This is a genomic window from Paenibacillus sp. strain BS8-2 (assembly GCF_054483835.1).
In genome coordinates this window covers 940,687-992,500 of the sequence record NZ_CM137010.1, presented here as the reverse complement: position 1 = coordinate 992,500, position 51,814 = coordinate 940,687, and the positions used below count along the sequence as shown (strand labels likewise).

Sequence of the window (51,814 nt, the reverse complement as noted above, 5' to 3'; positions counted from 1 at the left end):
GGGAACTGAAACATCTAAGTACCCCGAGGAAGAGAAAACAAAAGTGATTCCGTCAGTAGCGGCGAGCGAACGCGGATTAGCCCAAACCAAGGAGCTTGCTCCTTGGGGTTGTAGGACGTCTCACATGGAGTTACAAAGGTGTTTGGTAGGCGAAGAGATCTGGAAAGGTCCGCCATAGCAGGTAAAAGCCCTGTAGCCGAAAGCAAGCACTCTCCGAGACGGATCCTGAGTACGGCGGGACACGTGAAACCCCGTCGGAATCCGGCAGGACCATCTGCCAAGGCTAAATACTCCCTGGTGACCGATAGTGAAGCAGTACCGTGAGGGAAAGGTGAAAAGCACCGCGGGAGCGGAGTGAAAAAGAACCTGAAACCGTGCGCTTACAAAAAGTCAGAGCCCGTTATAGGGGTGATGGCGTGCCTTTTGTAGAATGAACCGGCGAGTTACGATCACGTGCAAGGTTAAGGTGGAAAGCCGGAGCCGCAGCGAAAGCGAGTCTGAATAGGGCGCCTAAGTACGTGGTCGTAGACCCGAAACCGTGTGATCTACCCCTGTCCAGGGTGAAGGTGCGGTAACACGCACTGGAGGCCCGAACCCACGCACGTTGAAAAGTGCGGGGATGAGGTGGGGGTAGCGGAGAAATTCCAATCGAACTCGGAGATAGCTGGTTCTCCCCGAAATAGCTTTAGGGCTAGCCTCGGTTATGAGTGACGTGGAGGTAGAGCACTGATTGGATGCGGGGCCCGCCAAGGGTTACCAAGTCTAGTCAAACTCCGAATGCCATAGACATGCTTACCGGGAGTCAGACAGTGAGTGCTAAGATCCATTGTCAAGAGGGAAACAGCCCAGATCATCAGCTAAGGTCCCCAAGTGTGTGTTAAGTGGGAAAGGATGTGGAGTTGCACAGACAACCAGGATGTTGGCTTAGAAGCAGCCACCATTTAAAGAGTGCGTAATAGCTCACTGGTCGAGTGACTCTGCGCCGAAAATGTAACGGGGCTAAACACACCACCGAAGCTATGGCAACGTAAATCCTTGTGATTTACTTGGGTAGGGGAGCGTTGAATGTACGTTGAAGTCAGACCGTGAGGACTGGTGGAGCGCATTCAAGTGAGAATGCCGGTATGAGTAACGAAAAGACAAGTGAGAATCTTGTCCGCCGAAAGCCTAAGGGTTCCTGAGGAAGGCTCGTCCGCTCAGGGTAAGTCGGGACCTAACGCGAGGCCGAAAGGCGTAGTGGAAGGACAACAGGTTGATATTCCTGTACCACCGAAGATTGTTTGAGCAATGGGGTGACACAGAAGGGCAGTGACGCGGACTGATGGAATAGTCCGTCCAAGCAGTGAGGCTAGTTGGTAGGCAAATCCGCCAACTATAAGGCTGGGCTGTGATGGGGAGCGAAAATTGCAGTAGCGAAGGTCATGTACTCCGGCTGTCGAGAAAAGCCTCTAGTTAGATCTAGGTGCCCGTACCGCAAACCGACACAGGTAGGCGAGCAGAGCATGCTAAGGCGCGCGGAAGAACTCTCGTTAAGGAACTCGGCAAAATGACCCCGTAACTTCGGGAGAAGGGGTGCCTCGGTAGGGTGAATAGCCCGAGGGGGCCGCAGTGAAAAGGCCCAAGCGACTGTTTAGCAAAAACACAGGTCTGTGCGAAGCCGTAAGGCGAAGTATACGGGCTGACGCCTGCCCGGTGCTGGAAGGTTAAGGGGAGCGGTTAGGGGTAACCCGAAGCTGTGAACCGAAGCCCCAGTAAACGGCGGCCGTAACTATAACGGTCCTAAGGTAGCGAAATTCCTTGTCAGGTAAATTCTGACCCGCACGAATGGCGTAACGACTTGGGCGCTGTCTCAACGAGAGATCCGGTGAAATTTTAATACCTGTGAAGATGCAGGTTACCCGCGACAAGACGGAAAGACCCCATGGAGCTTTACTGCAGCTTGATATTGGACTTTGGTACGATCTGTACAGGATAGGTGGGAGCCTTTGAAGCCTGAGCGCCAGCTTAGGTGGAGGCGCCGTTGGGATACCACCCTGATCGTATCGGAGTTCTAACCTAGTACCGTGAAACCGGTACGGGGACCGTGTCAGGCGGGCAGTTTGACTGGGGCGGTCGCCTCCTAAAATGTAACGGAGGCGCCCAAAGGTTCCCTCAGAATGGTTGGAAATCATTCGAAGAGTGCAAAGGCATAAGGGAGCTTGACTGCGAGACCTACAAGTCGAGCAGGGACGAAAGTCGGGCTTAGTGATCCGGTGGTACCGAATGGAAGGGCCATCGCTCAACGGATAAAAGCTACCCTGGGGATAACAGGCTTATCTCCCCCAAGAGTCCACATCGACGGGGAGGTTTGGCACCTCGATGTCGGCTCATCGCATCCTGGGGCTGAAGTAGGTCCCAAGGGTTGGGCTGTTCGCCCATTAAAGCGGTACGCGAGCTGGGTTCAGAACGTCGTGAGACAGTTCGGTCCCTATCTGTCGCGGGCGCAGGAAATTTGAGAGGAGCTGTCCTTAGTACGAGAGGACCGGGATGGACGTACCGCTGGTGTACCAGTTGTTCCGCCAGGAGCACCGCTGGGTAGCCAAGTACGGACGGGATAAGCGCTGAAAGCATCTAAGCGTGAAGCCCCCCTCAAGATGAGATTTCCCAGTATGTAAGACCCCTTGAAGACGACGAGGTTGATAGGTTCGGGGTGGAAGCACAGCAATGTGTGGAGCTGACGAATACTAATCGGTCGAGGGCTTATCCTACACGCTTATCTGTTCATACAAACGATAAGCAACAGCTTTAAGGTTCAGCAAACCTTTCGTATCCAGTTTTCAATGTGCAACACACATTGAGTTCGCAATTGTCTTGACCGCTTATGCTTAAGGACACTAATCATGACTTGTTTAATGTTCCCTGATAGCTCAGTTGGTAGAGCACTCGACTGTTAATCGAGTTGTCACAGGTTCGAGTCCTGTTCGGGGAGCCATTTGCTCTCATAGCTCAGTAGGTAGAGTGCATCCATGGTAAGGATGAGGTCACCGGTTCGATCCCGGTTGAGAGCTCCATTCCCATCAAGGACAAGACATCTTGCTTCATAACTTTTAAGGCCCGTTGGTCAAGGGGTTAAGACACCTCCCTTTCACGGAGGTAACAGGGGTTCGAATCCCCTACGGGTCACCATTCATGGAGGATTAGCTCAGCTGGGAGAGCATCTGCCTTACAAGCAGAGGGTCGGCGGTTCGATCCCGTCATCCTCCACCATACCGTTCGCTGGGGTTTAGCCAAGCGGTAAGGCAACGGACTTTGACTCCGTCATCCTAGGTTCGAATCCTGGATCCCCAGCCATTTTATTAAGAGCCATTAGCTCAGTTGGTAGAGCACCTGACTTTTAATCAGGGTGTCGAAGGTTCGAGTCCTTCATGGCTCACCAGTTATTACCCAAGCATCACCCACGCGCGTATGGCGGAATTGGCAGACGCACTAGACTTAGGATCTAGCGGGCGACCGTGGGGGTTCAAGTCCCTCTACGCGCACCATACCATGAAGAAACCCTTCGGATAACGAAGGGTTTTTTGCTGCGTACAAACCTTATGAAAGCGCTACAAAAAAATATTGACAATATTAGGCATCCGTATTATAGTTTGGTTAAACGCTTAACCGAGAAAGGGAGCTAGCCACATTGAGCAAGAGAAAAACAACAATTAAAGATGTTGCATCACATGCCGGTGTATCTATAGCAGCTGTTTCCTATGTATTGAATGGCAAGGCGAATAAGGTTTCTGACGATACAGTCGCTGTTATTTATGAATCGATTAAGGTACTTAACTACATTCCAAGCATCTCCGCACGAGGGTTATCCAAGAACACCTCAGAATTAATTGGCCTCATTATTCCACAGACAGAAGAGCATAAGCAGCTCGTTCTACAAAACCCTTTTTATAGCGAAATTATAAGCAGCATCGAAGCGGTTGTTAGGGAATATGGATACCATATCATTTTGGCGGGGGTAGAGAAGGGGAAGTCATATCTGGATATCTCTACATCTCGAAATTTGGATGGCGCCATTATTATGGGAATCTATCCAGAGCAACTGTACGAAGAATGTAAATCAGTAAACATTCCAATCGTGTTAATTGATAGCTATGTCCATGATCAATACTTCGCCAATGTGGGAATTGATGACGAGCAAGGCGGATACATGGCGACCAAATATCTCATTGATCAAGGTCATCGCCATATCGGTATTGTTACAGGTATGATTAGACGTGATGGTGTTGTAGAGAAACGATTTTTGGGTTACAAGAGAGCAATGCAGGAGGCTGGGTTGTTCTATAATCCGGATTTAGTATTCGAAGAGTCTGTATCCTATGAGCATGGTTATGATACAGGTCGCATCATTGCAGAGCAGCATCCAGAAATGACTGCTGTATTTGCAACGGCAGACCTTGTGGCATTTGGTTTGATACGCGGATTATTCGAATGCGGCAAGTCTGTGCCGGAGGATGTATCCATCATTGGTTTCGATGATATTTCCTGGGCACACATGTTCTTCCCGCCGCTTACGACGGTAAGACAACAGATTGCATTAAAGGGAGAAATGGCTGCGCGGCATTTGATGGAGAACATCAAACAAGGAACGGCTAACGAAGTAGGCGGATTCCAATACTTAGTGCCATTAGAGATTGTTGAGAGGCAAACCGTTAGGAAGTTAAACGTTTAATGCCATTAGGCAACGTTTAATGATAGATGATGTTGAATAATAGTCTATCGAGGGGGTAAGTGCTAATGAGCAAAGGGAGTTTATTGAAAGCGCTTTCTGCACTAATGGTTTTAGCTCTTGTCATCATGGCAGTTGGTTGCAGCAATTCTAATGACACCTCGGGCAATACAGACAAAGGTTCAGAGAAAGGGAATGTGACGATTAAGTTTGCGAATTTCTCGGGTGCAGGAGATGCTGCGCCGGCGTTAGAGAAGATGAAGGCCAAGTTTGAAGAATTGAATCCTCACATTAAGGTAGAGATTGAGACAATCGGATTCGGAGAGTATTTTACACAGATGCAGACTAGAGTAGCAGCAGGTACAGCGCCGGATGCGTACGAGTTGAACTTTGAAAACTTTTTCTCTTATGCCAAGAAGGGTGTGCTTAAGGATTTGAACGAATTTGATATCGATCGTTCGGTCATCTATGAGCAAGCGCTTAATGCCTTCCAAGAAAACGGCGTGCAATACGGGATGCCGGCAAGCTTCTCCAATGTCGTACTCATCTACAATAAAGATCTGTTTGATAAAGCAAATGTATCCTATCCTACAAGTGATTGGACCTGGAAAGAGATGGACGAAGCCGCGGTGAAGATCCGTGCGCTAGGTGATGATATTTTCGGGATCTCGCAGGGCGTACATTTCTTTGAATTCTTTAAGGCGGTACAACAAAATGGAGGAAGCTTACTGAACGAGGATGGTACAGCATTCACAGTCGATACACCGGAAAATGTAGAGACGCTTAAACATATGGCAGACCGAATCAATGTCTCCAATGTCATGGCATCCGAAGCTCAGATGAGCGGTGTTGGCGATTGGGAGCTGTTCAAGGGTGAGAGATTAGGTATGCTTTTGACAGGCGTGTGGGCATTCCCGGATTTCGTACAAAATGTGAAATTTAATTGGGATATAGCAGTCGAACCAGGTAATAAGAAAAAAGCGACGCACTTCTTTGCGAACGGATATGTCATTAACAAAGAGAGCAAAGAAGCGCAGGCTGCTTTTGAGTGGGTTAACTTTATGTCCTCAAGTAAAGAAGCCGCGCAAATTCGCTTAGATGCCAACTGGGAGCTGCCGGCTGTTACGTATCCTGAAGTCCAAGAGGGCTACTTGAAAATTACCCCTCCTGACAACCGCGAAGCGGTGTTCGAATCATTGGAGTATTTGATCACACCTCCGGTTATTGAACAGTTCGGCGAGATGAACGATATTCTGACCCAGCATTTGACGAAGGCAGGGCAAGGGGCGGTAACGGCAGAGCAAGCGCTTGCGGATGCGCAGCGTGAGCTGGAAGAGAAAATTAAGTTGAAATAACACTCAAAACGCTATCGAGCACAGGCGGTTGTTGTGCTACCTAAGATGACCGCCTGCTCGATCCAAACGAGGTGTCTCATGTTAGCTAATCAGAATGTGAAGAAGTGGCTCGTGATCCTAGCCTTCTTGCTGCCTTCGTGTCTGGGGCTGATTGTATTCAGCTTCATCCCTATCATCTATTCGTTTATGATCAGCTTTACAGATTGGAATGGATTAAATTCTTGGAATCCGGCAGCTGGAACGCCACAATTTGTAGGCGTAGATAACTATACCGAGATTTTATCCGGCGAAGAATTCTGGAGAGTGTTCCGCAATACATCCTACTACATCATCCTCTACATTCCGCTTATGCTGACCGTCTCGATCGGGGCAGCCATCCTTCTCAATAACAAATATCGAGGCATGAGTATCTATCGTGTTCTCTACTTCATTCCTGTTCTTACTTCATGGGTTGCCGGCGCGTTGATCTGGAAGTGGCTGCTTAGCGCGAACTATGGTCCGATTAATGCGTTGTTATCTTATGTCGGCATAGAAGGACCAGCTTGGCTGCAAGATCCAACGTGGGCGATGCCGGGTATCGTGCTTGCTAGCGTGTGGAAGGATATGGGCTTCTTCTCACTTATTCTATTAGGAGGTCTTCAAGGTATTAATCCTAATTATTATGAGGCCGCTCAAATTGATGGTGCCAACGCTTGGCAACGACTGCAGCGCATCACATTGCCGTTACTGTCTCCCATTCTCTTCTTCGTTATGATTATTAGCATTATCGGCTCCTTCCAGCTGTTCCCGCAGGTGATGATTATGACGGATGCAGGTCCATATGGATCAACGCAGGTTATGGTAGAGCGGATCTATAGGCTGGCCTTCAAATATTATAAGATGGGACTTGCTTCTTCCTTCTCGTGGATTTTGTTCGCTATTATCTTCATCTTTACTATGCTCCAGATGAAACTTCAGAAGAAGTGGGTGCATTATGATGGATAATCGGGTTTTCAAAACGTTGTCCTTTTATGTATCAGCCTCATTGCTTGCCGCTTTTGCCCTACTGCCTTTTGTATGGATGTTGAGTACATCCTTGAAGGCAGAAGGTACTTACCTCCTGATCCCCATCCAATGGATACCGGACCCTTTCAGTACAGAAGCATATTCCAGATTGTTCAGCTTGTTTCCTTTTGGAAGAGCTATATTCAACAGTACCTTTATAACGGTTGCGACTACGCTTATAACGATTACTTCCTCCTTGTTAGCGGCGTACATCTTCGCCAAAGTAGCGTTTAAAGGACGAGAAGTGGTGTTTTCCTTATTTTTGGCAACGATGATGGTGCCTGGTCAGGTGACTACCATACCCGTATTTCTCATTCTAAAGGAACTCGGTTTGCTTAACACATTTACGGGATTGCTAATCCCCTCTGTGTTTAATGCATTTGCTGTATTCATGCTGCGGCAATTTATTAAGACGATACACAATGATTTTTTGGATGCGGCGTTTATGGATGGCGCTTCGCACCTCAACGTATTCCGTAGAATAATCGTTCCGCTGAGTATGCCGATTATTATTACGCTTGCTGTGCTGACTGTCATGGGGGTATGGGGAGATTACTTTTGGCCATTAATTGTTCTGTCGGATAAAGATAAGATGACATTGCCGCTCGCGCTGGGATCACTTAACGGTCAATACGGCAGTAAGTACAACATTCTAATGGCGGGAAGCTTGATTTCGATGGCGCCGATTATTGTGTTGTATTTGTTTGCACAGCGTTACTTCAAATCTGGGTTACAACTTGGAGGGATCAAATAGATGAACCATGTGCTTGAGACGAATAGCTGGCGGGACCAAACTTTATTCCATTATGTGCAGTTGCGTCAGCAGCGAATAGAACAAGTAGCGAATTATATCGATCATGCTACCGCGCTGCTGGATATGAACGATAACGAGCCTCTCCAATGTGCGTACTGGTTATGGCTGATTAGCGAATATTCGGTAGCCTCAGGAGACGTGACCCGGATACAGGCCAATGTTGATATGGTGCAAAAATGTATCGCGATTATCGATCGCAACTGGCAGGAAACGACTCCTCACTGGTTATGGGAGGATCGTCAAGGGGTCTATTTGAGTCATCTGGCTATCTATTATGCAGCGCTCCGTTCTGCTGCGCAAGCCATCAAATCGGAGGATGTGCAGCGTATCGGCAAAGAAATTAGAAGTACGCTGTTCACTGATTATGTGATCGGAACGCATCTGGTGAGCGAGAAGGGAACGGATGTCGTCTGGGAGGATGTGATTCTTGCGGCGGTTCCATTCGGATTCATCAGCGCAGGAGATCTGGCTCTGCTGAAGTCGCTTGAAAGGCTGGATGAGAAGGGGGCGAAGGGGGATTACGCTGCCATCCTTTCTTGGTATTACAGTGAATGCGGTAGGGGAGCACGTGCAAAAACGCTGCTGGAGCAAGCGGTGAATTCGAGTAACGAGGATGAGCCGTCGATCTGGATCCAAATCGCACAATCGCAGCTCCGTTCGTCGGATCAACTCAAGCGGGTGCACTTCCGCCATGAGCCGCTTGGTAGTGAATGCCCTTATATGTTCGGAGCAGATGAACGCTCGCCTCGGCTGGTTACAGCAGGTGAGGATGTCATCGTACGCACAGTCATTGAATCGGAGATTCAGCCTCCTCTTGTATGGCTTCACTATCATGCGGCGGATGGCGCCGAGCATGTGGTCGAAATGAGTATGGGAGATCGTGTGGAGAGCGACGCTTATTGGCAGGCGACGATCCCTGCTTGTGGGGAGCAAGTCGAAGTAGGGTATTATTTTGTCGCCCAAGGTGATTGGGGACTTATTGAATCCGAACGGTTTACTTATAACGTGTTGAAATGGGCGAATCTGGATGTCGCGGATGGAATCCTGCAGAGGGAGAATCGGTTGGTGCTTCGATATAGGTCAAGCGAGGCCGAGCAGCTGAACGATCACCGTGCCATACAATTGGAATTGTGGAAGACAGGAGAGGGGGTCGCCTGCAGTCTGGACTGGGATGTTTCCGAAGAGCAAGATCTGGGGACGGATGACTCTGTAAGCCAACATCAGGATGGTACGTATCGGATAGGTCACATTCAATTAACCGTGGCGGAGGGCGAAGTGTCATGGGGGAGAGTTGACGAGTCGGGGATGGCAATCTCTATCGAGATGCCAGGACACGACTTTGCACGTATTCAGGTGCTGACGGATCAGCAAGGCCGAACCCACAAGGTACGCTGGAATAGTCGTTTGACCGATGAAGAAAAGCTCTATGGGCTTGGTGAACGGTTTGCAGGGATGGAGTTCAGAGGACAAGAGCTCGACAACTATGTATTTAATCAATATAAGGATCAGGGCTATCGTACGTATATGCCGACCCCATTGGTGCTTAGCTCCGAAGGTTATGGCTTGTTCCTGGAGAGCACCCTATATTCCGTGTTTCGTTGTGGTTCACAACAGCCGGAGCTGATGCAGATTGAAGCCAGTGTTCGCCCGGATGCCCCAGCGATGACTTTGCATATGTTCCATGGTGGGCTGCTGAAGCAGATCGAGCAATATACAGATTTAACGGGCAAGCCGAAGCTGCCGCCTAAGTGGGCATTCGGTCCGTGGATGTCGAGCAACAACTGGGACAGCGAGAAGGAAACCGATTGGCAGCTGGAGCAGAACCGGAGGTATGAGATACCGGCAACCGTTATGGTTCTGGAGCAGTGGAGCGATGAATCGACCTTCTATATCTTTAATGATGCGCAATATGAGGAGAAGGATGGGGACGAACGGTTCCGCTATAACGACTTCACCTTCCCGGAGTGGGGCAGATGGCCGAATCCCAAGAAGCTGGTAGAGCGAATACATGAGCAAGGGATTAAGCTGCTGCTCTGGCAAGCGCCGGTGATGAAATATATGGACGGTATCGCACACGCGCAGCGTGATGAAGATGAACGGGCGATGATTGCCGGCGAGCATGCAGTCAAGAATGGGGATGGCACGCCATACCGAATTCCATCTTACGAATGGTTCAGAGGCAGCTTGGTCCCTGATTTTACAAGCGTGGCGGCTAGCGAATGGTGGCTGTCCAAACGACAGTATTTGCTGGATGAGCTGTTGATTGATGGCTTCAAGACCGATGGCGGCGAATGTATATATGGCTCGGATGTGCAGTTCCATGATGGCAGGAGCGGGGCGGAGATGAGGAACAGCTATCCCAATGTGTATATTGGGGCGTTCCACAGCATTGCTAATCGATTCGTAGAAGGCGGGGCGATCACCTTCAGTCGTGCAGGATATTCGGGGGCGCAGTCGATGCCGCTGCACTGGGCGGGGGATGAGAAGTCGACCTTCGAGGCGTATCGCGCCAGTGTCGTAGCCGGCCTATCCAGCGGATTGTCAGGGGTGCCGTTCTGGGGCTGGGACCTGGGAGGTTTCTCAGGCGAGATTCCAACGGCCGAGCTTTATATCCGTTCCGTTCAGATGGCCGTCTTCTGTCCGGTTATGCAATACCATGCCGAGAGCAAAGGGCAATTCAATCTCGATCGTACGCCGTGGAATATCGCGGAGCGCACGGGCTGCCCGGAAGTATTAACGGAATATAAGAGGTATGCGGATTTGCGGATGAATCTTCTTCCTTATATCTATGAACAAGCCGAGCGCAGCTCTCGTACAGGACATCCATTAATGAGAGCGATGCTGCTCGATTATGGTGGTGATCCGACCTGCGCAGGCTTGACGCAGCAATACATGTTCGGCGAGGAACTGCTAGTAGCGCCGATCCTGGAGGAAGGGGCCACGGAGGTTGAACTTTATCTGCCGCAGGGAAGCTGGCTGCCGCTATTGCACGGACGGGATGCCCTTCATTCCACTGGTCAATGGGTGACGGTTGAGGCGGATCTGAGCAGCATCCCTGTCTATATGAGAGCGAACAGCGTAGTGCCGTTGAACCTCAATGATAAGGTCGAGCTTGCGAGTCATGTCGGGAATGCTGTGGATTCATACAAGCAGCTCAGTATGATGATCTTCGTAGCGGATTCTCTCGACTATCGTTTCGAGGATGAGCTCGGGACGATGGTCACGATACAAGCGACAATCTCTGAAGGTGAGATAGATGCCGAAGTAGAGCTTAAATCAACCGAGTCCGTTGTGCTGTGCTTCCGTTCCATCGGTACAGCAACATCGGTCACCGTCGGCGGGAACGATCTTGCGATCGTCCATAACGCCAATGAACGTGGAGTCGGCAGCTGTCTGCAACGTGAACAAGATGTGCTGATTACGCTGGCAACTGGGGAATCGAGCATTCGGATTCGGAGGGGCTGAGGCGAATGAGGCGGGAGGAGGTGATGTTTTCTCATCATAATGGATTAACTAATGGACTGGAGGCTTTTGGTAACCTGTAAGAACGAAATCGATGAAGGAGGAGTTCTTAATGTTCATGAAGAGGAAAAAGTCGAAATCATTTATTTATGGCTTGCTTATTCTAGTGTTCATGTTCATGTCGGTTCCACACTCGTATGCCATTAATGGTGTGTGGCATACACCATACGGAGTTGAAGATCGTTATATCGCAGAGGCTGCAGAACGTTATCCGCAGGATCCGAAGGCTGGCGAGGACGTGTTCGTAAAGTTGAATACTTGGCCAATCGAGCCTGGTCAGTCCGTGTGGATCGAATGGGAGCTGAACGGTGTGCCGCAATCTGCAATAGGCGGTTCGTGGAAGTACAACGACAGCGGGACGAATAACACATTCTGGGAAGTGGCTTTAGGTGATTTCAATAAAGGAGACCATGTCGAGTATACGGTAAAGGCAGATCAATATGGTAGTAACCAGAAGTCGATTGGACCATTCGAATTTACCGTGACGGACTGGGAATCCATCGCTAGCGTAAGCAGCTATACCGACAACGGCACACATCTTGTGCTGAATGCAGCCGCGAATACGGGGAGCTTCTCTCCCAAGATCAACCTGGCTTTTGATTCGGCGGATGTGTTCCGAGTTCAGATGTCACCTAATGGAACAGGTGCATTCGCGACGGGTGTAGATGTGTTCTCTGTGACCGACAACACAACCTTTTACACCGTAACAACGGCGGATCTTGTTATCAAGATCGATAAGAATCCTTTCAAGATGAATGTCTATGAGTCGGATGGGACAACCCTTATCGCGCAGCACTATAATCCAGGCTCGAATCGGAACATGTCTTGGCTGACAGATGGGACAAGCATTATTGATAAGGTACAGGATAACTTCTACACCCCAAGCAATGAAGAGTTTTACGGCTTCGGGGAGAGGTACAACAACTTCGGCAAGCGAGGAGACGTTGTTGAGACTTATATTTATAACCAATATTTGAATCAAAATGAAAAAACGTATCTTGCCATCCCTTATTTCTTGAATACAAACGGATATGGACTGCTGGTCAACAGCACGTACTATTCGAAATTCGAGATGGCTTCTTCGCCGCTCCCTACCGATATGTACACGTTCACGGTCGATACGGGAGGAAGCTCGACCTCAATGTTGGACTATTACTTCTATAGCGGTGATGATTTGAAAGAAGTCATATCTAATTATGCAGAGTCGACGAGCCTGCCTGAGCTGTTGCCTAAGTGGGGCTTTGGACTATGGCTGTCCGCCAATGAATGGGATAGGGAATCGGAGATTAATACGGTACTGGACAATCTAGATACGTATAATATTCCGGCAACTGCGCTTGTCTTGGAGCAATGGAGTGATGAGCATACGTTCTATGTCTGGAATGACGCAACCTATACGGCGAAGGCTGGAGATGAGTCCTTCTCATCGTCGGACTTTACGTATGGCGGCAGATGGCCGGATCCCGAGGGTATGATCGAAGATATTCATGCTGCAGGTTTGCGCGTGTTGCTGTGGCAGACGCCTACCATGAAGTATACCGGATATGCCTACGAACAGAAGGACAACGATGAAGCCTATATGATCGCTCAAGACTATGCGGTCAAGGATGGTCATGGCGGCGACTACCGTATACCAGAAGGCTGGTTCGGCAACAGTCTTGTCATGGACTTCACGAATCCGGCGGCAGAGGACTGGTGGTTCGAGAAGCGGGATTATCTGCTTGATGATCTCCATATCGACGGGTTCAAGACGGATGGAGGCGAAGTGATCTGGGGCAGGGACACCACCTTCTACAACGGCAAGAAGGGGGATGAGATGCGTAACCAGTATCCGAATGAATATATTCGGGCGTACTATGATTACGCCAAGTCCAAGAATGCGGATGCAGCATCCTTCAGTCGATCCGGGACGACAGGCATTCAACAATATCCGGCTATATGGGCGGGTGACCAAGAATCGACGTTTGGAACGATGCAGCAATCTCTGGCTGCTGGGCTGAGCGCGAATATATCCGGCGTTCCGTATTGGAGCTGGGATCTTGGCGGATTCACAGGGACGTATCCGTCAGCCGAGTTGTATAAACGTTCGGTGACGATGTCTGCGTTTACGCCAGTGGTACAAATTCACTCAGAGAAGGCTAATCCGAGTACGAGCGAAGAGCGTACACCGTGGAATTCGGTATCGCGTAATAGCGGCGATACAAGCATTATGAACGTGTTCCAGAAGTACATGAACATTCGAATGAATCTATTGCCTTACATCTATAGTGAAGCCACGAAGACAAGTCAGACAGGCGTACCTCTCATGAGATCGATGGCGGTCGAATATCCAGAGGACACGAACACCCATGATCTGGTTTATCAATATATGTTCGGCGATAATCTGCTTGTAGCTCCGATCGTGGAGCAATCGCAATACAATAAGAGCATCTATCTGCCTGAAGGAGAATGGATCGATTTCTTCTACGGAGCGGCTAGACCTGGAGGCCAGACGATCTCGTATTATGCCGGGCATGACCAGATTCCGGTATTCGTGAAGTCAGGTGCGATTATTCCGCTGAATTTGAATGGAGATTATGAGCTTGGCGGCACGATCGGCAATGATCTGGACAGCTATACGAATCTCGCATTCCGTGTCTATCCGGATGGGAATACGTCGTATGCTTGGAACGATGATGTAGGCGGCGGTACGGTCGGCGCATCGATCAAGACGATTACCTCATCGGAGAATTACGCCTCCAATGAAACGACAGTAGTGCTACCAGCGATGGATACTGCAAGTACCGTCCAGGTATACACAACCAAGCCTTCTGCTGTAACCGTCAATGCCAGCGGATTGACGCAATATTATAGTTTGAGCGCGCTTGCTGGAAGCTCGCAGGGCTGGTACTTTGATTCGCTTAACAAGTTTGTCCACGTAAAGGTAGCTGCGGGAACATCCTCGCGTACAGTTGAATTAAGTGGCGTGCATAAGGCATCTTACGAGGCGGAATATGCGGCACACTATGCTGTATCGACGAATGACAATCATACCGGTTATATCGGTACGGGGTTTGTCGATGGTTTCGCATCCATTGGCGATTATATCGAATTCGATGTCTTCGTACCGTCTGCTGGCAGCTATAATGTGGATGTCAAATATAGCTCAGGAGGTGGAACCGGATCTCGGACAATCTATGTCAACGGCAGCAGTGCGGCGACGATGTCGCTTCCGGTGACAGCCAATTGGGATACATGGGGGACCTCCACAGCATCTCTCACACTAGTAGCGGGGCGCAATAAAATTAAGGTTCAATACGATGGCACGGATTCACTCGGGATTAATGTAGATCATCTAACTATACGATAAGCTCGGTCACGCGAGAGCAATAGGTAGTTGAATTCATGATTCGAAGAAGAGAGGTGTCCTTGGCCATGATGAATCTTAATCGGAAAAGAACGTTTCGAATGATCACCTATGCGTGGCTCGCAGGTATAGTGGTGATTTCTGCCAGCTTTCCTGGCTACAAGCCTGCAGAGGCCTATGTGTCCGCATTAGGTAATGTTACGGGAGTGTCTGTATCCGGTGATGCTTTGACGCTTACGATTAATAATGGGGCCGAGCCCAGTGATGATTTGCTGGAAATATTGGTCGCTGAGGATGATATTCTGAAGGTCAACTATCGGCCCAATAGTGTAGCCTCAAGCAGCAGCACGCCTATTATCGATCCGAACCTGACCTGGTCAGCCGTAGGGGCAACAATCAATACGGCAGGTGATCCGATCTTAATTGAAACGAGCAAGATGAAGATTGAAATTGATAAGACACCTACTCGAATGACGATTAAGAAGGCAGACGGAACAACGCTGCTGTGGGAGCCGTCTAGTGGTGGCGTATTCTACGATGGAGTAAGATTCGAGCATGCTGCCAGCGATAATGTGTATGGGATACGGAGCTTCAGTGCTGTGGAGTATGAGGGAGATTTGCTCCGCAATGACAGCAGTCATCCCGCACATGCAGGCGAGCAGGGAGACTCTGGCGGACCCTTCATGTGGTCAACGGCAGGATATGGCTTGTTGGTAGACAGTGATGGAGGCTATCCTTATACCGATTCCAGCACGGGCCAGCTTGAATTCTACTACGGCGGAACGCCAACTGAAGGCAGAAGGTATAGCAAGGCCAATGTGGAGTACTACATTATGTTAGGCGACCCGTACGAAATTATGGACTCGTATGCCACGATTACAGGGTCTGCTCCGATGATGCCGAAGTGGTCACTCGGATTCAGCAACTTTGAGTGGGGGATCAATCAGGCAGAGCTGGAAAGCTCGGTAGAGACCTACCGTGCAAGCGATATTCCGATCGATGCTTATGCGCTGGATTACGATTGGAAGAAGTATGGAGAAACCAACTACGGTGAATTTAAGTGGAACACGACCAACTTTCCGGATGCTTCATCTACCGATTTGAAGGATGATATGGATGCATTAGGAATGAAGCTGATTGGGATTACGAAGCCGCGGATTATAACGGAGGATTTGAGCAGCGCGCGAACATCTCAATATTATGATGCGCAGTCTGGCGGCTATTGGTACCCCGGTCATAGTGAGTATACAGACTACTTTATCCCCGTTAAGGTAAGGAGCGTCGATCCTTATAATGCTACGGTGCGAAGCTGGCTGTGGCAGAACTCGGAGCAGGCATTCGATCGGGGGATAGCAGGCTGGTGGAATGATGAAACGGACAAGGTATCATCCGGTCTGGCACAATATTGGTTCGGCAACTTTACGACGACACACTGGTCACAAGCCATGTATGAGGGGCAACGTGCCTATACCAATGATGAGCAGCGTGTATGGCAGACTGCGCGAACGTATTATCCTGGTGCACAACGATATGCTACTTCCTTGTGGTCAGGAGATATAGGCTCTCAATTCTATCAGGGCGAACTATTGCCTTGGGCGACGGGAATGAAGGAGCAGCGTCAAGTGATGTTGTCATCGGTTAATCTAGGTCAGATGAAATGGGGAATGGACTCCGGCGGATTCAATCAGGCGAATGGAACAATTGGCAATCCTGTTCCTGAGCTATACGCCAGATGGCTGCAATTCAGCGCATTTACCCCTGTCTTCCGAACGCATGGCAATCTGAATCAGCAGCGGCAGCCATGGTACTATGGCTCGACAGCCGAAGAGGTTTCCAAAAGCGCTATTCAGCTTAGATACAGCCTGCTGCCTTATATGTACGCCTACGAAAGAAGTGCGTATGACAGCGGTGTAGGTTTGGTTCGTCCGCTGCTGTTCGATTATCCAAGCGACAGCAATGTCGAAGATTCGTCTGATGCCTGGATGTTCGGCGACTGGCTGATGGCGGCGCCAGTCGTTGAGAAGGGACAGACCTCCAAGACGGTCTATCTGCCTGCTGGTACTTGGATCGATTATTTCCGAGGACACAGCTACGCTGGCGGTCAGACGATCAGCTATCCTGTGAATGCGGAGACTTGGACGGATATGCCTCTATTCGTCAAACAAGGTGCGATCATTCCTAGCGAAGCCGTTCAGGATTACGCCGGACAGCTGACAGCGGATACCATCCATGTGGATGTGTTCCCATCGACGTCGGAGACTAGCTTCGAGTATTACGATGATGATGGTTCATCGTATGATTACGAGAGCGGAGGTTACTTCAAGCAAGAGCTGTCTGCACAAGACAATGGCGGCAGCGGCTATAGCTTCGATGTTGCTGCCAAGTCAGGCTCCTATACACCTGCGGTAGACTATTATCTTGTCAAGCTGCATGGCAAAGCGGGTACAGCCGTTACGGACAATGCTTCGAGCATGTCCTCCTATGCGGACCTTGATGCGCTCAAAGCGGCAGCGGGTGAAGGTTGGACGACAGGCAAGGATATCTACGGACCTGTTACCTATGTGAAGGTGGATGCTGCGCTTGGCACTTCACAAAGCATAGTCGTAACGGGCAGCGGCAGTCCTGCGGCCTCCTCGACGAAGTATGAAGCGGAAGAAGCGTCCTTGTCTGGACTTACGACAGCTACCCAAGCAAGTACGAATACGAATCATAGCGGCTATACGGGCGCTGGTTTCGTAGACGGCTTTGATGAAGAGGGAGCGGCAGTAACCTTCTATGCCAATACAGCTGTCGGTGGGGACTATGATGTAGAGCTGAGATATGCGAACGGTACCGGCTCGCAGAAAACGGTAAGTATCTATGTGAATGGTACACGCGTGAAGCAGACAGCTCTCAATCATCTGGCTAGCTGGAGTACATGGGGCACCAAGACAGAGACATTGCCGCTCACCGCAGGCAGAAATATCATCACATACAAGTATGACGACGGTGCAGGCGACAGCGGGAACGTGAACCTGGATCATATCAAAGTGCCGTTCGTACCCGTGCAGGCCAAATACGAAGCAGAGACAGCGAAGCTAACCGGAGGAGCGGGTACGAGCTACGATCACTGGTTCTACTCGGGATCGCGCTTCGTAGATGGGATCACATCGCTTGGCGCACAGGCTGAGCTTCAGGTTGATGTACCGACAGCTGGCAGTTACGAAGTGGCGCTTCGTTATGCGAATGGGTCAGGATCGACGAAGACGATCAGTACCTTCGTCAACGGCTCCAAAGTGCGTCAGAACAGTCTGACCAGCCCGGGTGCGAACTGGAATCTATGGACGGATCATGTTCAGACAGTTACTCTGAGCGCAGGGGTGAATAAGGTTGCCTTCAAATACGATACAGGAGACAGCGGAGGCGTGAATCTGGATCGTATCTTGGTTTCGGCGGTTACTCCAGTGCAAGCCGCATCAGAACGGAATCTGCTTGATAATGCCGGATTCGAGCGGTGGAATGATCAGAATAGCAATTGGTCAGAGTGGCATCCAGGCGGTCAGGCGCTGGCGTTCGGGATAGACAGCGGAATCGGGATTAATCCTCCTGAGCCGCCGTGGACCGGATTACAGCGGGCATACTTCTATGCTTCGAGCGCGTATCAACAAAGCATCCATCAAACGGTATCGGTTCCGACCAACAATACGAATTATAAGTTTGAGGCATGGGTAAGGTTGTCGGGTACAACACCTTCCATAGCGCGAGCCGAAATTAGCAGCCATGGCGGGTCCGCGCAGTATTACAACATCTCGAATGATGGCGTATGGAAGTATATTTCGATTGACAACATCTACGTGACAAGCGGGCAGATTGATGTTGGTTTCTATGTGAACTCACCGGGAGGCACAGTCCTTCATATCGATGATGTTCGGATAACGAAACAATAAGGTCAAAGGGGCGACTGGAGCGGCGATTGCTGCTTCGGTCGCTCTTTTGTTCGAATAAATTCCTGATTTTAGAAACTATTGAAGAAATATCTACGTCTAACCTTATAGGGAAGTGGATGAACATGCAAAGGGTGAGTCCGTATGAAGAAGAGACGGCTGCTGGCACTGACAGCGTTTGTGTTTCTGGTGACTTTGACAACATGTGAGACGGGAACGGGGCACATAACGGAGGAGGAAGAAGAGCAGCGGGATAGGATATCTTCGACGTTGGGTGATGTTGCTGCTATCAATGGGGACCGGAATAGGAGTGCGTCTGTACCAATAGAAGCGGATCAAGGCGTAGATGTTCTACAATCGAACACGCTGGAAGCGGATCATCGGAGGGTGGAAGAGCTGCTGGAGCGGGCAGTCGACATTCGCGGTTCTTCTATCGAGCTTACGATTCGAGAGACCATTGATTTTATAGATAAGGTGTCTATTCAAGCAAGCCGAAGAATCGATATCATTTGGGATGAGCAACCGACTTATTATTCATCCACTCTTACTCACTCAGCACAACCGCCTGTCAAGCATGAGTCTTATGGAACACCAGAGCATACCTATTTCACTATGGGCGGGACCCAGTGGTTTAAGAACGATCATCCAGGAACAGGACCCGGCAATATGCCGGCGCCTCTGTATCTTGCAGTGGATTATCAACTACTGACCTCAAGTCCATATGCACAGCTTCAAATGTTGCTTCAATACACGAATAAATTAAAAATAGAAGAAACGCCAGATGAATATCGTATTCGCTTACTTATGGATGAGCAACAATTAAACGCAATGTTTATGGGCGAGGATATCTTCCTCGTGCCATCCATACTTACAGGAGAAGCAACCTTTGATTTCGCTTACGATAAGTCGACGATCGCCCCTATATCGTTCGCTGTGGCGTTGGATTACAAGATGAAAGAAGAAAGCCGTGTACAATCGATAACAGGAACTTTTGCCGCGCACAATGAACGGGATATGATCGAAATACCTGAGAGTATATTGAATTCGCCATATTTGATGGATTGAGAATGAAGATGTCGGCACACGAAGAAGAGCTCTTCCCAATAGAAGGGCTCTTCTTCGTGCGCATGGAATGATTAGAAACAAGTGAAGGATTCGATCGATCGCAGATCGAATCCCGAGAACATCCAGAAGAATCCGTTCCAGCGGAAGCCGGCAATCGAGGTTGGACCGACAAAGACTGGGAAAAACCAGAATTGGTTACCGTTATGCATCCAAATATACGTGTTGCGGAATGCACAGCGGCGAATTCCGCCTGGATCTACCGCCAGCAGCGAAGCTGACGGCTGTTGTGGAACAAAGGATGGAGGCGGCGAAGCGGGAGCGGCGTAAGGGCCGGAAGGTCCGCCAGGGCCAGGACCGGGACCAGGGCCAGGGCCAGGACCAGGACCGGGACCGGGACCAGGGCCAAATGGGGGACCAGGCGGCGGTCCGAATGGTGGGAAAAAGGACATCATGGATCACTCCTATTGGGATTGATTAGTAATCATACGAGACATTAGTGGGGCAGGGCTAAAGCTTATCTATCGTATTCATAATGGTGTTTATAGGTGTTAATCTTTAATGGCATGATTGTTTCATCATAAAAGCATCTTATCGGGTGAATAATATGGAACGAATAGGCTCGTTCGTGCGTATGAACCAGGAGTTAACTATTTTTTATATTCTACGGAGGTGAATCCCTCTCAAGAGGGAAACAATTGGACTTATCTATCTTCATTAACTTGCTACTAGTCGCACTGCTGATCGTATTAACGGCTTTTTTTGTGGGATCCGAATTTGCCGTTGTTAAAGTAAGGATGTCAAGACTTGATCAGTTGATTGCAGAAGGCAACAAAAAAGCAATTGCGGCAAAACGTCTAGTAATGGATCTGGATTATTATCTGTCAGCTTGTCAGCTCGGAATTACAGTCACGGCACTCGGATTAGGTGCGTTAGGCGAACCTACCATTGAGAAGATTCTACATCCTTTGTTCCATGACTGGGGCGTCTCCGATGCATGGGCAACACCAATTTCCTTTGCGCTTGCATTGTCGTTAATGACCTTCCTGCATGTCGTATTCGGAGAGCTTGCACCTAAGACACTGGCGATCCAATTCGCTGAACGTATGACACTTTTACTCGCGGGACCGCTAGTTATGTTCGGTAAGATCCTATTCCCTCTGATCTGGCTGCTCAATGGATCCGCACGTTTATTTCTCCGCATGTTCGGAGTACAACCCGCTGGACATGAGCAAGCGCATTCCGAAGAAGAATTAAAAATTATTATGGCGCAGAGCTTCCAAAGCGGTGAGATTAACCAAACGGAGCTAGCCTATATGCAAAATATATTTGCCTTCGACGAACGTGTGGCGAAGGACGTTATGGTACCTCGAATGCAGGTCGTTGCGATCGACGAACGAATGAGCAAAGAGGAAATTCTGGCTATTATTGATGATTACGAATACACACGATATCCTGTAACGCAGGATGGAGATAAAGATAAGGTAATCGGCTTCCTGAATGCCAAGGAGCTTGTAACGGACATCGCGCTGCAACGATCAACACCAGTGAAATCGATGATTCATGAAATTGGCACTGTCCACGAAACGGCACCGCTTCAGGATGTACTCCGGAAGATGCAGAAGAAGGGTGTACACATCTCATTGGTTATCGACGAATATGGCGGTACAGCCGGTATGATTACAATGGAGGATATACTTGAGGAAATCGTCGGAGAAATTCGAGATGAGTTCGATAATGATGAGCAGCCGAATGTAGTGAAAGTATCGGAGCATCAATATCTAATAAGTGGTCTTGTGCTTCTGGAGGATATCGAGGCGCAATTCGGTCTTGTGTTCGACGAAGATTATGGCGTGGATACGATTGGCGGATGGTTGCAGGTGCAACAGTTCTCACTAGAAGAGGAGCCTGTTCCCATTGTGCATGGCAATCATCGATGGACAATCGTCGAAATGGATAACCATCAGATTCTGAAAGCATCTTTGGAGCTGAATGTGGATGTGGTAAGCCATTCTTAAAAAAAATAATTTAGGACTTGCATCTTCGTATGGAACGTGGTAATATTTATTTCTGAAGTTACCCACGCGCGTATGGCGGAATTGGCAGACGCACTAGACTTAGGATCTAGCGGGCGACCGTGGGGGTTCAAGTCCCTCTACGCGCACCATACCATGAAGAAACCCTTCGGATGACGAAGGGTTTTTTGCTGTCTTCAGGCGTATATGATCTATTCCGCGTCTTCATTAACATCAGGGTGTTGCTTACGACCTGAAAAGCCATCATGCCAGCCGTGATAGTGGGTGATGCGCTCCTCTCCTTCTTTCCAGCATAACAATACTTCCTCACCGCCCAAGATAGCAGGGAAATCGATGAGACCTGGCTGGATCATCTTGAGCAGGATGCCCTGCCGGGAGAAGTTCCCCATATAGAGCTGCAACTCTAACTGCATGAAGTCCATCTGACCTTCCATCTCGAACAAAAGCTCATCTGATTGATCAGCATGACCTGCTTTTACTTTACGATAGTGAATATAGTGCTCCTCGAGCTTCTTGGAGAGCTCTTGAAGCTGCTGTAAATTCAGTTGGATCTCGGGGAGAAGCGCATTCGCTTCTGCTAACGAAAATCGTTTGGTCATCATGGTCATCCTCTCCTTACCAACAAGTATACGGAAAGTATCGGATCTGTTCAAATCAGGATGGCATGCCAAGCCATGATTATGAATGTTAGATGAAGTTGGGCATTGACTTTGGGTCTGAGAACGATTATCATTAAAAATGTCTTTGATAATCGTTTTCAGTTTTTGGATACACAGTCTGCGCCAGGCGCAGCGGGAGGAGCGTGCAGCACCATGATTCGTCTGACTACTTCGGATCTGGCTATTTCTTATGATGACAGACTTATTGTCCAAGATTTGAACATATCCATTCCTCAGGGGAAGGTCACAGCATTAGTTGGAGCAAACGGTTCGGGCAAGTCTACTATACTGAAGACGATGGCTCGGATTATGAACCCTACGAAGGGTAATGTTCTGTTGGATGGCAAGTCGATTCATAAGCAGTCTACGAAGGATGTGGCGAAGCAGCTTGCAATCCTGCCGCAGAACCCGACAGCACCAGATGGTCTTACTGTCTCGGAGCTGGTCTCGTATGGGCGCTTCCCTTACCAGAAGGGCTTTGGTTCGATGAGCAAAGAAGATCGTCAAGTCGTTCAATGGGCCATTGAAGCTACAGGCATGGGGGAATTTACGGATCGCCCTGTCGATCAACTGTCCGGCGGTCAGAGACAGCGTGCATGGATCGCCATGGCGCTCGCTCAAGAGACCGATATCTTGTTCCTTGACGAGCCTACAACGTTCCTTGATATGGCGCATCAGCTGGAAGTACTCCATTTGCTGAAGAAGCTTAATGAAATGAACAATCGTACCATTGTTATGGTTGTCCATGACTTGAACCATGCTGCGCGTTATGCGCATCATATGATTGCGATTAAGAGCGGCGTTGTACGAGGCGAAGGCTCTCCAGTCGAGGTTATCACACCGGATATCATGCGAGAAGTATTCAATATTGAAGCCGATATCGTACCCGACCCTAGAACAGGCGTCCCATTATGTCTGCCATTCGCACTTGCTGAAACAGCTCATGCTGACAAAGTGATGAGTGCAGCTAACCAAGGCGATCACAGTAATCAGCCGGCCTTGACGGCTGCTGCAGGCGTATAGAGTTCAACATCGGCGCTTAGATAGCGCATAAATATAGAAGAAACGATAACCCGCAAGAAGGACACTAAGGAATAAGTGACTTCTCGTGGGTTATTTGTTTATTATCCTTGGCGGGATTTGCACGAATTCAAAAAAAAATGTGATTTACGAAAAAAGGAGTTGCATTTTGTTTTTCAAGATGATATATTATTACTTGTCGCCACGATGGAATGGTGTTGAAATGGTCGACAAACTTACCGTGCGGAAGTGGCTCAGCGGTAGAGCATCGCCTTGCCAAGGCGAGGGTCGCGGGTTCGATTCCCGTCTTCCGCTCCATAATTTTTGCGGCCTTAGCTCAGCTGGATAGAGCGTTTGACTACGAATCAAAAGGTCAGGAGTTCGAATCTCTTAGGCCGCGCCACTTTACTTATAAGATCATGTTTGTATATCGGGATGTAGCTCAGCTTGGTAGAGCACCTGGTTTGGGACCAGGGGGTCGCATGTTCAAATCGTGTCATCCCGACCATCATATTTGCGGGTGTAGTTCAATGGTAGAACTTTAGCCTTCCAAGCTAATAGCGTGGGTTCGATTCCCATCACCCGCTCCAGTATCTTAAGAGCCCAAAAGCCTTGCGCAGCAAGGCTTTTTTTGTTTTTCTTTTTTAATTGACCGATGACGTTCAGATTAGTTTGGGGCAGAACTTGGGGCATTTTTGGGGTTGAGGATTTCGAGCTTATCCGCAGAATCACGGCTAATCAGCTCGGACTCGTGCATATAGGTGTCTGTAGTGGTCGCTGTTTTGCTGTGCCGTAGCCGCTCTTGAATCTGTTTTACATCGGCTCCATACTCACGTAACAGCATGGCTGTAGTGTGGCGCAAGTCATGCAGGCGGATATGCGGCAACTCACGGGCGGCGAGGAATCGTCTCCAAGTCAAGGAGGGGGTATTGGGGTAATACATGGTGCCCTGGCCGGAATGGAATACATACTGCTTCAATCCTCCACGCCATTCTTTGACAAGCTGCTTTTCATTTTTCCACTCCACACGAAATTTCTTCAACTCCTCCATATACCACTGGGGCATTGGGATGAATCCCTCGGATGCTTCCGTTTTTACTTCATCCTCGTTTTTCTGGCCGTTTTCATCTAATGTGATTTGTTTTTCAATGTACAGGCCGCCTGCATCGAAATTCACATGCAAATGCCATTCCACGGCGAGCATTTCGCCGCGCCTGAAGCCTCCGAGCAATACGCCAAGGTAGTAGAGGCGCCAACGGTTAGGAAGGTCGTAGAGGGCGGATATGACCGCCTGGGCCTCTGCTTTCGTATAATGGCTCTTTCGTTGCCTCATTTTACGTTTTTCTTGTTTACCAGCTGTCGGGGAGTCTACTCCATCCATGGGATTAATGGCGATAACTTGCCATTGCTTCGCATAGTTAAAAACACTGTTGATCACCTTATAGATGTTCTTCTTCGTATTCGTTGCCATCGGCTTGCCATCCTTACGAACAAGCTCCGCCATAAAGTTTATGATGTGCAGGGTTTTGACTTTATCCATTCGCATTTCCCCAAATATAGGAAGGATGTAGATGTTCAGAATATTGTCGGTCGTGTATCGAGTGTACTTGCCCATATTTTGATCCGCATATCCCTTTTTCCATTGCGGGATAAATTCTTTCAGTGTTAGCTTGTCTGTCTTGATGAACTGTCCGGTATTAACTTGTTCAACAAACTTCGCCAGTTCTAAATCAAGGAACTGTTTCGTTTTCCTCTCTGATTTTACAACCTCTTCTGGGAGCACTACCGGAAGGTAAATTCTCTTCCGGCCGATCGCTGAAGGATCATTTGTGCAAAGACGGTACTTGAGACCGCCTAAATGTTCGTAGTAAGCCATGCTAATCGCTCCTTAACATAATAAATGATTTATTGTGGTTAATAACCCCATTGGATATAATCACGGACCGAGTATTGCAAGGAATCCTCAATATCGCTAATCCGCAGAACGAGACGATCGATCTCGAGATCTTCTGGATCTGCATGCGCTTGCTGCCGCACAAACTCAGCCAAGAGTAAAAAGTTAATACCAAATTCCTTGGGATCATATGGATTTCTTACGAATACAAAATCCGGCACACTAAGAGAAGCAACATCTGAATCGAATTCCTCGAGAGTAAGTAGTTCAAATGGCGTTTCCAAATTTACATATAGAGTTTTAGTCCAGTCAAAATTCATACGGTCCAGGACTAGCCATGCAGGATGCATCTTTCCTGTTTCTCCATCAGGTTCAAAAAATGCAATTTGTCTCATTTTGCTTGTCTCTCCTTAGTTTGATTGTGCAATTTATCTAGCAAACCCAACGTTTCCTCCGAATAGCCCCATCGTGCCTTTACTGGTGCTGTGAGAGCCCTGAAATTGCGATCGTTATGCTCACGGTAGATTCTTCTTTTAATTTGCTCCGCACGTTTGTCAGCAAAGCTATAAGGAAGCTTGAATGCGTCAGCTAAGTTTTGGATATATTCTCGCCACGTTGGAACCAATTCGATACGTTCAATTAAATAAGAGGGCATAGATGCATAGTTTTGAAGTGCAGCAGCCTGTGACTCTTGCATATCTACAAACAACGGATGGAGTTTTCGCTGATCGCCGTAATGTAAAGCCGGATGTGAAAGTTCGTGAAAGAATTCCATTCGTTGCTTTGTTTCTGGTTTACCTATCCGTAAAAAGATAATCCCTCCATACAATTCATCATACATTGCAGTAGACTTACCAGGATCGTATCTGACCTCACAATTAAAAATCTCCGCTATTACATCCAAGTCCATGTCTTCGGGAGAATAGATGCCAGCAGCCCTGTATTTATCACTGATCCATTCTTCAAGTTCTGTCGGCTTGTACATTGTCAGGTCGAAAGGCAGCATAAAAACCTCCAAATAAGAATGTATGTTCGTATGTATGAGTGAAAATAAAAGCCATCGCTGGCTTAATTAAATTAATGATTTGTTTATTTATCGCTCTGACCTCGCTCTTGGCGTCTCTTCTCTCTGAAAATGCGAAACATTTCTAATTGCTTTTCAAGATGAGCCGCTTCTTCTTCATCCAATACTTCCTTTGGCCCACCTAAAAAGGCAATTGAAAATGCATCAGAATCAGCAACTAATTCTTTGTTTGGAGTGAATGAAGGTGTCGGATCATCAGTACGTCCTAGTATGTAATCGGCCTTCACTCCAAAATAATCAGCCAGTTTATCAATGAGCTCAAGATCAGGCTTCCTTGTTTCATTTTCATATCCAGATATCGTTGATTCAGCAAGGTTGAACTTAGCACCTAATTGCTTCATGGTGAGTTTTTTTTCTTTCCTTAATTTTCTGATGCGTTCGCCGTACACCAATAGTCACCACCTTACATATCAGTATACTTTGCACTATGCAAAACGAAAAGATATTTATCGTTAACTTTGCAAAATGCGTTGACACTTTGCGTTATGCGTAGTATATTTGATTCATAAACAACGCGAATTGCAAAGTGGAGGTGAAGATAATGGGTAATAAGGCCAGGAGTGCAAGGATTGAGCAGGGATTAAGCATAGAAGCAGCAGCCGAAAAGTTGGGCATTTCAGCAGGTTATCTTTCGCAAATTGAACATGCTAAACGGCATGTTAGCGAAGTGCGAGCTGAGGAAATTTCGAAGCTTTATGGCAAACCAATAGAAGAAATTTTTTTAGCTACTCGCTATGCAATTCGCGAAGTTTCAGATGACCAGGGTGTGAAGGGAGTCGGATAACCTTGAAGCAAGGCTTAATGATCCTCCGTCGCTTACTGATTCTGGTCACAGACGCATCGATCCCGAGCGAAGTGAAAGAAAGTGAAGTCGCCTCTTGGATTGTTAATGATGCTCCATCCTTTGTAGATGAGGTATCAGCCGGTCTCGAAACAATTGATATTATAGCAACTATTAGCACACAAGCCATACAGAAAGGAGCTGACAGCCATGAGCGTACAAACTGAATCACCATCAGAAGCATCCATCGATCTGCTCACGCTGAGATCAGAAATCGAAACCGGTTTGCTTGATAAGGCGCTCGCGGCCCTTGAGCCAAAGATTAACGAGATGTTATATCGGAATATCTTTGACGCTAAGGAGGCAGCAAAGTACTTGAAGATATCTTCCGCAACGTTGCATAGACTGCTGCGGGACAGAGAGATTCCATATTTCAAATTACGGGGTTCGTTGCTCTTTAGACAATGGGAATTGGATGATTTTATCTCAAAGAGAATGATCAGGAAAGGAGATGGATAGAGGGGCCCAGCATCCGGGGAAGAGGCCAGGCGATTGCGGGGATGCCCGAACTTGGGGAAGGTCGGGCAAGGGGAACGAAGTGGAATCTTGCGAGGGCTTATGTATTGATCGGTATAACTGAATTCTAAAACAACTGAATCGGCCCGCGCCATTCCAATTTTGAATATATTCCAAATTGGCATATGGGAAGGAGGGCGTTGAATGACAGCAGGAATGTTTTTGAGAAAGTGCAGAGAAAAGGCAGGCTTTAGCCAAGGCCAATTGGCAGAGATGTTGAACAAGAACCAATCTGACATATCGAAGCTCGAGAAAGATAAAAGGACAATCGATATCTTTACTTTTCGCGATTGGACAAAGCTTACTAACCATGTAGATCAAGGTATTCAATTTATATTTAGTGTCGATCCGGCATCATTATTGCAATCGGCAATGCAGATTACAGGAGTAGCTTAAAAGAGGAGGGATTACATGCCAAGAGAAGTTTTGGCGGCCGAGGCACTAGCGGCCGGAAGGGCAGCGATACATAACCTTAAGTGGATGATGAGACATCCGGAGAGGTTCGATCAAAGCAAGAAGCATGACATGGAAACCTACTTATACATGATGATCCAGTTTTCGAAGGAAGAAAAGAAAAATGCCCGCCGGCAAGGGCGGACATCGTTGATATCCCGACTAAGGAATCTCTTTGCGTCTATTATACCACAACGCCGGATCGTTTGAAATAAAACTGAGGAGGAATTACAAATTGGGACAAGCTGCTGAAGAATTGGTTCAATCGACAAAAGAACACAGGGAAGCACTTGCGGAAAGCCTGCGGAAGAAAGGCTTCACACATCAAGTCGTTGAATCGGGGAAAAATCGCATCGTCGGCAAAGGGTACACATGCGTGCAAAGAATTTTAAACAAAATGACGCCTGAAGAGCAACTCCTAATTGAGATGTGCATTTGTGAGACGTATGACATCGAAGTGAGGCTTTAGCAAAAGATAGAGCGATCAGCTCTATCGAAGGTTCATCGACACGAATCGCTGGCCCTTCGATGCAGCAGATGCATCATTTGTCATGCTCTTTGAAAATCTATCAAACTATTAATTTTGCATAGGAGGTGCCGCGTGGATTTATCGTTTCTGCTCGACGATCCGCTGCCGAGTTCGGCTTTCGATTCCCATCGCTGGCGCCGATTATTTCGGCTGATTCCTTTGCACATAAAGGATCGGAAGAAGTCGTACATGCTGCTTGCCCGTATGTGGACGATACGCTCTGCGGGGGCTGTTCTGCGGCGCGATCTAGATGGAATAAGGCTCACGCCTCTTATTGATCCGGAAGGAGATTGGCCGGACATGGTGTTTTATGAGGAGATCCGCAAGAAGCATCTTACGCCATTCGCGGCGGAACTGAAGCATCTAATACGGCTGGTCGAAGAACAAACAGACTGAGAGGAGGGTTGCATTTTGGCATGGATTGAAAGTCATCAAGAATTGGCTAGGCATCCTAAAACCCGTAAGCTATCACGCAAACTTGGAATATCTATTCCCGCGGCCATTGGTCACTTACATATGCTTTGGTGGTGGGCGATCGACTATGCCCAGGACGGCGATCTGTCGAATTTTGATCCGGATGACATTGCCGACGCCTTAGATTGGCCGAACGATGCCAATCAACTGATTGCTGCTCTTATAGATTCAGGATTTATCGACCGCGTTGGAGAGGGAGAAGGAACACTTGTTGTACACGATTGGTTCGATTACGCGGGCAGACTTGTGGACAAGCGTGTTCAAAATCGCGAACGCAAGCGGAAGTCACGCGCGAACAAAACGGACAAAGAAGTAAGTCATTCGGATGTCACGGACTCGTCACGCGGACAAAATGATGACGAAGGTGAAAGTCACGGGGCTACAGTACAGAACAGTACAGTACCTAACCAGACAGAACCTAATAAAACTACTACCACTGCCGCCAACTCTGTCGAATTACCCCTGAATCCGTTCAAGCTTTTCGAAAATGAAGGATTCGGAACACTCAGCTCGATCATAGCTGACAAGATCGGCTCCATGATCGACGATTACGGAGAACGATGGGTATGTGAGGCAATGCGAGCTGCTGTAGTAGCTGGAAAACGAAACCTCGGATATGTTAATGCAATTCTACAACGTTACAAATCATCCGGTGTTGATGTTCCGTGGAATATTCCGGCTCCAGGTCAACAACAGCAGCAACGACGAGGGACGTCACAAGGAAGATCCGGCAAAGGAAGTATTCCAATTGTGGAGGACAAACCTAGCGAAACGGTCAGCCCTGAGGAACTTGAAGAACTTAAGAGGCTTGCGGCAAAGCTGGACGGAAGAATTGCAGAACCACAGCCATTCTGACGGAAGGAGTTGATCAGATTTGGCAAAAAATCGATATTACGCTGATTCGACGCAAGGTGTGTTAGAAAGCTACGAATGGCTGTTTCGCGAAAAACTTCAAGAGCTAGACAAAATGGCTCGAAGTATGAGCACTGACCTAACAAATGCCAGGGTGCCCAACAAACAGATTCCAGCAATTATGCGGCAGTTCTTTGCCGAATTATGGGAGCAAGTGGCAGCGACAGAAGAACAACGGCTGAGGAGGCAGCGTCCGGATGAATTGGAAAAAGGCAACCATGAAGCAACTTCGGAATATCGCGTATCAGGATGATAATGCACCGTGGGTTCACCGGATCGCCGCGGCGGCCGAGCTGAGAAATAGATATCTGCGTAACCGGCATTCTCGTGTCCAGCACAAGCGAAAGGAGATGTATCCGAGATGAGCATTGGGAAGGTTAGTATCTGGCAGCTTACGCCGGAGCAGGTCGAAAATTACGTTCCACGCATGGATTTGGGAAAGCCGAATAAAATCGTCGCGGCAAGTGAAATCAAGCAAGCTGTTCCAAAACAGCAAGAAGTGGAGAGCAAGGCTCGACAACGGCGAGCGATTAAATCGCGGATAAAGGAACGGACAATACTAACGAATGAGCTATACGATGCTGAGGCATTGCTAGGGCTATCTGATAAGCAAATTGCCGAGATGTACGGTATCCAACAGTCCACGCTAATTCATTATAAGAGCCTTTGGCGTAAACGAGCTGGTGCTAAATGATCAACAGAATTGAGCGATTGTCGTGGAAAGGCTGCACCGATCTGGAGAGGTCCATTTTACAAACCAAGCCAGGAGAATGGAGTCACCGAATCGATGGGCGGTTAGTTCGAATGGAGCGAAAGGCAAAGGCTCCGAACGGACAAGTTCGGGTGTTTTATCGGTCGGCGGATGGCGCTGGATCATATAGCGAGTCCGAATGGAATCGGGAAGCGCAGGAAATTGAGTTCAGGCAGCTGACGATGTTCTGAGGAGTGGGAGGTGTATACCGGTGGTGGATGATCGAAAATTGGCTGTGTACGAGGTCGAAGCAGTCGTCAAAATAAAATTAAAAGTTGCTGTAAGTGATGTTGAAAAGCAACTTGCTAAGTACCCCAAAGTTTTTCTAGAAGAATTGGAGAATGAGTTGGGATATACCCGAACTGAAATTGTCTCAAGTGAGCTTAGGCTGATAAAAGAAAGCATCCCTAGCTTAGAAGAAGCAATGCGGGTCTGCAATACTCACGTAGATTGAACAATTGGAGGTGTTCGGGATGAATCAATTTATTACCGATTCTGGCGGTCTCGGAAAAGACAAACATAAAAAACTCCTGGAGTACGCCAATCATTGGATGCTCAAGGATAGCGATCTCGTCGTGGAAAACTTTGAGGTTAGATCACATGCTCAGCGGCTAACGAGGGCATATCGCAACGGAAACAGCTATTTCATGATTGCGACTGGAATTATATATGATCACTATCTGAACTACCTCGATATTCAGAGGGGTGTACTCAAGATTGATGAACACGATCCTGAAGGATTTTCTGAAGACGACCTAGATTACGAGAATGACGTAATGACCTTCCATCTACCAATGAATGTTCTCAAAATACTCGGTAGTGACGCCATCAGTTGGATGCAAGAGAAACTACAGCAGATTCAGAGTGACAATGATTTATTCGAAGAGGATATACGCGACTATCTTGATGAATAGTCGATCCATATTGCGAAGGAACGGAGTTGTGAAAAATGGAGATGAAAACAGGTCGGACGAATCGTGGTTTCAGTCTTATCGAATTTAATGATATGTACGGAGTGGGATGCAGTATTCAGAAATCTTCACTCGCAACAGAAGATGCGATTTGGATAGGAGTTAACGATGCAAACCCGCAAATCTTAGCATCCAAAACTCAAATAGGTGGTACTGGCTGGCTAAAATATCCGTTGCCAGAAGATGTGACGCTAACTACGAGGATGCATCTTTCGCAAGAACAGGTTAAAGCATTACTACCGATTTTGACCGCTTTTGCTGAAACTGGCAGATTGCCTGAGTAGTGTCGCAGTACGACGAAAATGAGCAGTGATCCATATAAAGAAAGAGGTGCGAGGCTGTGAAGAACACATTGTTGGACCTTAATAATCACCTTTTTGCACAACTGGAACGGTTAGGTGATGAAGAACTAGATAATGAAGAACTGGCAGCAGAAATTAGCAGAGCAAAGGCCGTTACAAGTGTAGCGACGCAGATTATAAACAACGGTCGCCTTGTCCTTGATGCAAAGAAATTCTCTGACGATAAATTGAACGCTGATGCCAAGCTGCCGAAGATGTTAGAGGGATGAGCCGCGTTTATCGCTATACCTCTGAGCAGATCGATTATGTGCGAGAGGTTGCACAGGGTCGGTACAATGATGAAATCGCTGCGTTGTTCAATGATCGATTCGGAACAAGACTGAATGCGGATAAGATCAGTTCGATCAAAAAAAATCACAAAATCAATAGCGGTGTACCTCGAAAGAGGATTAGCGAGGAAGATGGTCTTTTTACAAAGGAACAAAAACTATTCATCGTCCAAAATGTGAAAGGTAGGACAAACCTAGAAATAGCTGAATTGGTCAATGATCGATTTTGTTTGCAAATAACTGCGAGGCAAATCAACACATGGAAGAAAAATCGAAAATTGACTAGTGGGATCGACTGTCGTTTTAAAAAGGGGGATGCACCGGCAAACAAAGGAACAAAGGGCGTTTACAACGTCGGTGGCAATAGGACTTCTTTCAAGCACGGTCAACGCGCAGCAAACTATAAACCTATCGGATCTGAGAGCATCGATGACGATGGGTACACGCGAATCAAAGTGTCGGATGTCGGAAGGTGGGACGAAAGGTGGCGGCACAAGCACAGAGTGATATGGGAAGAAGCTAACGGCCCCATTCCAGACGGTTACGTTCTTATTTTTGCAGATCAAGATAGACGGAACGTTACGCTAGACAATCTACTCCTTGCTCCTCAGTCAAGTCTTTCAATTGTCAACAATAAAGGATTACTCTATAGCGATGCCAATCTGACTAGAACAGGACTTGTTATAGCTGCTATTTACAAGAAAATCGGGGAACGCAAACGGAGAAATTCGAGAAAGGCTTGAGTCAAGTATCTGAATGAATACTGAGGAACTTGGAGAGATTGAATGAAACTCGTTAAGTTGGCAAGCCAGGAGCAGTTCGATGCTTTGAAAAAGGGAGATATAATTATTGTTCGATGGAGAGCCGGTTCTCTTGAGTACAAAAAAGGAAATGAAATTGCTCATTATTCAATGGTTGAAATTAATCGATCAAACGAAATTATCCTACAAAAGCGCGGGAATGTTTATTTCATCATCCACCTGTACTTGGATGACAGCTCGCAAGCTGCAGAAGCATTTCTAGTTTCGAGTGCAGGCTGAATATTGAGGATCTTGGAAGGGAGTATCGGGATTGACAGCAGATTTGAATTGTATTTTCTGCAAAGGTGAGGGGAGCTTTAAAGGTGCTAACGGCACTAAGTACAGTTGTTATTGCCTATTGGATAGGGAGGGGAAGAACGATCGGAAAAATATCGTCGACAGCCCAGCGCCTTATAGAAGAAAAGCTATTATTAATGATTAATTCGGGCAAGAAGATCGGGCAAATCAGATTAATGGTTTGCCCGGAATCAGCTATCGCCAAGATGGAGGACGTAGAAACAAGATTCGGCCTACTCACAATTCGTCAAGGCGACAATATTCCGAAAGGGACAAGTTATCTGATTGAGAAGCCGCTGACGCGCGGTGAGATCGGCTTTGTGTGGGTAAGCAAAAAGAAAAGCTCGCCGGCAGCAGTTGGGGAACGGTCGCCAGCGAGCTAATTGTAACAACTCATCTCTATTATATCACAATGGGGGATGAGGGGAATGATCGCATTGCAACTGGACTTTTTTAAGGAAGCAACGGCGGAGGAGATCGAGCAAGCGAGGTCCTTGCTCAATCGGTATAGAAGGCAAAAGGATTTGATTGCTGAGCTTGAAAGGATGGGGAGCCTTTCAGCAAAGCAGGAGTCCGCGTATAACTTGTACTTGCGAATGAATCAGGCCATAGAGAGATCGGTACGACTAATAGTCGATCCAGATATTCGAAAGGCAATCAGCTTGCGGTTCATTGACGGTGTTCGTCGGAAAGAAGTTCTCATTCATTTCCGATCAATGGACCCCTCGACAGTAGATCGACGAATAAACAAAGGAATCGGTTCAGTTGCGAATAGCCTAAAGTTTTTCGAAGGATAAAAACGCGTGTAAATTGCGGGCGAAACGCACTTAAGACGCTAAACCGATGCGTGAAATACAGAGGTACAGTGGTTATAGGAAGAACATTCTTCCAGTAATCGTTGTACCTCTTTTCCTGTTCTTTAAACAACTGAATAAGTCGCACGAAACGTCAGCGACGCTGGCGGAGTAGCTGGGAAAGTAGGCGCGGTATCCGTAAGTAACTCGGAGGTTCAGATGCCTTGTGCTCAGTAAAGCGACTCAAAATAATTCAAAAAACAAGTTTATTTGCTTTTGCGTTCATTCGATCGATCGGCTCATCGCAAAAGCAAATAACGAAGGGAGGCAATCCGGCTGAGATATACGAGGAAGATTCAATACAAAGCAGACAAGTCCCAGCAGCCGGATAAGTGCCGCGGTTGCCCATGGGGCAGGTCAGAAGGAAGCAAGCAATTTTGCTCCAGAACAAAATGTGTGAAAGGAGACGACAATCATGAGACTCCTACGTTGGTTCGTTCGAAAACTCGCGCCTCACGCTAAACCGGAGCCGCGAAATAGAAAAGAACGTCGTCACGGACGGCATCAGTGATAAGCGCGGCAGCGCCTCACATATACCATTCCTCCGTCAATGTGTAGTTGATGACCATTTGAGGGGAGGGACAAGAGCCTCGTTCGCGGGGCTCTTAATATTCCCAAACGTTTGGGATTCTGAGAAAGGAGGGATCTCGTGCAGTTCGTACAGCCAATTAGAGATCCGGAAATTCTATCCGACATAAAAGACCATTTGAAAGATACGAATATACGGAACTACATAATGGTTATGATCGGACTGAACACGGGTCTCCGAATTTCGGACATCCTAAAGCTAAGAGTGAGGGACGTTCTTGGCACTCATATTGTTACAAAGGAAATCAAGACCGGTAAGCAGAAGCGCGTTTTGATAACCGGAGAATTGAAGAGGGAGCTACAAGAGTATATTCAGGGCAAGCCGTCTAATGAATATCTCATCAAAAGTCGAGAGGGCCACAATCGGCCCATTACGTCGAGCATGGCCTATAAAGTCATGCGCGATATCGCCAGGGAATTCGGCCTTCAAGAGATCGGCTGTCACACGCTCAGAAAAACTTTCGGCTACTATTTTTACAAGCAATATAACGATATAGCATTGCTAATGCGGCTGTTTAACCATTCATCAGAGAAGGTCACGCTTCGGTATATTGGGGTAGAACAAGATACGATGGATGTCCATCTTAAGCGGTTCAAAATATGATCAGTTCTCTATATTGAGCATACCGAGAACTGATGTCGCCGCAGACGCCTTAAATCGCGCCGTTACGCCATTTGCAGGCCGCTCTACGAGTTACATTCTTATATACATATAGATAACTCAGAGGGGCGCACAAAGGGCGTAAAAGCCAAAATAGCATAAGACAAATGAGGGGGAGAAACGATGCCATTAGCAGCCATGAAACCATGTTCAAAGATAGGCTGCGGCAACCTGACGAGGAAGAGGTTTTGCGAAAAACACACCAACTCCAAGCGGCAATACGATCACTATAGAAGGTCGTCTACGAGTCGCGGTTATAACTACGAATGGCAGATGGCACGGAAGGCATTCCTTCGGGAGAATCCACTCTGCAAGTATTGCATTAATGCAGGCAGGGTGGAGGCTTCGACTGTCGTCGACCATATCATTCCGCATCGTGGCGATCAGGTATTGTTCTGGTTGCGCTCCAACTGGCAGGCGCTTTGCAAGGCACACCACGACGCCAAAACGGCGCGCGAGGATGGAGGGTTTGGAAATGAAAAAACCACTTATTAAGTGGTTTTTGCTCCGTCTCTTTGCTCAATTCCCTCTAATTTTTTAGGAGGTAACTGCGTATAAAGAGCATTGATTTTCTTTTTCCGAGTAATACGTTCTTCAACTATGAAGTTGATCAAATCAAATAATTGAATTGCGGTATCTTGATTGTCTCGGATATCGAAAGATCCAGGATGAACGGATTCATTTCCAACAACCCGAACAATGTCCAGTGCTTGTTGTACTTCTTCAGGAAGCCCCTTTTTTACTAATGATCCAATGTCTTTATTGATATCTTTGCCTTCTTCGCCCAGCTCAACCATTAATTTTTGAAGAGCTAATCTTAGTAATGCAGCAGAGGCGCGAGGGGAGTGTTTGAGAACAACAGAGGCTTCGTGATAATCCTCTTGAATGCTGCTAGGTAAATCTTCATGAGCCACAGGAGCAGATGTTTCATAAGGGTGAACGAGTCTGCCTTTAACCCATATCGAAAATTTTTTACAATGGGCACATCTACTTACCTTAGTATCAGTAACCGAGTGATGGCCGTTGTTTGTAAAGATGTTGAACCATTCTTGCGAAGCAAATACTCTGCATCTAGCGCAATGAAATTGTAAGATATCAAACTTAGGGGGATAGAAACTACTCAAGTGTTGGCCTCCTTAATTAGTTTTGCTCTCTTTGAAAATTCGACAATTTTTTTTATACTCCTTTTAAGTATTGAGGCCCCCCAGGGGGACAAAAAAATAAAACAGCTAAGTCTAGACCGCGTCGACCTCAAATGCGAAAAAAAGTCCCCGTGGACGAAACGGGAAACGAAGGAGGGAGAAAATGGGTAATTCTGTAATTAGATTTGACCATATGCGCGTTGGTCAAAAAGGCGGCGGAAAGAACTGGACCAAAAAAGAAGTCGACAGCCGCGAAGAAGCTGCCAAAAAATTCGAGCGCAAAAAGAAAATAAAGCTCAAGATTCCGGAATGGTTGGATGATACAGCCCGAAAAGTATGGAGAAAAACCGTAAAAGATATGGAGGAATTCGGCGTGCTGGATAAAGTCGATGAGGACGTGCTGGGGATCTATTGCGATGCTGTCTCCAAGGTGCAGGAGGCAAACCGACTTATTGATATTCATGGCTACACCGAAACGAATAAGTCAGGCGTCCAGGTGCAGAACGCTTACGTTCAGATGTCGCAGCGATACTCAGGCATCGCTTTGCAGTATTCCAACAAGCTTGGGCTGAACGCTGAGTCTCGCGCCCGCCTCGCGAAGAAGCAGGCCGACGGAGATGACGACCCTAATGCAAGCCTCTTCGATTGATTGGGATGATCTGCACCCGACCAATCGTTACGCCGCCGAAATTGTATTAGGAATTCGTATAGCTTGCGAGTTGGAGATCCTTGCATGCCAACGCCATCTTGATGACCTTCAGCGCCAGGCGACTCCGGATTTCCCTTTCGTTTTTGATGAGAGTCGCGCAGACCGAATCTTCGAATGGTTCGAAAGGTGTTGCCGCCATGTCCGCGGACCGTTCAGCGGGCAATTAATAGAGCTGCTTCCATTCCAGAAGTTCGACCTCGGCTGCCTGTTCGGATGGGTCCACATGGAGAGCGGGAAACGCCGGTTTGTTTTATCATACAACGAGCGTGCTCGCGGCAATGTTAAATCAACCGAAATGTCGGGTATCGCTTTATACGGAATGTGCGGCGATTGTGTTTATCCGCCGAACGCTCCAGACCAAAAGCGTTACGAGGACATGCCTGAAGTCGAATGCGCTGCCGTTGACAAGGGCCAGGCTAGGCGGGTATGGGGCGATGCTCAAAAAATGGGTGAAAAGAGTCCAGACATCTTGAAGCGTCTACGTATTAAAAGGACTTACATTGAGCACTCAACTCGCGGGGGATGGCTACGGCCATTGTCCAGGGATACGAAAAATAAGGATTCCGGTGCGCCTTGTATAGTCATTATTGACGAATACCATGCGCATCCCACGAGTGAAATCGTAGACGTCCTACGTTCAGGCTTTGGTAAGAGGCTTCAGTCGTTGATGTTGATCATTACAACCGCAGGCAAGAACGCGGAGAACAATCCTTGCAAAAAGGAAAGGGACTCCCACGAGAAAATGCTTCGCGGCGACATCCCGATGATAGAGACAACATTCGCCATGATCCGGACGTTGGACAAGGCAGATGATCCGCACGATAACAGCACTTGGCCGAAAGCAAATCCGATTCTTCAGGAAGAGAGCGAATACTCACAAGCGCTGCTGAAAGAAATAAAGACGGAGCATGATGAAGCATTCAATTCAGGCGACGCAGCAAAGATTCGTGAATGGCTGACGAAGCGTGTGAACCTTTGGCAGGCAGATAGCGAAAACAAATTTATGTCCGGCATCATGGACAAATGGAAGGCGCTTGCGATATCGCGGGACGCCTTTTTTGATTTGGTCCGTGGCTTTGAGACATGGAACGGCCTCGACTTATCCAAGACGACAGACCTTACCGCAGCGGGATTTGTATTCCGATTGCCGGATGGCCGCTATGCGGTGACCGCTCACGGCTTCATGCCGCAGGAGAGCGCGACGAAGCACGAACACAGCGACCGCGTTCCGTATCGTCAATGGGCAGAAAAGGGATGGTGTACGCTAACGCCTGGATCGGTAGTCGACTACAGTTTCATCAAGTCGCATATCCAGCAGCGCGAGCAAGAACAAAGTTGGATGATTAAAGAGGTTTGTTATGACCCATATAATGCGACACACTTCACGAGCGAGCTCGAAGCGGAAGGGTATGAACGGGTTGAGATCCGCCAGGGCGTACAGACGTTGTCTGAGCCGACGAAGTTCTTCCGTGAACTGGTGCTTCAGGGGCTCATCGTTCACGACGGGAGCGAGCTGTTAACCTGGTGCCTATCGAATGCGATCGAGGTTTCGGACAATAACGGCAACATCAAGCTATCCAAGAAGCACAAGGATGATAGCCAGCGCATCGACTTGATCGCCGCGATCCTGAATGCCATGGTTCGGGCAATGACTCGGGATACCAGCATTGACCTGAATGAACACATTATGAGCGAAGGCTTCTCCTTCTAAGGGGGTGAAACATGAAACGAAGGAATTTTTTTCTACGCTGGCGTGAACGTCGGTCGGCTGAAGAGGCTGAAAGCTTGGCAAACCCTCCGAATTGGCTGCTGAATCTCTTCGGCGGCGGGGCCAATACTTCCAGCGGGGAGAGCGTGACCAATGAAGGCTCATTGCTCAACAGCAACGTGTACACGTGCGCATCCATCGTGGGCGGCGATATCGGCAAGTTACCGATACAAGTTTTCAGGCGTCGTAGCGGCGGCATAGAACGCGACAGCAGCCATCCGGTGTCAAGGCTCCTCGGAACGCGCGCAAACCCGTATATGAGCGCCTACACCTTCAAGGAGCTGATGCAAGTCCATACCATGATATGGGGTAACGGCTATGCAAACATCGAATGGGAAACAAGTGGCCCGTATAACGGAATGCCGAAAGCGTTCTGGCCGCTTGACCCCGGCAAAACGGATGTGCATACAGACCCCATAACGGGCGAGGTTTGGTATGTGACGACACTGCCGAGCGGCGAAATGCGGAAGCTGCGGCATTACGATGTGCTCCATTTTAAGACCATCAGCAAATCCGGTCTTAAAGGGATTACGCCGATAGCTGTCATTCGGGAGGAACTTGGCGTCCAGAAGTCGCAGCGTAAATTCTTAGGTGGGTTTTATGCCAATGGAACAGCCACGCGCGGCATTCTTAAGATCCCGAATGGCACGTTGGACAAGCCGGCCAAAGACAAGGCGCGAGAGGAATGGCAGAAAGCCAACTCGGGCATGAGCAATGCTCACCGCATCGCGATCTTGGATGCGGGTATGGAGTATCAGAATCTTGGGATGCCGCTTAATGATGCGCAGTTCATCGAGACAAGCAAGTTCGGCATTATGGAAGTCGGCAAGATTTACAAAGTGCCGGGGTACAAGTTGGGCCTCACCGACGTCAAGTTCTCCAACATGGAAAACCAGTCGCTCGAATACGTGAAAAGCACCTTGCAGCCGATCATAACGAATTGGGAGCAAGAGATCGATTACAAATGCTTTACCGAATCGGAGCGAAAGCGGTACTACACGAAGTTCAATGTCGCGGCCGAGCTGCGAGGCGATAGTGCCAGCCGGGGAGCCTTCTACAAGCTGATGATTGAAATTGGCGTGTATACGATTAACGAAGTGCGCGAGCTGGAGGAGGCGGATAACATCGGTGAAAAAGGCGATGTACATTTCGTTAGCCTGAACTATGTCAATCTGGAGAAGATGGACCAGTATCAAATGCTGAAGGCCGGTCTCGGTGCCGATGCGAAGGGAGGTGCAAAAGGTGAGTGAGAAAGTCATTCGATATATCCCGGATCAAATCGAGGTCCGGAGCACGGGCGGCGAAGAAGGAAGCAGCAAGCGGACGATTGGCGGCTATGTGGTGCGATTCAACCAGCGGAGTCATCTCATTTGGGGCGAGTTCTATGAGCGCGTAGCTAAGGGCGCTTTCATTCGATCGTTGTCCGAGAACACAATCAAGGCGCTTTGGAATCATCGGAGCGACTTTGTGCTTGGATCAACCAAAAATCAAACGCTCCGGCTTCACGAGGATAACACGGGCCTCGTGTTTGAAATCGATTTGCCCAACAATTCATGGGGTAACGATGCCTACGAGTCCATCCAGCGGGGCGACGTGGACGGGGTGAGCTTCGGCTTCAACGTCCGGCAAGATGCTTGGGCGTACCTGAAGGATGAGGACGTTTACGAGCGGACGCTGCTTGAAATCAATCTGCATGAAGTATCGCCAACGCCGTTCCCGGCTTACCCCGACAGCGAGGTCAATCAGCGCACTATCGAGCAATTCGGCATTACAACGAAAGAGCAGCGGAAGCTTGAAAAAGAACAACTCATATTGGAAATCGACCTGTTGGCCCTGAGCTAATCGGTCTTTTTTTTATATCCAAAATCAACTATATGGAGGTCAACCATGGACGAGAAAGAGCGTGAGTTACGCCAGAAGCTGGCAAAGAAGTTGGACGAAGCCAGGAGCTTGGCGGCAGAAGGAAAGATGACGGAGGCGCGTGCAGCGAAGGATGCGGCGCAGGAGTTGCGGAATCAAATCGACTTGCTCGCGGAAATGCGCGGAATGGATACCCCAGGCGACACCGACCCCATTGCCGAGCCGGAGCAGCGAGGCAACAAGCCGGATAAAGCGGTGCAATACCGCAGTGCATTCTTGAAAGAGCTTCGCGGCAAGACGCTAAACAGCGAAGAGCGGGCGCTGATCGAAGAAGCGATTGAAGAGATTCGCGCGGGCATGCAAGGCGGTGTGGGTGAAGATGGTGGCCTAATCGTACCGCAGGATATTCAAACCATGATCCTTGAACTCAAGCGGCAGTTTGTATCGCTTGAATCGTATGTCACGGTCGAGCCTGTCTCGACGCGTTCCGGATCTCGCGTCATCGAAAAAAATGCCGACGTCACGGGATTTGTCGAGATTACGGAATTGACGGATCTGGACGAGCTGGATAATCCGAAGTTCAAGCCAATTTCTTACGTGATCAAAGATCGCGGCGGCATCCTGCCAATTTCGAATACGCTGCTGCAAGACACGGACCAAAATCTGATGACGTACATTGCGAAGTGGATCGCGAAGAAGTCGGTCGTGACCCGTAACGGGCTGATTCTGGGATTGCTGGGCGCCATGACGAAGGTGCCGATTGCCGAATTGGACGAGATCAAAGCGATTTTGAATGTGGAACTCGATCCTTCCATTTCGAACAGCAGCATCATCCTGACGAATCAGGACGGCTTCAACTTCCTGGATCAGCTGAAGGACCTGGACGGCCGCGCCATGTTGCAGCCGAATCCGACGCAGCCTACCCAAAAGCTGTTGTTCGGCAGGCCAATTGTCGTGGTCGCAAACCGATTCTTGCCGACGACTGGCACGACGGAGAAGAAAGCTCCGATTATCATCGGCGACCTGAAAGAGGCGATCGTCTTGTTTGACCGTCAGCAATATTCCATTGCTTCGACGAACGTCGGCGGCAAGGCGTTCGGCCGGAATACAACAGACGTGCGTGCGATCCAGCGCGAGGACGTCAAGGTATTTGACGATGAAGCCGTCGTATACGGCGAGCTCGCTATTTCTTAATGGATAAGGAGGAGGGCATGTGCTTGCAACGCTTGAACGGCTAAAGGGCATCATGCCCGAAATGGAAGGAAACGAGGATTTGCTGACGTTGCAGATAGCTGCAGCGTCGGCGTCCATCGAGCAATACTGTAAACGCTCGTTCCGAAAGCAGGAATACGCTGAGCGGATCAGCGGATATGCGTCATCCAAGTATATTAACCTTCGTAATTATCCCGTCCACGAAATCAAGGGGATCAATGTGGAGGGCTATGAGCTTTTGGACGAGGGGCAGTTGTACCGGAGGGGCGGCTGGCCGTGTGGCGATCATAACGTTACCGTGTCCTACATTGGCGGCTACGTGCTTCCAGGCGAGGAGACGACGAACGATCCGCGAACGCTTCCCAAGCCGCTAGAACTTGCGTGCTTGCTTTATGCTCAAATGCTGCTCCGCTCGCCAGGCGTGAAGTCGGAGCGAGTCGGCGACATTTCCGTCACCTATGCCGATGAAAGGACGTCGCTGCCACCTGTGGTTGTTGCACTCATCTCGCCTTATGTGGGGCGCTGGGTATGACAGCAAAGCGGAAGAGTTACCGGCGAGCAGGCGTCGAGGTCATTGACGGGATGAATTTGGATGCGGTAGCATCCAGGCTCCGAATGCTGGCCGAGCAACAGGTCAATGTTGGCATGCAAGGCGACGCAGAGCTTGCTATGATTGCCGGTGTTCATGAGTACGGAAGCGCGAAGATGAAGATCCCAGCTCGGTCCTTTATCGGAACGGGTTTGAAGAAGTCACGAGCAACCGTTAGCAAGCTTGTCCGCTCCGACATCCAACAAGTCGCCATAGGCCGCAAAACGGTCGCTTCATTCCTGGATGAGATCGGCCAAACGGGATTGCAGAAAACGGAGCAGAATTTCCTCCGGATCAAGAAGCCAGCCCTTTCGCCGGAATACAAACGAACCAAGACGGGCCGGAAGCTGTTGCTTCGAGAGGATGACTTGCACAAGTCGCTCACCTATAAAGTCGTGGTTCGGCCGAGAAGGGGGCGCGGGTAATCATGTTCAGATTTGGCGGAATTACCCGCAAATACGAGGTGCCGTACAAGCTGGTGCGTCGCGAAGACGGCGATTATAACGCCGATGGGGTTTATGAGCCTACTGAAAGCAGCGAATCGGACCTGCGTGGCGTCTTTCAGCCGCTTGGGGCTAAGTATTTGCAGGCGGAGGGCGGCAAGTATACAGCCGATGACCGTCATTTGTACACGCGACATCGTCACGCCATGGGCGACGTCATCGCCTTCAGCGGACAGCGGTACCGAATCGCGGATATAGATGACCGACAGCACTATTCGGACATCTATCAGTACATTGCAAAGCGGGTGAGCAGCCATGATCCAATTTGAGTCGATCCGGAGCGCGATCGTGCGCGGCATGTCCGCTGCCCTTGGCGTGCGGGTGATCGAAATCAATGGCATGGGCCCCATGCCGCCGTATCCGTTCTTGACCTACGACTTCGCGGACCCGTCCGGCCAGGTCGTCGGGCATATGGCGAGGACCGTGGTCGGCGATCAGCTTGTTTTATCGGGTTTGTCCTTGCTGGATCTTTCGTTTAACAGCTATGCGAGGGACAAGGCCGGGGGCATCCAGCTTGCGGAGCAAGCGCGGGATTGGCTCTTATCGGACGGCCATTGGCATATCAAGGACAATTCCGGTGCGGTAGTCGTCACGGTTGGGGCCGTAAGCAACAGGGATATACAGTTAGGCGATGAGTGGGAGCGGCGGCACGGGTTCGACGTCGAGCTGCGTGCCGCCAACGTCATCACGACGCCCTTCATTCCAATAAACAAGGCAACTATCAGGGAGGTAGATTGATTTGGCAACAATCGGGGATGTAACGGTCATTATCGACATCCAGCGGCCTACGCCGCGCATTGGTTTCGGCTTGCCGCTTATCCTGGGGACAAGCGCCGCAGGCAGCGCGTATAAAAAGTACACATCTTTAACGGCTGTTGCGGCCGATTTTGACGCGACGACGGAGGAACACAAAGCCGCCGCCGCTCTATTCGGGCAAGGGGAGGATTCGCCTGCCGAAATCGCCATTCTGACACGCAGAACCGGAGCTACGCCGGAGACAGTCGAGGAGGCGATTACAAGAGCACTTCTACACGAATGGTATTTCCTTATTGCGACGTCGACGGCCGTTGCCGACCTGGAGGAGCTGGCCGACGCGATCGAGGCGGACGATAGCCGGTTCCTATTCATCAGGTCATCCTCGAAAGTCGACATTGCCGCACTCCAAGAAAATGCGTACGAGCGAACAGCGGTGATGTATCACACAAATACGGCGAACTATCCGGAATCCGCTTGGATCGGGCGGACGGGAACGAAGCCGGTTGGCGTGACGTGGAAGTTCAAAGGACTTACCGGCATTTCCCCGGTCGCGCTGAACGCGGACGAGCTCGGTGACATCCACGCTTTGAATGCGCAGACCTATGTCAGCAAAGCAGGCAAGGCGCAGACAAGTGAAGGGAAGTCTCTTTCGGGGGAGTACATCGACATTATCCGCAGTAAGGATTACGTCAAGGCGACGATCGAGCATGATGTACAAACGTTGCTGAACAATGCGGACAAGATCCCGTATGATGACAGCGGCATCGCGCAAATCGAGGGGGTCGTCAAGATCACGCTAGAACGAGCCTTCCAAGAAGGTATTATCGCTGCGGACGAAAGCGGCAAGGCGCTCTACGGGACATCCTTCAAAAGCCGCGCAGAAGTCAGTCCGGAAGATCGGGCCAACCGGGAATATAACGACGGCTCGTTCTGGTTTGACCTTCAAGGCGCGATTCACAAAACAACTATTAGGGGCGTCATCCGCCTGTAGGAGGTAAAGCATGAACGCGACTTATGATGCTAAGACCGTCACCGTCACCGTTGGCGGCGTGTACATTACCGGCTTTGGCGAGAGCATGATTGAGGCGGAGAAGGACGAGGAGAATTACACCGTTACCGTCGGTGCCCAGGGCGACACGGTACGCTCGAAGGTCAACAATCCACTCGGAACCATTACCATGACCCTGCTGCAATCCAGCCCGCAGGTTGCTTATCTGGACGACTTGGCTGCATCCGGTACGCTTGTACCGATCTCCATTATCTACGCCGGTCCGCCGAAAGAATCGATTACGGTGACGCAAGCGTTCGTCAAAAAACCGGCTGCCCGCACCTACGGTAGCGAAGCAGAGGACCGGGAATACGAGTTCCAATGCTTGGACTTCAAACAAAATTAATCATATGAAGTAAAGGGAGAGATTGAACATGTTCAAACAAAAAAAATATACATCCAAAAGCGGTAAAGAGTACACGTTCCAACATCCCGGCGTCCGCAATGTAACCAAAATTACGGATCGCGTGAAAAATAAGCATGGCGTGCCGCAGGACGAGAAGCTTGCAGACGAAATGCTTGGACATGTTGTCGTTGCGCCGAAACTCCGCATCGAGGACTTCGAAAGTTACGCCGAGATGTCGGAAGTCGTAGGCAAGGCTTTTGCTTTCGCAACCGGCCAAGACGATGAGTCTGATATTGACGATGATCAGCAAGAAGAAGGCTAGGGAACTTGCGCGGGCAAATTGGCGGCAATGGCGTCTGCTCTTGTCCGACATGAACATCACGTATAGCGACATCATGCAAATGGATGACGACGATCTAGCCGAAGCGAATGCGGCCTTGGACCTGTATATCGAAGCGCAGGAGCGAAAGAACAAAAACCAGAGCAAGTAAGGCGGCCCATGTGGTCGCCTTTTCTGATGGGGGGTGGATATCATGGCTGGCGGCATCATCGGAAACCTGATGTTTGCTGTCGGGTTTAAATTCAACAGCAAGGGTATGGACAAAGCCAACAAGGGCGTCGAGGTCTTGACGGCGGGCGTCGTTAATCTGGGCATATCGGCCAAGACGGCAATCGCGGCCATGGGCATGGCATCTATTGCAGCGGCTTCCAATTATGAAAACGCGATGCTCGATATCCAGGGCGCGACCGGCGCAACAGCGGAGCAAATGGAGGAGACGCGGGGGATTGCTCAAAATCTCTACGGCGACAACTTCGGCGAGAATTGGGACGATCTTGGCAAAAGCATCTCAACTGTCGCCAGCGTCACCGGCGAGACAGGGCAAGAGCTCGAAAACACGACGAGAAATGCGTTGTTGCTTCGGGATACGTTCGGCTTCGAGGTTGCGGAATCCGTTAAGTCCGTGGATACGATGATGCGTCAATTTGGCATTACGTCTGAAGAGGCCATGAATCTCCTAGCAAACGGTGCGCAAAAAGGCTTGGATAAGTCCGGCGAGCTCATGGACAGCGCGAACGAATACGCGAACCAATTCAAAAGCCTGGGCTTTACGGCCGAGGAGATGTTCGACGTCTTCGCTGCTGGCAGCTCCGAGGGCGTGTTCCAATTGGACAAAGTGGGGGATGCCGTTAAGGAATTCAACATTCGTTCAAAGGATATGTCACAGGGCAGTATGGATGCATTTGAATCCCTCGGATTGAATGCTGAAGCCATGATGCAGACGTTTGCCAATGGTGGGCCCGAGTCGAAAAAGGCTTTTTCGCAAATCGTCCAGATGATTGGCGACATCGAAGATCCCATCCAGCGGAATGCGATTGGCGTCGCCTTGATGGGGACACAGTTCGAGGACCTGGAAGTTAGCGTCGTAAAGGCGATGGGCAGCGCGACAAGTCAGTTCGACATGACGTCCGGCGCGATGGAGGATTTGAACAAGATCAAGTTCCAAAAGCCGATGCAAGCGTTTCGAATGTTCATGCGACAATTGGAAGTCGGCATCCTTATTCCGATCGGTCAAAAGCTGCTACCCGCTCTTAACTTGTTTGGGCAATGGATGTCCGAGCATAAGCCGCAGATTGCCGCCGTTGGTCATGCAATCGGTGCCGGGATCGGCTTTGCCATCGAGCAAGTGCAGCGCTTCATTGTCGCCGCGATGCCCTACTTCCAGCAAATTGCGTCGGAAGGACAGCGCGTTTTTGGTATTGTGATCGCTGCGGCTAACGACTTGTGGATCAGCATTGAGCCGATTATGACGTTGGTGGGCACGCTGCTGCTTCAGGCATTCCAGTGGCTTTGGCCGGAAATTCAGAACCTTTACACGCAAATCACAGCGATTGTCAGCGCGTTTGTGGGATGGGAAGGTTTTGGTCCGCTCGTTTGGGGGATCGGCGCAGCATTCGTTGCTTATAGAGGCTATGTCGCAGCTGCTACAATCGCGATGAGGCTTCATGCGTTGTGGATTGGCCGAGCCGCGATCGCAAGTAAAATCATGACGGTTGCGACGAGGTTGCTATCCATCGCCATGAGCCTTAATCCAGTCGGGCTAGTCATTGCGGCCATTGTCGGGCTGGTAGCGGCGTTCGTCCTTGCATATAAAAAATCAGAGACATTCCGCAACATCGTCAATGGCGTATGGGCGGCTATCAAAAAAGGATGGACGGCAACGGCCAACTTCTTCACTAAAACCATACCAGCAGTCTTCGGCAAAATTGTATCGTTTGCCAAGGAGTGGTGGCCGTTGATGCTGGGCATATTCCTTGGGCCCTTTGGGCTGCTAATTGGCCTAGTCATCAAAAATTGGGACAAGGTAAAGGAAATTACCATGAATGTCCTCGGTGCCGTTAAAGATTGGATTGTCGGATTATGGAGCGACATATCGACGTCCGTCTCAGGCGCGCTGGATGGATTGAAAGCCATAATCGCAAACGCTTGGGATTTTGTGTTGACTAATATTCAGGAGATCGGTACGAAGCTCCAGAATATAATGGTGGGCGTTTGGGATGGTATCAAGGATGCATTTATAGGCGGAATTAATTGGGTCATCGATAAGCTGAACGGTGTCATTGAGATGGCGAACGGCATATCGATCAAAAATCCATTTAATGGCGAAACGATCGGCATCGATATCCCGACCATCCCGACGATTGTGGACGGCAGCCATGCGAATGGCCTTGCAAAAGTTCCGTATAACGGTTATATTGCCGAGCTGCATAAGGACGAGCGTGTCCTTACTGCTTCCGAGAACAAGGCGTACAACGCTGGAGATACGGCCTATACGCCAGAATCAACGCCAGCAAAGCGGGGATCTGCACAATCCAGCAAGCACGAAGTTACGGTGAAGCTGGATTTTAGTGGACAGGCTCCAAACGGCTTAGATGATGCCATGTTGCAAAAGATTCGGGAAGTGCTTGGCAACGAATTTGAGTCCGCGATCAGGCGCATGGGATTGGGGGTAGGTTAATGGCTTTACTTGACGGCATTTACATCACCGTGGAAACCGAAGATCCTGCTTTCCCGGTCGTCGTGACGGAGCAGCCGGTCGAGGAAGGCGTCGACCTTACGGACCATGTACAGCGGCAAGTGCGAACGTTGCCGTTAAGCGGCGTTATCGTGGGACCCGACGCTGCCCAAATACGCGAATACCTGGTCGCGGCGAGCAATACGGGCAAAATTGTACGCTATGTTGGACGGAATGCCTTTACGGGGATCATTACGGATCTTGCGACGAATCATGACCATACAGTCGCGAATGGATTCCGCTTTTCCTTCGCTTTGCGCGAGATCCGGATCGCCAGGGCGTCGCCGATATCGCAACTTCCGGCTCCTATTCGCAGCCAGGCCGCGCCTATCGTGAATTCTGGCATCAAACAAACGAAGACGAATGCCCCAACCGGCAAGAAGGGGGGCCAATCAGCGGAGAAGAAAGTCGAAAAGGTGAAGTTCGTCGCGGGCAGCCCATGGGCGGAAGGGGATTAGCATGGAGTATATCGTTATTGAGAAGCCGCTTGTCCCTTATCGCTTCGACATGGCGATAGGCGGAGAAACATTCACATTCGAGGTTCAATACAACGCCGAATATGATTTCTTCACGGTCGCTTTGGAGCGAGAGGGCGAAGTACTGGCGCTGGGCGAGAAAATCGTCTACGGGCAGCAGATATTCGGCGACATTCTGGACGGTCGGTTTCCGAAGAGGGCGATCATACCGTTCGATGAGTCCGGCAAAGAACAGGCGGCAACCTGGAACACGCTGAATGAGAGTGTGTATTTATTTTTGTATGAGGTGAGCGAGAATGAATAACTTCGGCCGTGTCATTGAGGTCATGACGAACGGGATGAGCTTCCATAGCGATGACTTTACGATCGAAGGGACGATCCCGTTCGACAACGATCCTCTGCCTAACGAGAGCGAGGTCAAGCTTTACAACCTTGCTCCGAACAGCATTCATCGCCTAAAGGTAGGGGAGACCTTGATTATCAATGCTGGCTATCGCGGCGATGTTGGCGTTATCCTACATGGATTTATCAGCAAGGTCGCGACATCGAAAGACGGCGTTGACCGCATCACGACGCTCTATGTCATGGACTCGGAGGACTTATCGAAGCGAGAAGTGACCGAGAAGGCATATGCGGCCGGAACGCTTGCCAGCTACATTTTGAAGGACATGGCGGCCTATATCGGCTTGCCGGTCGCACAATTTGATTTGGTGCAGGATTATCGCTATCAAGAGGGCTTCACCGCAAAGGGCGAAGTGACGAAAATCCTGTCCAACGTGGCCGCCGATTGCAAAACAGAGGCTTTCATCAACAAAGGCAAACTGTACGTGCGCAATCTGAAGCGCGGCGCGGATCAGCTATTTGGTTTGTCCGTTGCAACGGGGCTTATTGGAACCCCGCAATATTTCGAAGAAGAATCCGCGAAGGGTTACACGGTGCAATCCCAGCTACAATATCGCATTACGACGGCCTCGATCATCGACTTGCAAAGCAAGACGTTCCAAGGCCGTTTATACGTGCGGAGCGGATCGCATCGTTTCAGCTTAACCGGAGATTTCATGACAGGAGTGGAGGCAGTATTGTGAACCGAATTGATCCGGCCGGTACGTTGGCAAGAATGCTTACGGGATTATGGAACAAACAAGCGGCTAGCCTCCATGTGGCGTTCCCGTGCAAAGTCATTCAATTTGATGCTGCGAATCAGCGGGCGAACGTACAGCCGCTCATTCGTTCTACATCACAAGAGCCGGCCGTCCTGCAAAAGGTGCCAACGCTCGGCCAACGCTTGATAATTAACGGCATCGAGACGGTGTGTTTGCCCTCCTTGCATCCTGGCGATGTTGTTCTTGTCGTCTGTGCAGATCAGGAGATGAAAAACGGACTTGCGGGCAAGGTGGCAAGTCCAGACTCCGGCCGCAAGCACTCGGCCAACGACGCCGTTATTGTGGGGGTGTTTCCGTGGAGTCTTTAAAGATGGAAAGCGGCGATTTGATCATTGAGGGGGATGACTTTGTCATCATCGCGGACAACGAGGAAGTCGTTCAGTGTTGTCGGCATGAAATCGCAACGAGTATAGGCGAATGGTTCCTGAATCCGGAGATGGGGATTAATCAGGAATTGTTTGTAGGCAACAACCTGGATGAAGAAGTGATGCGAAGCGAGCTGACACAAGCCATCCTCCGCGATCCGCGCGTTTCCACGGTGGAGGACATTACATTCGAGATGAACCGACAATCGCGTACGCTATTCATCAAGTTTAGCGCGTCAGGTCCGTCCGGTGAAGTCTACGAGGGGGAGGTCGATCAACTTGCTTGATGCCAATGGATTCAAACGCCGACGCTTTGCGGAAATATACGCGGATATGGAGGCAAAGGCGAAGGAGGCTTTCGGCCAGCAAATCAACACGGGCGAGCGGTCGGCAATCGGAATCATGCTCCGGCTGGTCGCCTTTTTTCTCGGCCGTTTATGGCAGAGCTTGGAGGATGTGTATTACAGCGGGCACGTCCATAGCGCGACGGGGCGCAACTTGGACCGTGTTGGCGCGAATTACAACACGCCGCGCACGCTGGCGCAGCAGTCGACCGGATACATATCCGTAACCGGCACGCCGCTGCACATCCTGCCCGCCGGATTCCGAATGCAGACACCTGCGGGAGTCGTGTTCGAGACGCTAACGCCGCATACGCTTAGCGGGAGCGGCTCCACGACATGCCCAATTCGCGCGGTGGAATCCGGTGTGTCCGGCAATGTCGAGGCGACAACCATTACCATCATCGTCAATCCGGATGCGGATATTACGGCGGTGAGCAATGCGGCGGCGACGAGCGGCGGCTTGGATACGGAGAGCGACCCCGTGTATCGGGATCGCATCCTAACCAAGATCCAGAACCCAGGAACCAGCGGGAACGCCGCCGATTACCTGAATTGGGCGCTCGAAGTGACAGGCGTTGGTAAGGCCAAAGTCTTTCCTCTGTGGGCAGGACCGGGAACGGTGCGTGTTGTTCTCGCCGACACGGAGCGAATGCCAGCGAGCCCGGATATCGTCGCGGCTACGATCGCTCATATCGAGCAATCGCGGCCAGTAGGCGCAGC

The 51,814-nt window shown here is 49.3% G+C and carries 58 protein-coding genes, 12 tRNA genes and 1 rRNA gene (2 of these 71 running past the window's edge); 64 read left to right on the top strand and 7 right to left on the bottom strand.

All coding sequences use genetic code 11. The features are described from left to right. The 16 genes from ACX1C1_RS04265 to ACX1C1_RS04190 all read left to right on the top strand — a co-directional run. Positions 1-2,747, top strand: a 23S ribosomal RNA gene (locus tag ACX1C1_RS04265) (it extends 190 nt beyond the left edge of the window). A gap of 148 nt (positions 2,748-2,895) precedes the next feature. Next, positions 2,896-2,971: transfer RNA gene (locus ACX1C1_RS04260), tRNA-Asn, on the top strand. Positions 2,972-2,974: 3 nt separating this feature from the next. Next, positions 2,975-3,050: transfer RNA gene (locus ACX1C1_RS04255), tRNA-Thr, on the top strand. Positions 3,051-3,090: 40 nt separating this feature from the next. Further along, positions 3,091-3,165: transfer RNA gene (locus tag ACX1C1_RS04250), tRNA-Glu, on the top strand. A 5-nt stretch (positions 3,166-3,170) separates the two neighbouring features. Next, positions 3,171-3,246, top strand: a tRNA-Val gene (locus tag ACX1C1_RS04245). Positions 3,247-3,256: 10 nt separating this feature from the next. Further along, a tRNA-Gln gene (locus ACX1C1_RS04240) sits at positions 3,257-3,330 on the top strand. A 9-nt stretch (positions 3,331-3,339) separates the two neighbouring features. Then, positions 3,340-3,415 (top strand) — tRNA-Lys (locus ACX1C1_RS04235). A gap of 23 nt (positions 3,416-3,438) precedes the next feature. Beyond that, positions 3,439-3,521, top strand: a tRNA-Leu gene (locus ACX1C1_RS04230). A 143-nt stretch (positions 3,522-3,664) separates the two neighbouring features. Beyond that, a complete protein-coding gene (locus ACX1C1_RS04225; RefSeq protein ID WP_458955914.1) occupies positions 3,665-4,705 on the top strand; it encodes a LacI family DNA-binding transcriptional regulator in 1,041 nt (346 codons plus the stop codon). Between the two features lie 65 nt (positions 4,706-4,770). Continuing rightward, a complete protein-coding gene (locus ACX1C1_RS04220) occupies positions 4,771-6,057 on the top strand; it encodes an ABC transporter substrate-binding protein (RefSeq protein WP_458955913.1) in 1,287 nt (428 codons plus the stop codon). A 78-nt stretch (positions 6,058-6,135) separates the two neighbouring features. Continuing rightward, complete coding sequence (locus ACX1C1_RS04215) at positions 6,136-7,041, top strand: carbohydrate ABC transporter permease (protein ID WP_458955912.1); 906 nt, start codon at positions 6,136-6,138, stop codon at positions 7,039-7,041. Further along, the gene (locus tag ACX1C1_RS04210; protein WP_458955911.1) at positions 7,031-7,855 is read left to right on the top strand and encodes a carbohydrate ABC transporter permease; all 825 of its coding nucleotides are present in this window, start codon (positions 7,031-7,033) and stop codon (positions 7,853-7,855) included. Before ACX1C1_RS04215 ends, ACX1C1_RS04210 begins: the two co-directional genes overlap by 11 nt. Continuing rightward, a complete protein-coding gene (locus ACX1C1_RS04205) occupies positions 7,856-11,380 on the top strand; it encodes a glycoside hydrolase family 31 protein (protein ID WP_458955909.1) in 3,525 nt (1,174 codons plus the stop codon). A gap of 115 nt (positions 11,381-11,495) precedes the next feature. Next, positions 11,496-14,786 carry a TIM-barrel domain-containing protein gene (locus tag ACX1C1_RS04200; protein ID WP_458957591.1) on the top strand — a complete coding sequence of 1,097 codons (3,291 nt, stop codon included), beginning with the start codon at positions 11,496-11,498 and terminating at the stop codon, positions 14,784-14,786. A gap of 35 nt (positions 14,787-14,821) precedes the next feature. After that, positions 14,822-18,709, top strand: a complete 3,888-nt coding sequence (locus ACX1C1_RS04195; RefSeq protein ID WP_458955908.1) for a TIM-barrel domain-containing protein — start codon at positions 14,822-14,824, stop codon at positions 18,707-18,709. Positions 18,710-18,850: 141 nt separating this feature from the next. Further along, on the top strand, positions 18,851-19,771 hold the full coding sequence (locus ACX1C1_RS04190; protein ID WP_458955907.1) for a DUF6612 family protein: 921 nt from the start codon (positions 18,851-18,853) through the stop codon (positions 19,769-19,771). 71 nt (positions 19,772-19,842) lie between these two features. On the opposite strand, the gene ACX1C1_RS04185 is transcribed toward ACX1C1_RS04190, so the two are convergent. Next, entirely contained in the window at positions 19,843-20,223 is a 381-nt protein-coding gene (locus tag ACX1C1_RS04185; protein ID WP_458955906.1) for a collagen-like protein, read from the bottom strand. A 243-nt stretch (positions 20,224-20,466) separates the two neighbouring features. Here ACX1C1_RS04185 and ACX1C1_RS04180 point away from each other — a divergent pair, with 243 nt between their 5' ends. After that, a complete protein-coding gene (locus ACX1C1_RS04180) occupies positions 20,467-21,786 on the top strand; it encodes a hemolysin family protein (protein ID WP_458955905.1) in 1,320 nt (439 codons plus the stop codon). Between the two features lie 66 nt (positions 21,787-21,852). Then, positions 21,853-21,935: transfer RNA gene (locus ACX1C1_RS04175), tRNA-Leu, on the top strand. Between the two features lie 60 nt (positions 21,936-21,995). Here ACX1C1_RS04175 and ACX1C1_RS04170 read toward each other — a convergent pair. Then, a complete protein-coding gene (locus ACX1C1_RS04170; protein WP_458955904.1) occupies positions 21,996-22,406 on the bottom strand; it encodes a DUF2203 family protein in 411 nt (136 codons plus the stop codon). Positions 22,407-22,616: 210 nt separating this feature from the next. On the opposite strand from ACX1C1_RS04170, the gene ACX1C1_RS04165 reads away from it, so the two are divergent. From ACX1C1_RS04165 to ACX1C1_RS04145, 5 genes are all read left to right on the top strand, one after another. Further along, positions 22,617-23,486 carry an ABC transporter ATP-binding protein gene (locus tag ACX1C1_RS04165; RefSeq protein ID WP_458955903.1) on the top strand — a complete coding sequence of 290 codons (870 nt, stop codon included), beginning with the start codon at positions 22,617-22,619 and terminating at the stop codon, positions 23,484-23,486. A 240-nt stretch (positions 23,487-23,726) separates the two neighbouring features. Then, positions 23,727-23,801: transfer RNA gene (locus tag ACX1C1_RS04160), tRNA-Gly, on the top strand. Positions 23,802-23,809: 8 nt separating this feature from the next. Next, a tRNA-Arg gene (locus tag ACX1C1_RS04155) sits at positions 23,810-23,886 on the top strand. A 28-nt stretch (positions 23,887-23,914) separates the two neighbouring features. Further along, a tRNA-Pro gene (locus ACX1C1_RS04150) sits at positions 23,915-23,991 on the top strand. Between the two features lie 8 nt (positions 23,992-23,999). Next, positions 24,000-24,073, top strand: a tRNA-Gly gene (locus ACX1C1_RS04145). 77 nt (positions 24,074-24,150) lie between these two features. On the opposite strand, the gene ACX1C1_RS04140 is transcribed toward ACX1C1_RS04145, so the two are convergent. The 4 genes from ACX1C1_RS04140 to ACX1C1_RS04125 all read right to left on the bottom strand — a co-directional run bounded on the left by ACX1C1_RS04140 (position 24,151) and on the right by ACX1C1_RS04125 (position 26,850). After that, entirely contained in the window at positions 24,151-25,359 is a 1,209-nt protein-coding gene (locus ACX1C1_RS04140; RefSeq protein WP_458955902.1) for a tyrosine-type recombinase/integrase, read from the bottom strand. Positions 25,360-25,397: 38 nt separating this feature from the next. Next, the gene (locus ACX1C1_RS04135; RefSeq protein ID WP_458955901.1) at positions 25,398-25,772 is read right to left on the bottom strand and encodes a hypothetical protein; all 375 of its coding nucleotides are present in this window, start codon (positions 25,770-25,772) and stop codon (positions 25,398-25,400) included. Beyond that, positions 25,769-26,383: an ImmA/IrrE family metallo-endopeptidase gene (locus tag ACX1C1_RS04130; RefSeq protein ID WP_458955900.1), complete on the bottom strand. Its 615-nt coding sequence runs from the start codon at positions 26,381-26,383 to the stop codon at positions 25,769-25,771. Before ACX1C1_RS04130 ends, ACX1C1_RS04135 begins: the two co-directional genes overlap by 4 nt. 83 nt (positions 26,384-26,466) lie before the next feature. Then, positions 26,467-26,850: a helix-turn-helix domain-containing protein gene (locus tag ACX1C1_RS04125; RefSeq protein ID WP_458955899.1), complete on the bottom strand. Its 384-nt coding sequence runs from the start codon at positions 26,848-26,850 to the stop codon at positions 26,467-26,469. 152 nt (positions 26,851-27,002) lie between these two features. On the opposite strand from ACX1C1_RS04125, the gene ACX1C1_RS04120 reads away from it, so the two are divergent. The 21 genes from ACX1C1_RS04120 to ACX1C1_RS04020 all read left to right on the top strand — a co-directional run bounded on the left by ACX1C1_RS04120 (position 27,003) and on the right by ACX1C1_RS04020 (position 36,234). After that, the gene (locus ACX1C1_RS04120) at positions 27,003-27,245 is read left to right on the top strand and encodes a helix-turn-helix transcriptional regulator (protein WP_458955898.1); all 243 of its coding nucleotides are present in this window, start codon (positions 27,003-27,005) and stop codon (positions 27,243-27,245) included. Positions 27,246-27,247: 2 nt separating this feature from the next. Then, positions 27,248-27,469: a hypothetical protein gene (locus tag ACX1C1_RS04115; RefSeq protein WP_458955897.1), complete on the top strand. Its 222-nt coding sequence runs from the start codon at positions 27,248-27,250 to the stop codon at positions 27,467-27,469. Continuing rightward, on the top strand, positions 27,453-27,761 hold the full coding sequence (locus tag ACX1C1_RS04110; protein ID WP_458955896.1) for a helix-turn-helix domain-containing protein: 309 nt from the start codon (positions 27,453-27,455) through the stop codon (positions 27,759-27,761). The genes ACX1C1_RS04115 and ACX1C1_RS04110 overlap by 17 nt, the downstream gene beginning before the upstream one ends. Positions 27,762-27,962: 201 nt before the next feature. After that, on the top strand, positions 27,963-28,214 hold the full coding sequence (locus ACX1C1_RS04105; RefSeq protein ID WP_458955895.1) for a helix-turn-helix domain-containing protein: 252 nt from the start codon (positions 27,963-27,965) through the stop codon (positions 28,212-28,214). 15 nt (positions 28,215-28,229) lie between these two features. Continuing rightward, positions 28,230-28,481 carry a hypothetical protein gene (locus tag ACX1C1_RS04100; RefSeq protein ID WP_458955894.1) on the top strand — a complete coding sequence of 84 codons (252 nt, stop codon included), beginning with the start codon at positions 28,230-28,232 and terminating at the stop codon, positions 28,479-28,481. 25 nt (positions 28,482-28,506) lie between these two features. After that, on the top strand, positions 28,507-28,740 hold the full coding sequence (locus ACX1C1_RS04095; RefSeq protein ID WP_458955893.1) for a hypothetical protein: 234 nt from the start codon (positions 28,507-28,509) through the stop codon (positions 28,738-28,740). A gap of 132 nt (positions 28,741-28,872) precedes the next feature. Then, positions 28,873-29,196, top strand: a complete 324-nt coding sequence (locus ACX1C1_RS04090) for a hypothetical protein (protein ID WP_458955892.1) — start codon at positions 28,873-28,875, stop codon at positions 29,194-29,196. Between the two features lie 15 nt (positions 29,197-29,211). Then, positions 29,212-30,129, top strand: coding sequence for a DnaD domain-containing protein (locus ACX1C1_RS04085; protein ID WP_458955891.1), 918 nt, complete (start codon positions 29,212-29,214; stop codon positions 30,127-30,129). 19 nt (positions 30,130-30,148) lie between these two features. Further along, a complete protein-coding gene (locus ACX1C1_RS04080) occupies positions 30,149-30,439 on the top strand; it encodes a hypothetical protein (protein ID WP_458955890.1) in 291 nt (96 codons plus the stop codon). Between the two features lie 108 nt (positions 30,440-30,547). After that, complete coding sequence (locus ACX1C1_RS04075) at positions 30,548-30,880, top strand: hypothetical protein (protein WP_458955889.1); 333 nt, start codon at positions 30,548-30,550, stop codon at positions 30,878-30,880. Next, positions 30,877-31,128 carry a hypothetical protein gene (locus ACX1C1_RS04070; protein WP_458955888.1) on the top strand — a complete coding sequence of 84 codons (252 nt, stop codon included), beginning with the start codon at positions 30,877-30,879 and terminating at the stop codon, positions 31,126-31,128. Before ACX1C1_RS04075 ends, ACX1C1_RS04070 begins: the two co-directional genes overlap by 4 nt. Before the next feature lie 20 nt (positions 31,129-31,148). After that, positions 31,149-31,391, top strand: a complete 243-nt coding sequence (locus ACX1C1_RS04065; RefSeq protein ID WP_458955887.1) for a hypothetical protein — start codon at positions 31,149-31,151, stop codon at positions 31,389-31,391. Positions 31,392-31,410: 19 nt separating this feature from the next. Beyond that, positions 31,411-31,851 (top strand): hypothetical protein, encoded by a 441-nt coding sequence (locus tag ACX1C1_RS04060; RefSeq protein ID WP_458955886.1) that lies wholly within the window; start codon positions 31,411-31,413, stop codon positions 31,849-31,851. A 35-nt stretch (positions 31,852-31,886) separates the two neighbouring features. Next, entirely contained in the window at positions 31,887-32,192 is a 306-nt protein-coding gene (locus ACX1C1_RS04055) for a hypothetical protein (RefSeq protein ID WP_458955885.1), read from the top strand. 56 nt (positions 32,193-32,248) lie between these two features. Further along, positions 32,249-32,479 carry a hypothetical protein gene (locus tag ACX1C1_RS04050; protein WP_458955884.1) on the top strand — a complete coding sequence of 77 codons (231 nt, stop codon included), beginning with the start codon at positions 32,249-32,251 and terminating at the stop codon, positions 32,477-32,479. Next, positions 32,476-33,282, top strand: coding sequence for an HNH endonuclease signature motif containing protein (locus ACX1C1_RS04045; protein WP_458955883.1), 807 nt, complete (start codon positions 32,476-32,478; stop codon positions 33,280-33,282). The genes ACX1C1_RS04050 and ACX1C1_RS04045 overlap by 4 nt, the downstream gene beginning before the upstream one ends. A 42-nt stretch (positions 33,283-33,324) precedes the next feature. Then, the gene (locus ACX1C1_RS04040) at positions 33,325-33,579 is read left to right on the top strand and encodes a hypothetical protein (RefSeq protein ID WP_458955882.1); all 255 of its coding nucleotides are present in this window, start codon (positions 33,325-33,327) and stop codon (positions 33,577-33,579) included. An 83-nt stretch (positions 33,580-33,662) separates the two neighbouring features. Further along, the gene (locus ACX1C1_RS04035; RefSeq protein ID WP_458955881.1) at positions 33,663-34,019 is read left to right on the top strand and encodes a hypothetical protein; all 357 of its coding nucleotides are present in this window, start codon (positions 33,663-33,665) and stop codon (positions 34,017-34,019) included. 45 nt (positions 34,020-34,064) lie between these two features. Continuing rightward, positions 34,065-34,433, top strand: a complete 369-nt coding sequence (locus ACX1C1_RS04030) for a hypothetical protein (protein WP_458955880.1) — start codon at positions 34,065-34,067, stop codon at positions 34,431-34,433. 706 nt (positions 34,434-35,139) lie between these two features. Continuing rightward, a complete protein-coding gene (locus ACX1C1_RS04025) occupies positions 35,140-35,682 on the top strand; it encodes a site-specific integrase (RefSeq protein ID WP_458955879.1) in 543 nt (180 codons plus the stop codon). 180 nt (positions 35,683-35,862) lie between these two features. Beyond that, the gene (locus tag ACX1C1_RS04020) at positions 35,863-36,234 is read left to right on the top strand and encodes an HNH endonuclease (protein ID WP_458955878.1); all 372 of its coding nucleotides are present in this window, start codon (positions 35,863-35,865) and stop codon (positions 36,232-36,234) included. On the opposite strand, the gene ACX1C1_RS04015 is transcribed toward ACX1C1_RS04020, so the two are convergent. Then, the gene (locus tag ACX1C1_RS04015; protein WP_458955877.1) at positions 36,231-36,863 is read right to left on the bottom strand and encodes a DUF4145 domain-containing protein; all 633 of its coding nucleotides are present in this window, start codon (positions 36,861-36,863) and stop codon (positions 36,231-36,233) included. The genes ACX1C1_RS04020 and ACX1C1_RS04015 overlap by 4 nt on opposite strands. A 181-nt stretch (positions 36,864-37,044) precedes the next feature. Between ACX1C1_RS04015 and ACX1C1_RS04010 the strand changes: the two genes are divergently transcribed. The 20 genes in view from ACX1C1_RS04010 to ACX1C1_RS03915 are tightly spaced (at most 45 nt apart) and all read left to right on the top strand, a layout consistent with a single transcriptional unit that may run on beyond the window. Beyond that, positions 37,045-37,530 carry a phage terminase small subunit P27 family gene (locus ACX1C1_RS04010; RefSeq protein WP_458955876.1) on the top strand — a complete coding sequence of 162 codons (486 nt, stop codon included), beginning with the start codon at positions 37,045-37,047 and terminating at the stop codon, positions 37,528-37,530. Further along, positions 37,499-39,301, top strand: coding sequence for a terminase large subunit (locus ACX1C1_RS04005; RefSeq protein WP_458955875.1), 1,803 nt, complete (start codon positions 37,499-37,501; stop codon positions 39,299-39,301). The genes ACX1C1_RS04010 and ACX1C1_RS04005 overlap by 32 nt, the downstream gene beginning before the upstream one ends. Before the next feature lie 11 nt (positions 39,302-39,312). Continuing rightward, complete coding sequence (locus ACX1C1_RS04000; RefSeq protein WP_458955874.1) at positions 39,313-40,608, top strand: phage portal protein; 1,296 nt, start codon at positions 39,313-39,315, stop codon at positions 40,606-40,608. Beyond that, the gene (locus ACX1C1_RS03995; protein WP_458955873.1) at positions 40,601-41,200 is read left to right on the top strand and encodes an HK97 family phage prohead protease; all 600 of its coding nucleotides are present in this window, start codon (positions 40,601-40,603) and stop codon (positions 41,198-41,200) included. The genes ACX1C1_RS04000 and ACX1C1_RS03995 overlap by 8 nt, the downstream gene beginning before the upstream one ends. Before the next feature lie 45 nt (positions 41,201-41,245). Further along, positions 41,246-42,412: a phage major capsid protein gene (locus tag ACX1C1_RS03990; RefSeq protein ID WP_458955872.1), complete on the top strand. Its 1,167-nt coding sequence runs from the start codon at positions 41,246-41,248 to the stop codon at positions 42,410-42,412. Positions 42,413-42,431: 19 nt separating this feature from the next. After that, on the top strand, positions 42,432-42,962 hold the full coding sequence (locus ACX1C1_RS03985) for a head-tail connector protein (RefSeq protein WP_458955871.1): 531 nt from the start codon (positions 42,432-42,434) through the stop codon (positions 42,960-42,962). Continuing rightward, complete coding sequence (locus ACX1C1_RS03980; RefSeq protein WP_458955870.1) at positions 42,959-43,444, top strand: hypothetical protein; 486 nt, start codon at positions 42,959-42,961, stop codon at positions 43,442-43,444. The genes ACX1C1_RS03985 and ACX1C1_RS03980 overlap by 4 nt, the downstream gene beginning before the upstream one ends. 2 nt (positions 43,445-43,446) lie before the next feature. Further along, on the top strand, positions 43,447-43,791 hold the full coding sequence (locus ACX1C1_RS03975) for a hypothetical protein (RefSeq protein ID WP_458955869.1): 345 nt from the start codon (positions 43,447-43,449) through the stop codon (positions 43,789-43,791). Beyond that, positions 43,778-44,260: a phage neck terminator protein gene (locus tag ACX1C1_RS03970; RefSeq protein ID WP_458955868.1), complete on the top strand. Its 483-nt coding sequence runs from the start codon at positions 43,778-43,780 to the stop codon at positions 44,258-44,260. The genes ACX1C1_RS03975 and ACX1C1_RS03970 overlap by 14 nt, the downstream gene beginning before the upstream one ends. 1 nt (position 44,261) lies before the next feature. Continuing rightward, positions 44,262-45,269, top strand: a complete 1,008-nt coding sequence (locus ACX1C1_RS03965; protein ID WP_458955867.1) for a DUF3383 family protein — start codon at positions 44,262-44,264, stop codon at positions 45,267-45,269. A 10-nt stretch (positions 45,270-45,279) separates the two neighbouring features. Next, complete coding sequence (locus ACX1C1_RS03960; RefSeq protein ID WP_458955866.1) at positions 45,280-45,672, top strand: phage structural protein; 393 nt, start codon at positions 45,280-45,282, stop codon at positions 45,670-45,672. A gap of 28 nt (positions 45,673-45,700) precedes the next feature. Then, positions 45,701-45,994, top strand: a complete 294-nt coding sequence (locus ACX1C1_RS03955) for a hypothetical protein (RefSeq protein WP_458955865.1) — start codon at positions 45,701-45,703, stop codon at positions 45,992-45,994. Then, complete coding sequence (locus ACX1C1_RS03950; RefSeq protein ID WP_458955864.1) at positions 45,972-46,163, top strand: hypothetical protein; 192 nt, start codon at positions 45,972-45,974, stop codon at positions 46,161-46,163. Before ACX1C1_RS03955 ends, ACX1C1_RS03950 begins: the two co-directional genes overlap by 23 nt. 42 nt (positions 46,164-46,205) lie before the next feature. Further along, positions 46,206-48,689, top strand: a complete 2,484-nt coding sequence (locus ACX1C1_RS03945) for a phage tail tape measure protein (RefSeq protein ID WP_458955863.1) — start codon at positions 46,206-46,208, stop codon at positions 48,687-48,689. Next, positions 48,689-49,204 carry a phage baseplate protein gene (locus ACX1C1_RS03940; protein WP_458955862.1) on the top strand — a complete coding sequence of 172 codons (516 nt, stop codon included), beginning with the start codon at positions 48,689-48,691 and terminating at the stop codon, positions 49,202-49,204. The genes ACX1C1_RS03945 and ACX1C1_RS03940 overlap by 1 nt, the downstream gene beginning before the upstream one ends. A 1-nt stretch (position 49,205) precedes the next feature. Further along, complete coding sequence (locus ACX1C1_RS03935; RefSeq protein WP_458955861.1) at positions 49,206-49,526, top strand: phage baseplate plug family protein; 321 nt, start codon at positions 49,206-49,208, stop codon at positions 49,524-49,526. Then, positions 49,519-50,307 carry a phage protein gene (locus tag ACX1C1_RS03930; protein ID WP_458955860.1) on the top strand — a complete coding sequence of 263 codons (789 nt, stop codon included), beginning with the start codon at positions 49,519-49,521 and terminating at the stop codon, positions 50,305-50,307. Before ACX1C1_RS03935 ends, ACX1C1_RS03930 begins: the two co-directional genes overlap by 8 nt. Continuing rightward, complete coding sequence (locus ACX1C1_RS03925) at positions 50,304-50,693, top strand: Gp138 family membrane-puncturing spike protein (RefSeq protein WP_458955859.1); 390 nt, start codon at positions 50,304-50,306, stop codon at positions 50,691-50,693. The genes ACX1C1_RS03930 and ACX1C1_RS03925 overlap by 4 nt, the downstream gene beginning before the upstream one ends. Next, positions 50,681-51,037 (top strand): DUF2634 domain-containing protein, encoded by a 357-nt coding sequence (locus ACX1C1_RS03920; RefSeq protein WP_458955858.1) that lies wholly within the window; start codon positions 50,681-50,683, stop codon positions 51,035-51,037. The genes ACX1C1_RS03925 and ACX1C1_RS03920 overlap by 13 nt, the downstream gene beginning before the upstream one ends. After that, positions 51,030-51,814 carry the 5' portion of a baseplate J/gp47 family protein gene (locus ACX1C1_RS03915; protein WP_458955857.1) on the top strand. The gene runs 295 nt beyond the window's last position, so 785 of the gene's 1,080 nt are visible here — the first part of the coding sequence; the start codon lies at positions 51,030-51,032; its stop codon lies off the right edge, out of view. The genes ACX1C1_RS03920 and ACX1C1_RS03915 overlap by 8 nt, the downstream gene beginning before the upstream one ends.

Coding starts and splice junctions, on each gene's coding strand:
- ACX1C1_RS04070 (WP_458955888.1), top strand. CDS start 30,877: ATGATCAACAGAATTGAGCGATTGTCGTGGAAAGGCTGCACCGATCTG.
- ACX1C1_RS04060 (WP_458955886.1), top strand. CDS start 31,411: ATGAATCAATTTATTACCGATTCTGGCGGTCTCGGAAAAGACAAACAT.
- ACX1C1_RS04130 (WP_458955900.1), bottom strand. CDS start 26,383: ATGCTGCCTTTCGACCTGACAATGTACAAGCCGACAGAACTTGAAGAA.
- ACX1C1_RS04105 (WP_458955895.1), top strand. CDS start 27,963: ATGACAGCAGGAATGTTTTTGAGAAAGTGCAGAGAAAAGGCAGGCTTT.
- ACX1C1_RS04040 (WP_458955882.1), top strand. CDS start 33,325: ATGAAACTCGTTAAGTTGGCAAGCCAGGAGCAGTTCGATGCTTTGAAA.
- ACX1C1_RS03955 (WP_458955865.1), top strand. CDS start 45,701: ATGTTCAAACAAAAAAAATATACATCCAAAAGCGGTAAAGAGTACACG.
- ACX1C1_RS04100 (WP_458955894.1), top strand. CDS start 28,230: ATGCCAAGAGAAGTTTTGGCGGCCGAGGCACTAGCGGCCGGAAGGGCA.
- ACX1C1_RS04200 (WP_458957591.1), top strand. CDS start 11,496: ATGAAGAGGAAAAAGTCGAAATCATTTATTTATGGCTTGCTTATTCTA.
- ACX1C1_RS04055 (WP_458955885.1), top strand. CDS start 31,887: ATGGAGATGAAAACAGGTCGGACGAATCGTGGTTTCAGTCTTATCGAA.
- ACX1C1_RS04030 (WP_458955880.1), top strand. CDS start 34,065: ATGATCGCATTGCAACTGGACTTTTTTAAGGAAGCAACGGCGGAGGAG.
- ACX1C1_RS04165 (WP_458955903.1), top strand. CDS start 22,617: ATGATTCGTCTGACTACTTCGGATCTGGCTATTTCTTATGATGACAGA.
- ACX1C1_RS04190 (WP_458955907.1), top strand. CDS start 18,851: ATGAAGAAGAGACGGCTGCTGGCACTGACAGCGTTTGTGTTTCTGGTG.
- ACX1C1_RS03980 (WP_458955870.1), top strand. CDS start 42,959: ATGACAGCAAAGCGGAAGAGTTACCGGCGAGCAGGCGTCGAGGTCATT.
- ACX1C1_RS04005 (WP_458955875.1), top strand. CDS start 37,499: ATGACGACCCTAATGCAAGCCTCTTCGATTGATTGGGATGATCTGCAC.
- ACX1C1_RS04170 (WP_458955904.1), bottom strand. CDS start 22,406: ATGATGACCAAACGATTTTCGTTAGCAGAAGCGAATGCGCTTCTCCCC.
- ACX1C1_RS03930 (WP_458955860.1), top strand. CDS start 49,519: ATGAATAACTTCGGCCGTGTCATTGAGGTCATGACGAACGGGATGAGC.
- ACX1C1_RS04045 (WP_458955883.1), top strand. CDS start 32,476: ATGAGCCGCGTTTATCGCTATACCTCTGAGCAGATCGATTATGTGCGA.
- ACX1C1_RS04215 (WP_458955912.1), top strand. CDS start 6,136: ATGTTAGCTAATCAGAATGTGAAGAAGTGGCTCGTGATCCTAGCCTTC.
- ACX1C1_RS03975 (WP_458955869.1), top strand. CDS start 43,447: ATGTTCAGATTTGGCGGAATTACCCGCAAATACGAGGTGCCGTACAAG.
- ACX1C1_RS04205 (WP_458955909.1), top strand. CDS start 7,856: ATGAACCATGTGCTTGAGACGAATAGCTGGCGGGACCAAACTTTATTC.
- ACX1C1_RS04000 (WP_458955874.1), top strand. CDS start 39,313: ATGAAACGAAGGAATTTTTTTCTACGCTGGCGTGAACGTCGGTCGGCT.
- ACX1C1_RS04120 (WP_458955898.1), top strand. CDS start 27,003: ATGGGTAATAAGGCCAGGAGTGCAAGGATTGAGCAGGGATTAAGCATA.
- ACX1C1_RS03990 (WP_458955872.1), top strand. CDS start 41,246: ATGGACGAGAAAGAGCGTGAGTTACGCCAGAAGCTGGCAAAGAAGTTG.
- ACX1C1_RS03970 (WP_458955868.1), top strand. CDS start 43,778: ATGATCCAATTTGAGTCGATCCGGAGCGCGATCGTGCGCGGCATGTCC.
- ACX1C1_RS04210 (WP_458955911.1), top strand. CDS start 7,031: ATGATGGATAATCGGGTTTTCAAAACGTTGTCCTTTTATGTATCAGCC.
- ACX1C1_RS04135 (WP_458955901.1), bottom strand. CDS start 25,772: ATGAGACAAATTGCATTTTTTGAACCTGATGGAGAAACAGGAAAGATG.
- ACX1C1_RS04195 (WP_458955908.1), top strand. CDS start 14,822: ATGATTCGAAGAAGAGAGGTGTCCTTGGCCATGATGAATCTTAATCGG.
- ACX1C1_RS03950 (WP_458955864.1), top strand. CDS start 45,972: ATGATCAGCAAGAAGAAGGCTAGGGAACTTGCGCGGGCAAATTGGCGG.
- ACX1C1_RS04185 (WP_458955906.1), bottom strand. CDS start 20,223: ATGATGTCCTTTTTCCCACCATTCGGACCGCCGCCTGGTCCCCCATTT.
- ACX1C1_RS04075 (WP_458955889.1), top strand. CDS start 30,548: ATGAGCATTGGGAAGGTTAGTATCTGGCAGCTTACGCCGGAGCAGGTC.
- ACX1C1_RS03935 (WP_458955861.1), top strand. CDS start 49,206: ATGGAGTATATCGTTATTGAGAAGCCGCTTGTCCCTTATCGCTTCGAC.
- ACX1C1_RS03940 (WP_458955862.1), top strand. CDS start 48,689: ATGGCTTTACTTGACGGCATTTACATCACCGTGGAAACCGAAGATCCT.
- ACX1C1_RS03960 (WP_458955866.1), top strand. CDS start 45,280: ATGAACGCGACTTATGATGCTAAGACCGTCACCGTCACCGTTGGCGGC.
- ACX1C1_RS04140 (WP_458955902.1), bottom strand. CDS start 25,359: ATGGCTTACTACGAACATTTAGGCGGTCTCAAGTACCGTCTTTGCACA.
- ACX1C1_RS04110 (WP_458955896.1), top strand. CDS start 27,453: ATGAGCGTACAAACTGAATCACCATCAGAAGCATCCATCGATCTGCTC.
- ACX1C1_RS04010 (WP_458955876.1), top strand. CDS start 37,045: ATGGGTAATTCTGTAATTAGATTTGACCATATGCGCGTTGGTCAAAAA.
- ACX1C1_RS03945 (WP_458955863.1), top strand. CDS start 46,206: ATGGCTGGCGGCATCATCGGAAACCTGATGTTTGCTGTCGGGTTTAAA.
- ACX1C1_RS04020 (WP_458955878.1), top strand. CDS start 35,863: ATGCCATTAGCAGCCATGAAACCATGTTCAAAGATAGGCTGCGGCAAC.
- ACX1C1_RS04220 (WP_458955913.1), top strand. CDS start 4,771: ATGAGCAAAGGGAGTTTATTGAAAGCGCTTTCTGCACTAATGGTTTTA.